This window comes from Xenorhabdus sp. Sc-CR9, from assembly GCF_963897815.1.
GTDB lineage: Bacteria > Pseudomonadota > Gammaproteobacteria > Enterobacterales > Enterobacteriaceae > Xenorhabdus.
The window spans coordinates 1-57,671 of sequence record NZ_CAWQTY010000138.1 but is presented as its reverse complement, the minus strand read 5'-3'; the positions used below and the strand labels follow the sequence as shown (position 1 = coordinate 57,671).

Genomic DNA, 57,671 nt, shown 5'->3' with positions numbered 1-57,671 from the left:
GATAAAGAAAGTAATACATATATTCCATCCGTTGGATACACAATTCAACAGATGCAGAACATTGTAGCAAAAGCCCGAAAAGCCTCTGATGAAGATTCATCTGATGCAGGCCGCAGACTGAGAAAGCGACAAGATGATCTGGTCACCCTCAATAAAGCTGAAAGGCTGATTGATGATATCGGTCAGATGGCACTTGGTCTTATTGGTGGTGGTAAACGAGAGTTTACACATAAATCGTGATCGCCATGCAGTAGACCTAAAGTCTATCGGACATTGCCCATATTTAAGGCGGTGACAAATGGATTAGGCAGAACTTTATAAAACGCCGGCTAAAAAATGACGGGGTTATATCAAACAGAACAGTTGAATATGCTAAATGAGGCAAATATGGAGGCCAGAACATGCCACCCCGTATACCCCGAGCCTGCCGCAAACGAGGCTGTCCCAAGACTACGACTGATCGCTCAGGCTACTGCACTGATCACCTGCACACAGGCTGGCAGAACCATCAGCAGGGCAAGAGCCGACACGAGCGCGGCTATGGCAGCAAGTGGGACAAACTACGAATCACAGTGAAGCAACGGGATAAGCATCTATGCCAGCAGTGTCTACGCAATGGTCGGGCAGTCACAGGCACCACAGTAGATCATATCAAACCCAAGGCACATGGCGGGACGGATGCGTTATCAAATTTGATGCTCCTGTGCTTTACCTGCCATAAACGCAAGACCGCCACGGAGCGATTACGATGAACAAGAAACAAGTCTAATTTCAAGTGAAATGATATCCATTGAGACAGTCACGCATTCTTAGCCTGAGACTGATTTAATTTCCATTTGCAATCATTGCGCATGTCATGGTCACTCAGGGGGAGGGGCGGGTGAAATCCCTGCCACTCTCGCCCCAAGGGACCGCCGCCTAGGGTCAATTTTTATGCCCGCGAAAAATGAACTTTAAATCCGGGGGCGTTTTATCCCTCTTTCACTGTTTTTGAGCACGGGAGGTGCTGCGTATGGCGGGAACGGCGGGGAAGTCAGGTCGTCGCCCCAAGCCGACGGCACGAAAGGCACTGGCCGGTAATCCGGGCAAGCGCAAGCTCAACCGCGATGAGCCGAGCTTTACGCCACTGACCGGGGTCTCCCCGCCGGACTGGTTTGTTGAAAATGATCTGTCATTGGCGGTGGTGATGTGGGAGATGACCAGCAAGGAACTGTGCACACAGGGGTTATTGTGTGTCACTGACCTTGCCGTACTGGAACGTTGGTGTGTGGCTTATCAGTTCTGGCGCATGGCGGTGGTCAATATTGCCCGGCAGGGTAACACCGTGACCGGCGCGACGGGCGGGCCTGTCAAAAACCCCGAACTGACCGCCAAGAAAGAACAACAATCTGAAATGGATACCACCGGTTCCATGCTGGGGTTAGACCCGAGCAGCCGTCAGCGCCTGATCGGGGCGGCAGGCAAGGCCAAAACGGACAACCCGTTTATGAGGATGATTTCATCATGAGCCGTAAATCTTATCTGAATGTCAATGCGGCGAACCAGTATGCCCGGGATGTGGTGCGCGGCAAGATTGAGACCGGGCGTTCTGTCAAAGAGGCGTGCCAGCGGCATCTGGATGATGTGGCGAAAGAGAAGGGCAAGGCCTTCAAGTACCGTTTTGACAAGGATCTGGCAGAACGCGCCGCGAAATTTATTCAGTTGCTGCCCCACACCAAGGGCGAATGGGCGTTTAAACGGATGCCGATTACACTGGAACCGTGGCAACTGTTTATCATCTGTTCGGTGTTTGGCTGGGTGCATAAAGGCAGCCGGTTGCGCCGCTTTCGCGAAGTGTATACGGAGATCCCCCGCAAAAATGGCAAGTCGGCCATCTCAGCGGGTGTCGCACTCTACTGCTTTACCTGTGATGACGAGTTCGGGGCGGAGGTCTATTCCGGGGCCACGACCGAGAAGCAGGCGTGGGAAGTGTTCCGCCCTGCGCGGCTGATGTGCAAGCGTACCCCGATGCTGGTCGAGGCGTTCGGCATTGAAGTGAATGCCTCCAACCTGAACCGCCCGGCAGATGGGGCGCGCTTTGAGCCATTAATAGGTAACCCCGGTGACGGGCAGTCCCCCAGTTGCGCCATTGTCGATGAATACCATGAACACGATACCGACGACCTGTACACCACGATGTTGACGGGGATGGGGGCACGGCGTCAGCCCCTGATGTGGGCGATCACCACGGCAGGCTATAACATTGAAGGTCCCTGTTATGACAAACGCCGCGAAACCATCGAGATGCTGTCCGGCAATGTGCCCAATGATGAGCTGTTCGGGATCATTTACACCGTGGATGAGGGGGATGACTGGACTTCCCCGGACGTCTTGCGCAAAGCCAACCCGAATATGGGGGTCTCCGTCTACGCGGACTTTCTGCTCAGTCAGCAACAGCGCGCCCTGAACAACCCCCGCCTCGCCAGCGTGTTCAAGACCAAGCACCTCAATATCTGGGTGTCTGCACGGGAGGCGTACTTCAATATGGTGAACTGGAAACAGTGCGAAGACACCTCGCTGACATTGGAACAATTCGAGGGCCAGCCCTGCATTCTGGCGTTTGACCTCGCCCGCAAACTGGACATGAACAGCATGGCACGGCTTTTTACCCGTGAAATTGACGGCAAGCGCCATTATTACAGTGTGGCACCGCTTTTCTGGGTGCCGCATGACGCCGTATACAGCGTGGAGCAGGCCGAAAACCGCCGTACCGCTGAACGTTTTCAGAAGTGGGCAGAAATGGATCTGCTGACTGTGACCGAGGGGGCCGAAGTGGATTACCGCTACATTCTTGAAGAAGCGAAGACCGCCAGCCAGCTGAACCCGGTCGAAGAAGCGCCGATTGATCCCTTTGGGGCCACCGGCTTATCCCATGCGCTGGCCGATGAGGGCATCAATCCCATTATCATCACCCAGAACTTCACCCACATGAGCGACCCCATGAAGGAGCTGGAAGCCGCGATTCAGTCCGGGCGCTTTCACCATGACGGACACCCGATTATGTCGTGGTGCCTCGGTAACGTGGTGGGAAAAACAATGGGCGGCAATGATGACATCGTGCGCCCCATCAAGGAGCAAAAGGACAGCAAAATTGACGGCGCGGTAGCCCTGATTATGGCGATGGGCCGGGCTATCCTGAACGAAGCACCGGACTTCCTTTCTACCCTCGATCCTGATGACCTGTTATTCCTATGAAAAATTTACTGATTGATATCATCGCCCTGACAGGGTTCGGGGCGATGTTGGCGGGTTGTTACCTGAAATACGGGCTGGCCAATACCCTGATGATTGGGGGCGTTTTCGCCATTATCTACGCACTGGTCGCCGCCAGAAGGGGGAAACATGCTGCTTGATGCCTTGTTCCGCAGTGAACCGCTGGAAAATCCCCACGTCCCGCTGACCGCCGAGTCTGCCGAACATGACGGTCTGTTTAGTGCTGATGTCTATGTCAGCCCCGAAACAGCCATGAAACTGGCGGCAGTGTATGCCTGTATTTATGTGCTCTCGTCGTCGGTGGCACAAATGCCGCTGCATGTAATGCGCAAAACAGGCCAGTCGGTGGAGATGGCGCGTGATCACCCGGTGTTTTATCTGGTGCATGATGAACCCAACAGCTGGCAGACCAGCTACAAATGGCGGGAGCTGAAACAGCGCCATGTCCTTGGCTGGGGCAATGGTTACTCGTGGGTAAAACGTAACCGCCGGGGTGAGGTCACTGAGCTGGAGGCGTGCATGCCGTGGGAAACTACGCTGCTGAACACCGGCGGACGCTACACCTACGGCGTGTATAACGAAGACGGCAGTTTCGCCATCAGCCCCGACGACATGATCCACATCCGGGCGCTGGGCAATAACCGTAAGCTGGGCTTAAGTCCCATTCTGCAACACGCCGAAACCATCGGTATGGGCATGAGCGGACAGAAGTACACCAGCGCCTTTTTTGGCGGCAATGCCCGTCCGGCGGGGATTGTCTCCGTCAAGGGCGAAGTCGCAAAAGAAGGTTGGGAACGGCTCAAAACAATGTGGCGGAAGGCGTCGGCTGCCCTGCGGCGTGAGGAAAACAAAACCCTGCTGCTGCCGGCCGATTTGGATTATCACGCCCTGACCGTTTCCCCGGTGGATGCGCAACTCATTGACATGCTGAAACTCAACCGCTCCATGATAGCCAGTCTCTTTAATGTGCCGGCCCACATGATTAATGATTTGGAGAAGGCCACTTATTCCAATATCTCCGAACAGTCTATCCAGTTTGTGCGGCATACCGTGATGCCATGGATAGCCAACTGGGAGCAGGAGCTGAACCGCCGCCTGTTTACCCGGCAGGAACGGCAGGCCGGTTTCTATGTCCGGTTCAATCTGGCCGGATTATTGCGGGGCACGCCACAGGAACGCGCCCAGTTCTACCACTTCGCCATTACCGATGGCTGGATGAGCCGTAACGAGGCGCGCGCCTTTGAAGACATGAACCCGGTGGATGGCCTGGATGACATGCTGGTCAGTGTCAATGCAGCCAGCCCCATTAACAACCCTCAACCGCCTGAACAGGAGAATCAAACTGATGCGTGACAGAGAACTGCGCTGTTACCCCGGCGAGGTGCGGGCTGACACACCGGAGGGGCAGCCGACACGCATTGTCGGTTACGGCTCGGTGTTTAACAGCCGCTCTGAACCCCTGTGGGGCTTTCGCGAAATTATCAAACCCGGTGCCTTTGACGAGGTGCTCAATGATGACGTGCGTGGCCTGTTTAACCATGACCCTAATTTTATTCTGGGGCGCAGCACGTCCGGCACCTTGTCCCTGTCAGTGGATGACAAGGGCTTGCGCTATGACATTACCGCGCCGGATACCCAGACCATCCGCGATCTGGTACTGGCCCCGATGCAGCGGGGCGATATTACCCAGTCCTCTTTTGCGTTCCGGGTTGCCCGTGACGGTGAGGAATGGCACGAAGATGAGGAAGGGATTGTTATCCGGGAAATCAGCCGCTTCTCCCGGTTGTATGACGTGAGTCCAGTGACCTATCCCGCCTATCAGGACGCGGATTCTGCCGTCCGTTCGTTACAGGCATGGCAGGAGGCACGCCACAGCGGAGCACTCCAACAGGCGATTAACCAAAAACAGGCCCGTGAGCGGCTATTGACCCTATTGAATCTCTAGGAGAGACGCATGAAATTGCATGAACTAAAACAACGCCGTAACACCATCGCCGCCCAGATGCGCACCCTGCATGACACCATCGGGGACAACGCATGGACCGACGAGCAGCGCACCGAATGGAATAAGGCCAAAACCGAACTGGAGGGTGTTGACACCCACATCCAGCGCGAAGAAGATTTGCGCAGTCTGGATCAACGACTGGTGGATGAGCAGGAACCGGAGCAGCGCAACAACCCGGCTAACCCGGAGACGGAGCAGCAAGAACGCCGGGTCGCGGCCTTTGATAAATACCTGCGTCACGGGCTGGGTGACATGACCCCCGAAGAGCGTCAGGCGTTGCGCGAGCTGCGGGCGCAGGGTACCTCACCGGATGAAAAAGGCGGCTACACCGTCCCCACCCAGATGCTCAACAAAGTGGTGGAGCAAATGAAAGCCTACGGCGGCATTGCCAGTGTGGCGCAAATTCTCAGCACCGCCACCGGACAGACTATCGAATGGTCAACCGCGGACGGCACGGCGGAAGAAGGGGAATTGCTGGGCGAAAATACGCAAGCCAGTGAAGAAGATACCGTGTTTGGCACTGAGTCTTTAGGGGCGAAGAAGCTCTCTTCCAAAATCATCCGGGTGTCCAATGAGTTGTTGCTGGACTCCGGTATTGACATGGAAGCCTATCTGGCCAAACGCATTGCCGAACGTATCGGGCGGGGTGAAGCCCGGTATCTGGTGAAAGGCACCGGCAAGGGCAGCCCGCAGCAACCCAAAGGACTGGAAACCTCGGTGACGGGGACAGTGGCCGCGTCGGCCAAGTTTAGCTGGAAGGACATGAACGCCCTGAAACACGCCATTGATCCGGCGTACCGCAATGCCGGCACTTTCCGCTGGGCGTTTAATGACAGTACGCTGAAAATCATCACGGAGATGGAAGACGCCCAGAACCGCCCATTGTGGCTGCCGGCCATTGCGGGCGTTGTGCCCTCTACCGTGCTGGGGGTTCCCTACGTGATTGATCAGGCGATTGCCGACATGGAGGCAGGCAACAAGTTCATCTACTGTGGTGACTTTAACCGCTTTATTGTGCGTCGTGTCACTTATATGACCCTAAAACGTCTGGTTGAGCGTTATGCGGACTTTGACCAGACCGCGTTCCTCGCCTTCCATCGTTTTGACTGTATTCTGGAAGATGCCTCCGCCATCAAGGCGCTGGTCGGCAAGGGTACGGTATCAGCGGGGTAATGCCCGGCAATGACACTCACGCCGCGTAAGCGGTTTTTTTGTGCCTGCGATCCATGAGGTCGCAGGTTTTCAGGAGGCACCGTGGCTTTTCCCACCCTCGAACAACTGAAACAACAATGCCGCCTCGACAATAACACTGATGATGACCTGTTGAATACCTACGCCCGGGCGGCCATCAGACGGGCTGAGAACTACCTGAACCGCCGCCTGTATGAAGACGCCGTGCCGGACAATGACCCCGATGGCTTACAGGTCTCAGAAGATATCACGCTGGCGATCATGCTGACTGTCGGCTACTGGTATGAAAACCGCGAGGCCCAGTCTTTGCCCACCGGATTTAAGGCATTGCTGGAACCTTACCGTTATATTCCCTTATAGGAGGTTACCCATGAAAGCCGGTTCATTGCGTCACCGGGTTAAATTGTACCGCCCCGTCATCACCCGTGATGAACTGGGATCGGAAACCATCACCCCGGAATACGTGGCGACGGTCTGGGCAAAAGCGGAGGCGATATCCAACCGCAAGACCCGCACCGCTGACCAGCAACAGGTCATTGAAGTGCAGCAATTCACGATCCGGCCACGGGCAGAGATTGCCGTCAGTTGGCTGGTTGAACATCAGGGGCGGCGGTTTACCGTGCGCACCGTGGATCGCAATCGCCCTGACCGCGCTGTGATCACCACCGAAGCGGATGTGCGCCATGATAGAGTCTGATATCAAAGCCGCACTGGAACGGTTAACGACGCTGACGGCCTACCCGTTGATATTACCCTCAACCGTACTGGAGGGCGTCACCTATCAGCGTATCAGTGACCCGAAGTTCAGTACCGGACTGGCCGCCACCCGATTAATTGAAGCCCGTTTTCAAATCAGCCTGATAATCCTGAACGATTACACCAAAGCCCTCCGGCTGGAGCAAAAAATCCGTTCCGCGTGGGAATCGGTGCAGCACGGCTATCTTGGGCGCACCCCAGTGCAAACCGTGTCGCGTGGGGTGTTGCATCAGGACGCCGAGGAACTGACCGAAAACCGCAAGCGTTACCGCGTGACCCGCGACTTTATTATCACTTATGCGGAGGTGCCCAATGATTAGCGCCAACCTCTCCGGTCTGGAAGCGCTGGGTCGTAAGTTACAGGCACTGGAAACCGACCTACAGACCCAAATCTTACGCAAGGCCGGAAAAACCGCTATGGAAATCGTCAAAGAAGACATGGCGGCTCACGCAGGCTATGACAAGAAAAGTGAGGGTCCCCATCTGCGGGACAATATCAACATTCGATCCACAAAATCCACGAAATACCCGGGCGGGGTAATGATTACCGTGGGTCCCGCCAAAGCCGACCGGATGAAAGCGCTGGCGCAGGAGATGGGCACGATTAAGCAGGTGCCGAACCCCTTTATCCGTCCGGCGCTGGATTACAACAAAACCGCCGTTATTAAGGTGCTCACGCAAGAAATCCGTGACGCCCTGTCCGCTTACAGTAAATAACTTTTGATGGAGTAATACACGATGGCAACCTCCCCTGAATACGCCGTTTTGCCTGCGGGCACGGTGGTGAAATTTGGCCAGCCCGGCGATACCGTTGAGCAGATGAAACCCCTGATTAACTGCAAGGCGCTGGGTGCTACGGGGTTAACAGGCAGTTTTGTTGACTGCACCACCCTGATGGATAACAACAAACAGTTTATTTCCGACATGCCGGAAGGCCCGGAGAAGTCACTGGGCTTTATTGATGATCCGCAAAACGCCGATTTTACCGCCTTCCTGAATGCTGCCCAGCATCGTGAGACAGTCCAGTTTTACGTTGCCCTGCCGAACAGGCGCACGGCGACTATGATATTAGCGCTCTCCGGCTGGGAGATGAATGACATTAACGCGCCGGCCAGTGAAGTGATTCAAATCACGGTCAAGGGCAAACAAAATAACCTCGTCTGGGGTATCGATAAAACCAAAACAGGAGTGACCCAATCATGAATCTGAAAGCCGCCTTACTGACCCCGCGCCCCCATGTGAAAGAAGTGGAACTCTTTGGCGCCAAGGTTAATCTGCGCCGCATGACCGCCTCCGAATTACTGGATCTGGAGGAAGAAACCGAAAGGCTGAGTGAAGCAGAGGGCGGCCGCGCGGCTTCCTATCTGAATATCCAGCGGGTGCTGGATTGTCTGGTGGATGACAAGGGCAAACCCATTGCCGCCGAAGATTTACCGACAGCGGAAGAGCTGATGGGGATTCACGACAACGCCACGATAATTGAGGCCATCCAGATCGTGAAACGCCATTCCATCGGCACACTGGAGGACGCCGAAAAAAACTGACCCGCTCGCCGTGGCTGCATTTTGCCTTTGCCCTCGCGGAACAGCTCGGCGAGATTGATCCCTACCGTATCCTGTCCCTGCCTGCCGCCACCCTCAACGAGTGGCAGGCGTATTATCAGCTAAAAAATAACAAGCCGGATACCCCTTCCTCTCCTGCGCCCGTTTCCCGCGATACGGAGCAGGCGCAGTGTGACGCCGTCATGAAATTATTAGGTTAAGTTATGGCAAATCTATCAACGCTCACCGTGGGCTTGTTGCTCAATGCAACCTCGTTCCGCTCCCAGATCACCGGCGCTTACCGTCACGCCGGGCGGGAGTCGGAGCGATTTTCCGACAAGGCCAAAAAAGACGCGAAAAAGGCGGAATCCGCTTACCTGTCCTTGGGTAAACAGATTAAATCAGTCTCCGGCCAGTTGATGCTGCTGGCCGGGACAGGATTTTCATTGGGTTCCATTCTGACGGCGACCCGTGACTATGGACAGGCATTATCTAACCTGTCTGCGATTACGGGGGCGACTGGCGCACAGTTAGCGATTTACAACAAGGCAGCCCGTGAGATGGGGCGCACCACGGAATTCTCAGCAACACAGGCGGCTGAGGCCATCAAATTGGTGGCTTCTGCAAAACCGGAGCTGATGAAAAGCAGTGATGCACTGATTAAAGTTACCAAAAGTGCCATTACCTTGGCGCAGGCAGGCGATCTTACCTTGGCTGACTCCGCCCGCTCATTGACTCTTTCCCTCAATCAGTTCGGTGCATCAGCCGCACAAACAGAACGTTATATCAATGTACTGGCGGCAGGGGCAAAGTATGGTTCCTCAGAAATTACAGAAACTGCCTCTGCGATAAAGAACAGTGGCACGATTGCATCACAAGCGGGAATTTCTTTTGAGGAATTAAATGCAGCGATTCAGGTATTGGCAGAAGGAGGTATTAAAGGTAGTGAAGCGGGAGTCGCCCTGCGTAATATCATTCTGAACTTGGAGAAAAGCACTGACAAATCGTTAAGACCTTCTGTCGTGGGATTGGGTGAGGCATTGGATAACCTCAGCAAAAAGAAATTGTCTACCACGGCGATGGTAAAAATGTTTCGATTGGCAAATGTTAGTTCAGCTACCATTCTGAAACAGAATGTCAGTAAATTAAATGAACTCAGGGACGCGCTAACGGGCACGAGTACCGCTTTTGAGCAAGCTAATACGAAGGCTGATAACCTGAATGGTGATCTGGCGTTGCTCAAAGGGGCATTGGGAGAGGTGATCCTTCAAGCGGGAGAAGGCGCAGAGGGGCCATTGCGCAGTGGTGTTCAGGCCATTACAGGGGCGGTAAATACATTAACCAATAATGTAAATGTTGCCAGTGTTGCCACTTATGGGCTGGTGTCAGTGATGGGGGGTAGGTTAGCCAATAGCTTAAAAGATCAGTCCAAAGAATGGATTAAAACGCAAAAAGCATCAGGTGACGCTGCCCGGCAACAGGCTGAAACCGCGAAACGCACCATTGAACAAGCCAACGCCACGATTAGCTCAACGGAAGCGCAGCGTCGGCACATTAAATATCTGGAGGACACAAACCGTCAGCACGGAATTTATGTTAACTATGCTAAGGAGAAAAAGACATTATTTAGGCAAGAGACAGAGGCATTCAAACAAAGAGAAAGAGCGACAAAAACGCTGGAAGTTGCTAACCGCCGACTTTCTTTTTCCTATCAGGCGCTATCCCGAACCATGGGGATTGCCCGTAATGCATGGGCAATGATTGGAGGACCCTTTGGTGCCGCAATGCTGGCAGGTTCTGCGCTATTGTACTTTCGTGATAGCGCCAAACAAGCAAAGACAGAAGCGCTTGGCTTGAAAGATGCTGTTGTCGAAACCATTGCGCAACTCCAAGCTCTTTCCAAGGTAAAAGTTGAGGTCGAAATAGATGAAATTACGGAGAAGATAGACAATCTAAAAGAGCAAAGGGAAGAAGTTGTTCGAAAATTAGGTAGATATTCTGATATCAGAATTAATCTGGCGCGAAAAGGATATTTTTTATCTCCTGATCCCAAAAAGCTAGAAAAAGAGAAGCGGGAGCTTCTCGGTCAATTAGAAGATCTTGATAAAGGGCTTGAAGTACAGACTAATAGGCTTAACCAGCATAAAAAAACGGTATCTATTGGAAAATTCAATATCCCTCTCCCTCCTGACGCACCACCGCCAAATAATCCTCCTCCACCTAGCGATGAGGGTGGTGATAATGATAAAAATAACAACAAAGGAAAACAAACCCTCAACCAATATCAGCAATTACGCAAGGAAATTGAACAGGCGCATGCAACCAGCTTAGGGCGCATCATCTTAAGTGAACAGGAGAACCAGAGAAAACTGACTGAGGTCGGTAAATCGGGTTTGGTTTCCCAGAGTGAAATTTCTCGCCTGATGACGCTTAACGCGGAAAATCACCAAAAGCAACGGGTGGCGCTGGCGGAAAAATATGCGCCGGCACGGGCTTTAATTCGTCAGGAGCAAGAGGCTAATCAGGAACTCAAAGCCTTATACAGCACCCGATTACTGACCGAGCAGGAATATCTGTCAGCCAGCAGGATGTTATATCAAACGTCTGTCAGGGATAAGCTGGCAGAGCAGGCCAAACAATGGGCGGCTCCGCGTCTGGATATCGCGGGTGAGGTTGATCCTGTTGTGCAACTCAAAAACCAGCTGACAGAACAAACGGCGCTGTATGATGCGTATTATATGAATAATCGTATCAGCAAGGAGCGTTACGAGCAATTGACCACGGCGGCCACCCTCCGCGCCAAGGAAGCCCAATTTTCCGCCTCCAAAGAACTGTATGCCGCACAGGGAAACTGGCAAAAAATGCAGATGAACCTGCTGGATACGGTAGAACAGCGTACCGGTAACGCCTTAACCGGGATGCTGACGGGGAGTAAGTCATTCTCGGAGTCTATGAAAGAACTGTCTGCCTCACTGGCGCAATCCATCATTCAGGATTTGGTACGCATTGCCATGCAGGCCATGATCACCAAGGCAATATCGGGCTTCTTTGGTGGCATGTCAGGAACCGGCTCATTAGCCTCAGCAGGTGGCAATATGTCTTCTGCCAATACGGGGGCCATGGGGATGTCAACCAACTGGCGTAGCTTTGTTCCCAATGCCAAAGGCGGTGTTTATCAATCGGCTGATTTAAGTCAGTACAGCGGGCAAATAGTCAGCAGCCCGACCTTATTTAAATTTGCCAAAGGGGGCGGATTAATGGGCGAAGCGGGGCCGGAAGCCATTCTGCCCCTTAAGCGGGGTTCTGATGGGGCTTTAGGGGTGGAAGCCATGACGCCACCCGCCGCGGGTTCAGGGGATATTCATGTCTACCAGACTATTCAGGTATCAGGCAATGGCGATCAGGTCTTGCTGGCCGCCATGGAAGAAGCCGCCCGCCGCGGGGCAGAGCAGGGCGCAGCGACAGCCAAGGCCAATTTGATTCGGGACTTTCAAACAAACGGTCAGATAAGAAAAACATTAGGGGTGTAAATGTCTATAATGATTCTGGATTGGCCTGAAACGGTTATCCCCAATACATTAAGCTGGCAACTCATCAGCAACAGCAAAACCTTCACTTCGGTGTTCAATGGCAGCAGTCAGACAGTGCGGTTTCCGGGCAGCCGCTGGCGTTGTGTGCTAACGTTTAACATACTGACAGATGAAAAGGCGCGCTTATTGGAATCGTTGATTGCCCGGCTGGACGGAGAATCGGGTCGGGTGCGTTTGTTCGATTGGGCGAGACCCGGACTCATGGGTATGGGGTCACCATATCCCAAGGTCAGTGCCGCTAATCAATTGGGCCGCTCTCTGAACACTGATGGCTGGCAGCCGAACAGGCGGGTGCTGCGGCAGGGGGATTACCTGACGGTGGGTAATGAGTTAAAGATGGCGACAGGGGATGTTGTCAGCAATAACGCGGGAATGGCAATCATCCCTATTTCGCCTATGCTGCGTTATTCCCCCGGGTTACATGACAAAATTGAGACAGAGCAGCCTTTCGGCATTTTCAGGCAGACAGGTAACGATCAGGGCAATTTTCAACGCAAACCCGGTATTTTTACCAGTACCAGCCTGTCTTTTGAGGAGGCATTATTCTGATGTTCTATCATCCTTTTTCTAATGACATGGTAAAGGCCATTAATGAGGGCGCTTCCCTCGTTATGGCGGCACGGCTGGATTTCGTCTCCGGGGCGGTTTGTGCTCATACCGGGGTGGGGAATCTCGTCATTGCCGGTGAAACGTATCTCGGCGTCGGCAGTTTGGGCGAGATTGAAGCGGCCTCGGAAAATATGACCACCAGCCCGACACAACTCATCTTGAAATTAACCGGCTTTGATCGCGGACTGATAGGGACGGTGTTAAATGAACGGGGTCGCGGCCGGGATGCGCGGGTCATGATGGTGGCTATAGGGGATAACGGGCAGCCTGTCTTGGCAGAAATGTTATTTGCAGGACAAATCTCCACCATTAATGTGGTGGCCGGAAATGAAAATGCCGTTGCCGTCACTATTTCTAACCGCTTTGAGCGCTGGTCAATGGGGCTGCCTGATCGGTTTACCGATGAATCATGGTCAGCCCGGCGACAGGGCGATCGGATATTCCGGTATGTGGCGCAGATGGCAGAGCGCGCCATTTACTGGGGGAATAAGAAAGATGCCCCTGCTTTTATTTATAAGTAGGTGATATCATGACCAATCGAATTTATTGCGAGTGAGGTAATGGTATGAAATGTGCTTCTCTGTTTCTTCTGGTAGCTCTGTTTTTCTCATCGTCGTATGTTATGGCTCAGGAAGGGTATTGGTATGAAGGATGTCCTAAGTACTCAGAAAAAGGGCTGAAAGAGGCATTAGGTAGAGCCAAAAACACTCCTATTGAGTCTATAAAAGATCTACAGCAGTATAGCAAGGGAGAGATTGAAATGGGCTTAAAAGTGAATGAGTGTGATGTACATAATTTCAAGGAGCGCAAAAAAGCAATAGAAAAAAGATTACAGGAAATCGAAGATATACAAAAAGTCTCAACTCACTCTTAATCGACCCTGTAAATCATTCTGTGTATTTGCCCTTTGATTAAAGGCGATTGTTTGACCGAGCATCGGATTTAAGTATTAATTATATCTACCCAACAAATTATTTTAGCCCAGCCGACGTGCTGGGTTTTTTATTTTACGGAGAACCCTCATGAGACACCGACAATGGACAACCCGATTACCGGACACACTGAGGGCGGCAATGAGTCGCCCTTTTTTATGGGGTGAACATGACTGCTGTCTGTTTGCTGCCGATTGCGTGCAGGCGGTGTGTGGTTTTGACCCGGGTGAAACCGTGCGGGGGCGTTATAACACCCGCTTCGGGGCAGCGCGTGTCCTGAAATCAGAATTCGGGACGCTGACACAGGCACTGGATCGGTTGTTTGACGCAATCCCGGTCACGGTGGCCGGACGGGGTGACATTGTGATGTTTCAGGCAGCAGAAGGAAAAACCCTGGGTGCCCTGTGGGCGGGGCAGGTCTGGGCAGTGACGCCCCATGGTGCCCGTCCGGTTGATGTCAGCCCATTGAAAGCGTGGAGGGTAGAATAATGGGTCAGACGATTGCGAGTGTGGTATCAGCGGGGTTGATGATTGCGGGTGCGGTTGTCACCGGGGGTCTGGGGGTGGCATTAATCGCAGCCGGGGTGGCGGTTCAGTTTGCGGCCAGTCAGATGTATAAACCCAAAATGCCGGGCATGGGCCGTGATCAGGCCGAAAGGAAGCAAATGCTGCGTTCGTCAACGGCTTCGGAAACCGTGATTGTGGGGCGCACGGTTGTTTCCGGGTTGCTGTTTTTTGCCGAGGAAGAGCCGGGCGAGCAGGATGAGCATGAAAAAATTACGCTGGCTATTGCTCTGGCAGGGCACCCGATTGAAAAAATTGGCCGAATCTGGCTGGGGGATGACCAGATTGAATCATTTGGTGAACATGCAGAGTGGGCCTTACACAACGGCAGGACGGACGCCGATCCTTTTATGCTGGAGAACTGCCCGTCATGGAAACCGGACATGATAGGGCGGGAAATGGCATGGCTGCGCGTGACGCTCAAATTTGATACAGAAAAATTTCCCTATGGTCTGCCAAATATCAAGTGTGAGGTCTGGGGTAAGAAACTGTACGATCCCCGAACCCAAAAGACGGCGTGGAGCAATAACGGGGCGCTGGTCATTCTGGATTACTACCGCAGTTACCTGCAAGTACCGGATGCTGACATTGACTGGGGGGCGTTCAAGCGGGCCGCTGATATCTGCGATGAAAGCATTGGTACCCCAGACGGGGGGCGCGAATCCCGTTACACGCTGAATGGGGCCTATGAACTGGAAGAAAGTCCCGCCAGCATTTTGGATGCCATGCACCGTTGTGTCGCGGCTGACCCGACGTATATGGCAGGTAAACACGGAATGTTAGCAGGGGCATACTATGGTCCTGCGGTGCTGGAAATTCATGAAAACCAGATCACCGACACCGTGACCCTGACACCCGAAGTGGGGCTGAAAGAGGCGACAAACGCCATTTATGGCACGTTTGTGGATGCCGAACAAATCCACACCAAAACTGATTTTACTCCTGTTATCCGGCATGAATGGATCGCCGAGGATGGCTTGGAGATTAAGGAAAACCTGGATTTTCGGTTTGTCACCACCCCTTATCAGGCTCAGCGACTGGCTCTTCAATATTTGCGCCGCAAGCGTGCCGGACGGCGGGTGCAGTTGAAAATGAATCTGGATGGCTACGCTTACCGCCCCGGTCAGGTGGTCAGGCTAAACTTGCCGACGCTGGGGATCGGTGAACTGGAATTCAGGGTGATTGACTGGCGGTTCAGTGCGCTGGACGGGGCAGATCTGACACTGGAGGAAGACGGAGCCTATGTGTACGAAGACGCCATCAGTAAACCGTTTGAGCGGCCGCCCTTTACACGGCTACCCGCAGGGAGTGTCGGCTCACCTACCACGCTGACATTTATTCCGCAAACACTGGGTGATGTGATACAGGGCGTACTGTCATGGCGCAATGTGAATGAAGTGGCCTTTAACCGCGTGACCATCTATCAGGATACCCGCATTGTTCAGACTATTCAGGTGCCCGGTGAGTCGGTCAATCTTGCCGGATTGGTTCGGGGAAATTACCGGGCGGAGGTGCGCGCAGTCAATGCGGCCGGTGCAATGTCCGCCCCCGCGGTGTTTGAATTCTCCATTCAGGCCCCGCCGCCCCCGGTTAATGTCGAAATCACCCCCGGCTTTTTCTCCCTGACGGTTGTCCCCCGGCAAGGGGATGTGGCCTCATTCGGTCATACCTTTGAGTTTTGGTTCAGCGAAAAGCAACTGGATCACACACATGAACCGGCGGTGATAAACCATGCTGACCGGCTGGGACAGGGTAACTTCTGGCTCAAGGATCATCTCAGAGCCGGAACGACTTACTGGTTTTACATTAGGACGCTCAATACATACGGCAAGTCGCTGTTTGTGGAAGCCAGCGGCATACCAGACAGCAACACCAAAGCTATCATGGATGAATTAGAGCATGATTTTATGACCACCGAGGCCGGAAAGCGGCTGGAAAGGCAGATTGATTTTACTACTGAGGCCATCATGGAAAATGCCGCCCTGATGGGTTCTGTGGTTCAGCATCAATTGAAAGAAAACGGTGAGATGCGGGCGGAGATACTGGAGGTCAGAACGACTCAGATAACCGACCAGAAAGCCTTTGCGGAGAAAATGGAAAAAGTACAGGTTAATGTAGGGGAAAACGCGGCGGCCATTGAAGAGAGGGCGATAGCAGTCTTTAATGTCGATGGTAACGGTTATGCCATTAAGGATATCGGGGCGGGCGTCTGGTACAACGGACAGTTCTATAAGGCCGGGGTGGTGATTGGTGCTGAGGTGAAGAATGGCAAAGTTGAAACGCATTTCGGTGTCAGGGCGAACCAGTTTACCGTAGTGAATCCGACCAATGAGAAGTCAGAGCCGGTCTTTGTGATTAAAAATGGTCAGGTGCTCGCCAATAGTCTGCTTGTCGGTGATGCCACCATCACCAGCGCAAAGATTGCCGACACCCTCCAGTCAACCAACTTCAACCCCAGCCGGCGAACCGGGTTCAGGCTGAATATGCGCACCGGGGAAATGGTGAGTTACGGGCAGGGGAATTCGGGCTATTGGGTAGAAACCAATAATTTAAAACAGTTGTTTGATAATAACGGCAGATTACGCATTCGTATGGGGTTCTGGTAATGGGCATGGGACTGGAAATTTACGACGAAAAGGGGCGGTTGATTATCACCACTAATAACATTATTCCGCGCTTTCTGGGGACGCACGTTATCCCGTTGAATAAATCCGGCAGCCTGTATCTGTCAGGTTTAAGCGAAGGGGGAAATGTGACCGCCCGTTTCTTTTTATACATGAGGAATAAACAGGGGCTTGTAACGACCAGCATCAGCAATGAATTTACCCGCTTCACTGTCTCCGGCAGCACGTTTAACTATCACGTGGACTATGACGTGTACCGCTGGGAGAACAAGGGGAAGGGGGGCGGGCAGAGCGGTGCCGGCTGGGATGAGATGATAAACCGGGTGACGATTTGGGCGATATAACATGTTTGGTATTGAATTTTACACCGATAATGGCTTTGTCCAGATATCGGATAAATCCCCGGCGCTGGGGTTTCTGAGAAAAGCGGCACCGGGCGAGAACAACCAGCAGCAGGGATATTATAACTTTGCCGAGGTGTACGGCGCGGGCGGGACCTATTTCTTTGCCCCGGTGTCTGAACTGAATGTTTACGGGAGGAGCGGGCTGGAGGTATACAGCGAGAACGGGGCACTGATGTTTTCATCTGCCATGAAATTGCTGTCCTTCGTGAAACCGTTTTATGTTGATGTCCCTAACAATCAAAACACGCCGTTTGTGCATACGGGAGGGGCAGATCGGCGCTATGGGTACATGATAATCAAGTCCCAGTCCCGGCATCATTACAGAAACAAGCAATTTATCAGTGGCGCGAACAACCCGCCTTACTTCGATGACGAGTGGGTCTATGACGTCTACGCCGAATCTTTCAAACCCGGATACAGCAATGGCAGAATTGAAATGAGGTATTCATTTGAATTTGCGCACCGGGGAGGCGGAGGGGTAGACCCGGGTACATGGAGTGGCCCGCCTCCGCTGATGGAAGGCTTTATTGTTGACCTGACCGCCATCGAAGGCTAATCCCTTTCTGACCTTTTCTTCACAGGAATTTATTATGTACTCACAAGGCGCAATCTCTACGGTGTCCGGCTCGGCTATTGTCCGCGGCACGGGCACCCGGTTTAAATCTAATATCAACGGCGTTGCCCCGGCACAGTTTATTTTAATCCAGGCCGGCAACGGTAACCTGTTACACATGATTCAGGCGGTGAACTCCGATACTGAGTTGGTACTGGTGGATAAGGCCCGCGAGACCCTCCGCAACGTCACCTACCAAATCCAGACCACCGCGCCAGATTCCATCGGTGATGCCGTCAGACATTTGGTGGCAATTAACAGCTATATTGTTAATTTCCTCCAGAACATGGACAAATGGATGTCACTAAATGGCACGGTGAATGTGGCCTTGCCGAACGGTCAGACGGTGCCATTGCAGTCGATACGGGCATTGCAGGCGGCGGTAACAGGGAAATTGGATAAGTCTCAGAACGGGGCGGATATTCCGAATAAAGCGGTGTTTGTGAAAAATCTGGCTTTGGGGGATGTGCTAAAAATCGGTGATTACGGGATTGGTTCAGTGAATGGCGCAACAATCTCTAATGGTGATTACAATAATGCGATTCTCAGCGGGGTTTATGCTGGTCCGGGTGTATCAAGCAAAAATGGTATCCAGAGTACAGTGTACGGCCCCTGTCTGGTACTGAGCAGACACAAAGACCATGTTTACCAACAAGCACACTGGCAGAAACAATTTTATTATAGGTACAGGGAGGTTGGTAAGTGGAGTCAATGGTGGGGAGTGTGGACAGAGGGTAATACCACCGTAGTTGACGGATTTTTGAAAAAAGCCTCCCCCATCATCAAAATCTGGAACGATGGAAAATTTGAAACCAACGACGAATCAGAAGGTGCAACGGTTGAGCGTCTGTCTGAGGGCGTCTATCTCATTAAAAACGTGCTGGGGTTCAATGCCGATGCTGCATGGGGCGGAGTCGATGGTGGGGTTGAAATTCCGATGTGCAAAAATAAATTACCGCTGATTTGGGTTGATTATAAAGTTCTGCCCGACGGCTCAATCAAATTAATGACCTATCACCGGGAACACCCTAACGCGCCGGAGTTCGCCAGAAATGTACGTCAGGGTTATTCTGACGGGGATTTGATTGATATTCCGGCTGGCAGGTCTATTTCTGTCCGTGTCCAGATGCCGGAAGATTCGGTGTGGAATGTGAGGGGGAGGGAGGGATAAATAAAAGCCCTCGTGGGAGGGGCTATCATCTTTTTCTGATATTGGTGCGATTCTGGTTTGATCGTTCTTTTCTTCTACGGATTCTTGATGCCTCTTTTTTTTCCCACCATTCTGGTTCAGGGTTTGGCATTACTTGGAGTGTGTCTGCGATGGCTGAAATCAAGTTATATGATTGTATTCCGTCTATATGTTCAGATAATGATGGGGATACTTCCTGTCTCAATGGATCTAAAATAAAATCTATCCCTTTGGTTCTTGCATGTTTTGCGGCGGGGACAAAGTCAGAATCTCCAGCAACTAGCACGATAACATCAACTAGCTTTTCATAAGCCAGCATAGTTATATCCATGCCTAATTTGATATCAACCGCTTTTTGTTTAATATCATAATGAAAGTCATCGTTTGTGAGGTCATCCCATTTTCTTTTGCCGGATAGCAAGTCCTTAAGAGTGTGATCATTTAATTGCCATTTTTTATTATCAACCAATGTTCCCATTCGTAAGGCAGTTTTTCTGCTTTTTCTTAATTCTTCATGGAGTTCAGTTCTCAGTATATAAGATGGTTCATTTTTGAAGTTTTTTCTCTCTGAAGTCTTATGTCCTTTTTCTGCTGGCAGGGGGTATCGAGTTTGAATATCGAGAGGAGGGCAATCATAAAAGTATATTCGATATAACTCTAAAGGAACGCGATTCTCATGAGAGTCACGTTTATATTTTAAATGATACTGAACCAAACCCCAGATAATTTTTATTATATGTGAAGCATTTATATTATGCTCTTTGAAATGCTTCCTTCTTACAGCATTAATTCTTTGAATGAAGAAACCCGAATCAATAAGGATTGCTGTTTTTTTCATTTTTTATCCAAAAAAAACGCCTAGAGCCGTTATGTAGATATTAACTATTGTCTACGAACGGGGCTAGGCTTGGTGTTTAAATAGCTTATGCTATGTAGACATTCTGTGTCAATGAATTTTTGCGATATTTTTAACCAAAATGCCATATCATAATGTTGTTATTGGAAAATAATATTCCGATATAGATGCTAGTGACAGGTTAACTATATACAGCATTATTCATTACCTTTGTCGCGTAAGCTAACGTTATAGCTGGAATAATAAATAGGTAACTATCGTATTTTCCGTGCAATTATAGTAACTATCATTCATTCCAAGATGTATATCTCACCATACTAAACCACCCCCGCAAATGCTTTCAGAAATTGCCTAATCTGTGAGATAGCAGCGTAATGAATTCACACAGAACGCAACAAAAAATATTGTTTCAAATCAATACGATTTTAATTGGTTATATTAAGGCGTGATACCCCCAACCACTGCATCACTGGTGGGGTGGGTGTGTGATTTTTTTATTAAATGGCAGGTGTTGAATTGTCTGGATAAGTGGGGGATGAGAACAGGGGCGGTGTACCCCTGAAGGTTGGTGCGTATTTTCGTTATTCTCGATAAAAAATCTGAACAAAATTAGCACCACGGCCATTTATTACAGTAATATGTGTCGAATTGTCAGAGAATTTGAATTCTAACCACACCCAGTAATTATCAGGACCAGCTAGTCTTTGTTCAGTTATACCATCAACAAGAGGAACTGGTAGTGCTTGATGCCGTGCATTTAACCCGCTCAATCTGACAAAAGTGATTACTTGTCCACGTAAATCAGCAGGAATAGAAATGGTTGACTTTACATTCCAAGAACCAATGACTGATTTTATAGGGCCTTTAGTTTGAGGTTTTGTAGCGTTTTGGTTAGCGATGCTGGCTAAATCATATGCTGCTTTCACTGCCTTTGGCGTTGCTGCCATAGTTTCGTTATTACTATCGACATCATTACTCAGGACAACAAATCCCTTATCTTGCAGTGTTGCATTTGGATGGTTGCGGCTTAGGGCGTGCTCTTCAATAGCTTTTTTGACATGTTTAGGGGTCGGAACGACAACAAATTCATCTTCTTCTAAAGCGAGATTGTCAGGCTTTTTATCTTGAATGCTCATATTTATTCCCTCACTTAATCAACAATGTGTATTGCTAAATAACATGAAGACGGGCTGCTTCTCCGCCTGTGAACGTCAATAAAATAGGTTCATCAATACTGGAGAGAACTTCTGATTAGGATGGCACAGAACGACTGATAGGGCATCCATAAAATCCATTCACATTGCTATAAGACTTGGCAAAGACACTGCCTCTTCGCCTTCTAACCCCTTGATTTTATTAATCTCTGGCACTGTGACAGAATTACGCAAAATCAGCCCCTTACCTAAAGGTGGGATTTCTCACCTTTTAACTCTCCAGCCTTTTGCATGGTGTAAGGACTCCTTAATCTCAAGGGGTCATATTACCGAGGTCCTCACTTTGGCCTGTCACTCTTTAACTAAGGGGTATGAGAAATATTTCTTACACTCAGCGATATTTTTCGCTCAGCTCTAATCGGCGGAATTTTTCGTTGATTCATTCACCTGTTTAGCCAGGTTCGCCAATCTGACGGTCAGCGGTGGAATCAATGGGTTACTTCATTGGCTGAGGCAAGAACTGCTATCTGATAATCGGACTTTGGGCGTAACGGATAGTTACTCGCAAAATTTGTGCGACAGTAATGCTGACTCACAGAATTTGCACACCTCCTTAAGAGGAGAGCAATAACTAACCAACCCTCTTAAAGAGGGCAGCCTATCAGGTGAAAAATATTTTTCAGTTGCTCTCGGGTGGTCAAAGTGACCCCCTCGAAAGAATCAATGGGTTAGTCAACTATAGGGGAAATCTCTATTGTGAAAATCACAATGCAGGGCGGCTTGAAATTAAGCTGTCCAGTACATACGGATTATCCCATATGTTAAAGGGCAGGGTTATGACTGAGGGTGATTACTGTCCTTCCTTGGAATTGATCTCAATCTTTCCTATATAACCAGTGTAAAATCTATTGTTATGTGCTGTATTGAGTACGCTTTCTGTTTGTACATGAGTGTGTGCATATATTGATTTTATAAGTTTTACAATCATGTTATTTATTTGTTTTTAAAAGATTATTTTATTGTTGAATGTATTCCTGTCGAAAATATTTTTCACTCCAGCGGGCAATAGGATAAAGCAATGTCAGAGAAATCACAGCTTCAATGGCATACATCCACTTAACGGCAGTATGTGTGCCGGAAATTTCATGGATAATAATCGGAAACATTAACATGACTTGTACCGACAGAATAAAATAACCAGTCAATGTCAGCACATAGTAAAAGAACCGGCGATCTTTAATGACTCGGTTCATACCCTCTTTGATGGGGGTTCGGGTTGTTGATATGCGATATGCAGGTAAAAACCATGCATTAAATAGTGCCGCCAGTACAAAAATTATTGCTCCAATCCAGCAGACAACATCAAAATTATATTGCAGCAACCAACTTCCTAGCAGAGCACCGACTACAGCACCTGCGCTATCTTGCATTAATAATAATGAATAAAAGCGACCGCGCTCATGGGGACGGGTTAACTTGATTACCAGCGCTGCCCGTGGGGGATCGAACAGCGTTCCGCCCAATGCTGATAAAACACAGGAAAGGATTAGTATCCAAGGCTCGGAAGCCATTGCCATCATGGCGAAACCCGATGCGCGTAATAACATTCCGATAACAATCATTGGCTTGGCACCGAATTTGTCTGCAATAGCCCCGCCAAAAATGCCAAGCCCTTGCTGCACAAATTGGCGCATACCCAGTGCAAAGCCGACAATGACGGCAGCCCAGCCAAGTTGTTCGACGAAACGAATTGAAATTAAGGGAAAAACAACGAAAAATCCCAGAACAACCAATAAATTGTCGAATAAAAGAAAATATTTACCCAAGCTACGAGCTTGTGAAACTAATGACATTTCGCACCATCAAAATATGAAAAAATAAATATAAATTTTTGTTATTCTGGACTGAATTTTATCCTTAAGATAGAGGAGTATAGATGATATTTTTTTATCGTGAGACGGTGATAAAAACGCTTATAAGAGCTAAATTATTGAGGATTTTTTCAAGGTAAAGATCGGGAGAAGGCATGTTTGGTTATCGTTCTGCATCGCCTAAGATTCGCTTTATGACTGATAGGATGATTGTTCGTTTGGTATATGAACGTGATGCCTATAGATTGGCTGAATATTATGCGGAAAATAAAGATTTTCTTAAACCATGGGAACCCACAAGGGATGGTAGTTTTTATCAACCTTCAGGATGGACAAATAGATTGAGTTATCTTGCCGAGCTGCAAAGACAAGAGGCTGCATTTAATTTTTTACTGTTAGACCTTGATGAAAATGAGGTGATAGGGGTTGCTAATTTCACGAATGTTGTGCGTGGAGCATTTTATTCTTGTTATCTGGGTTACTCTTTGGGCGAAAAATGGCAGGGACAGGGTTTGATGTATGAAGCGTTGCAGCCTGCCATTCGTTACATACAACGCCACCAGAAAATGCACCGGATTATGGCCAACTATATGCCACATAATCACCGCAGTGGAAATCTCCTCAAGAAATTAGGATTTGAACGGGAAGGTTACGCCAAGAATTATTTGATGATTGATGGTATCTGGCAAGACCATGTACTGACATCACTGACGGATGATATGTGGGGAAAGACGGGTTTATAAGTTTGTAGCTTATGAAACTATAGTTATATAACCAATGTAGACATAATTTTTGTCTGTTAGACTTGAAACACGGCTGCTATCTCACCGGAATGTTTTATCTACCACGTTTATGACATCTTGATGATAGCTTTACATCTTTTATGTTCATTTCATAAAAATCACTTTTTAGAATAACACCATGAATTTACTTAAATCACTGGCAGCGGTTAGCTCAATGACGATGTTTTCGCGCGTTCTGGGCTTTATTCGAGATGCTATCATTGCCCGCATATTTGGTGCTGGTGTAGCGACAGATGCTTTTTTTGTTGCGTTCAAGCTGCCGAACTTGCTACGCCGTATTTTTGCTGAGGGCGCTTTTTCTCAAGCGTTTGTGCCTATTCTGGCTGAATACAAAAATCAGCAGGGAGATGAAGCAACACGTACGTTTATCGCATATGTGTCAGGAATGCTGACACTGATTCTGGCGATAGTCACAATAATCGGGGTGATTGCTGCACCTTGGGTTATCTATGTGACGGCTCCGGGGTTCACGGATACACCGGATAAATTTGCATTAACCTATGATCTGCTGAGAATTACCTTTCCCTACATTTTTTTGATCTCTTTAGCGTCTTTGGCAGGAGCAATCCTCAATACATGGAATCGGTTTTCTGTCCCCGCTTTTGCACCAACGTTGCTCAATGTCAGTATGATCGTCTTCTCACTGTTTGTTGCACCTTATTGTAATCCGCCGGTCATGGCATTGGGTTGGGCGGTCGTTGCCGGTGGGATTTTGCAATTGGCTTACCAGCTTCCTCATTTGAAAAAAATAGGCATGCTGGTATTACCAAGGGTTTCTTTTCGTGACAGCAGTGTATGGCGTGTTATACGCCAGATGGGACCGGCGATCTTAGGGGTTTCTGTTAGCCAGATTTCCTTGATCATCAATACTATTTTTGCTTCATTTCTGGTTTCAGGTTCGGTTTCGTGGATGTATTATGCCGACCGTTTAATGGAATTGCCTTCTGGAGTCTTGGGGGTAGCATTAGGAACGATCTTGCTGCCTTCACTGGCAAAAAGTTTTTCCAGTGGAAATCATGAAGAATATAGAAAATTAATGGATTGGGGTTTGCGTCTCTGCTTTCTTTTGGCATTACCTTGTGCAGTAGCATTAGGTATTTTGGCGGAACCATTAACTGTATCACTCTTTCAATACGGCAATTTTTCTGCCTTTGATGCAGAAATGACTCAGCGGGCATTAATCGCTTACTGCTTTGGGTTAATGGGATTGATTGTTGTTAAAGTTCTCGCACCGGGTTTCTATTCTCGCCAGGATATAAAAACGCCGGTTAGGATTGCGATTGCAACCCTGATTTTGACTCAGTTAATGAACCTTGTTTTTATTGGCCCATTGAAGCATGCAGGGCTGGCGCTTTCTATCGGTCTGGCTGCCTGTTTTAATGCCTCTATGCTTTATTGGCAATTACGTAAACGTGAGATCTTCAAACCATTGGCAGGGTGGAGTGGATTTCTGTTGAAATTGGTTGTGGCAATATTGGTTATGGTCGGCGTATTACTGACGGTATTGTGGTTTATGCCAGCGTGGGAGCAGGGCAATATGGCGATGCGCCTGCTACGATTAATGGGCGTTGTGATTGCTGGCGCAGGTAGTTATTTTGTTACATTGGCTTTGATGGGGTTTCGATTTAAAGATTTTGCTCTTCGGGGAATGAACTAATTAACCCGATATATGGACACCGACTTAATTCAAGTGGATGAGGGCATTTTCTGACAACGTAGTCGCAAACATATATTCGGCTTCCGTGAGCCTTGATGAAAATCCGCACTCTCTGCCCTCATTAATTCAGCAGTCTTGAGAGACTGTTCGGGTTACCAGGTTCACAGAGAGTCGGTACTACCTGTCAACCTTATTTAGGACGGGACAGAATTATAAAATCAGCCTCCGAATGGGAGGCTGTGTGTACATTATTTGATGATTTCAACTGGCGACTAAATGTAACATTTTATTTTTAATAATATGTTATTTCTTCCAGATAATATGGTAGATAGGGTGAGCTTTTTCCCGACAAATCAAAATACGGGCAAAAATATCATCAATTTCGGCATCTTCCGATTCCGCCAAGCCAATAATGACTTCTGAAAAAAAATCCGGTTCTAAATTAAAATCAACATGCTCAGACCAAATCTCTGATGGTTTTAATACTTCAGCGCCACCTCGTTCTTCAAATTGCAAATTAAACAATAAACTATCAGCCGGATCGAGATTAGAGAGCGCCTGTTCCAGAAAAATGTCATAGGCTTTCTCAAGCGCCTCATCTTCTGTCATTCGGTTGTTAATATCCAATTGCATAGTATGTGTCGGTTGATTTTCCATAATGGCATTGTCCGAAATTAGTAACAGAATAAAATTAAAACATGTTCTACATTGAATGAATACTTTTTCTGGCACGAATTATAAAAGGGGGCTGAAAAAGTAGCATACCCGTTCAAGGATGCGATGCCAAACTGGTCGTTTTTCCCATTCATTATTTGCAAGTAGCGTTGAGCGCACAATATAGCTTTGCTGAACCTGCGTTAAATCATTGCCGAAGTGTTCATCGTCAATCACAACTGTAATTTCAAAATTCAGCCACAAGCTACGCATATCCAAATTGACGGAACCGACCATGCTGAGTTGTCCATCGACTAAAACACTCTTGCTATGTAATAAGCCATCCTCAAATAGATAGATTTTTACGCCTGCTTCCAATAATTCCGCAAAAAACGCACGGCTGGCCCAGCGGACTAGAAATGAATTGTTCTGGCTTGGAATTATGATACTAACATCAACACCTCGCATCGCTGCTGTACAAATTGCATGCATTAAATCATCACTGGGCACAAAGTAAGGTGTGGTAAGAATAAGTTGATTGCGAGCGGAAAAAATAGCTGTCATCAAGGATTGCTGGATCAATTCATCAGGGAATCCCGGCCCGGAAGCAATGACTTGAGCGGTATGTCCACTGGCTTGCTCGAAAGGCATAATGGTACTGTCAGGCGGTGGGGGAAGATGGCGTTTTCCTGTTTCCATTTCCCAGTCGAAAGCATAAACAATTCCCAGTGTTGTGGTGACAGGGCCTTCCATTCTCACCATGATGTCGACCCATTGTCCCACTCCCGCATCTTGTTTAAAAAAACGGGGGTCAACCATATTCATGCTGCCGGTGTATGAAATATGATTATCGATCAGGATAATTTTTCTGTGCTGGCGTAAATCCATACGGCGTAAGAACAGACGGAAAATATTAACCTTCAGCGATTCGACGAATTCAATGCCTGCCTTACGCATAATATCAGGGTAAGGGCTGCGGAAAAATTGCCAGCTTCCTGCTGAATCTACCATAATCCGGCATTTAACACTGCGTTTGGCTGCCCGTATCAGAGCATCGGTAACTTGATCAACCAAGCCTCCTGACTGCCATATATAGAACACCATTTCGATATTGTATTTAGCATTTTCAATATCATTGATAATGCTTTTCAGGGAATCATCATAAGATGTCATTAGCTGCATTTTATTGCCTCTGACACCCTTGATTTTTTGGCGGCGTTCGCACAATTGAAATAATGGTGTAGCAACTTCACTATTTTCATTGGTAAAAATGAAGGGTGATTTCCTTAATTCTGCAAGCCACTTGGCCACAGATGAACGCATTTGTCTGGCCTGTTCCACTCTGCGTTTGCCAAGATGCAATTCGCCGAATGACAGATAAGCAACAATTCCTACTAAAGGAAGAATATAAATAATGAGTACCCAAGTCATTGCTGATGTCACAGGGCGACGTTTCATTAAAACTCGAATGGTGATACCAGCAATAATCAGCCAGTATAAGAAAATCGCCAGCCAGCTTAGTACAGAATAAAAAGTTGTCATATGTGGCAATTAATCCTATTTATTTAAGAGCCTATCCATTAGGCTATTTTATTTGTCATGTTAATCTAGAGTTTGTTCAAAAGATATGTACTGCGCGTATACTTCGATGTTTGCTCATAGCTGTGTTCAAACTGTTTGCGACAATGAGCTCCTGTTTGAGTTGACTGTAAGTATTTCATACTGTCATTTCCACAAGTTTCTAGAAATTTAGACAAACTATCAATCTAATCTGTGCCAGACAAGTATTGGTTGACATCTCTGATAGTGAGGATTAAGAATAATATAAATGATCCCCATGAGAGAATGAATCTGGAAAGTATCTGATGAAACACTGTCGTAATGAAGTAGGGCGCTGGAGAATGCTCCGTCAAAGCATCCGTCGTCGCCGTCGTTGGTTGGAAGATCAGTCACGTCGTAATTTTCGTATCTATAAATTGCGTAAAACAGATGCTTGCAAGAGCCGCAGGTCGATTCTGTTCATTCAAAATATAGAATGCCTGTAGCATAATATGTACCCAGTAGATTTGAAATTATCGTATCACGACAAAACAGCAGCTTAAAAGTGTAGATGTTTTTGAATCGTTATTGAATATGATAGTCATTTGCATTTAAACTAATGGCTATCTGAAAACTGACTATCATGCTGCTGAGCAAGAATTCTCTTATGCGTTGGATACCTTGGGCAATACTACTTTCTGTTTGTTTACATATTTCTATTGCTGCGGCGCTTTTTCATGGTATTAAACCTGAAAAACCAGAAGCCGCTCCTATGTCTGTTGCCATGGTTCAATTGGCCGCTGAAGAGGCATCAATCTCTGAGCCTATCATGTCTGAATCAGTTCCTGAGCCTGAATCACTTGAACCTGAACCTATCGCGAAAATTGCCCTCCCTAAGCCGGAAAAGAAACCGGAAGTGAAAAAGAGAGAAGAGAAAAAAATTGTTAAGAAAGAATCTAAGCCGGTAGAGAAAAAGACTCAAAAAATCTCAGAACAACCACTGAAATCTGTTTCTGATCAAGATTCCCAGATAGTAAAAAATCTGAGTGATCAAAAACCGGTTAATGGTGCACCGAAAGCACAAAATGGGCCAAGGGCGTTAAATAGACCAAATCCTGTTTATCCATCCAGAGCGCAGCAGTTGGGTACCGAAGGGACAGTGAAGGTAAGGTATGATATTGATGAAGAGGGTAGAGTGAGGAACATCGAAATCCTTTCCTCAACTCCCAAGAATGTTTTTGAGCGTGAAGTGAAGAAAGTGATGAGAAAATGGCGTTATGAAAAAATGCCTGCAACCGGGTATGTTACTACTATTGAGTTTAAAGTGACCAGTATTTCACAATCCTAGCCTATCTATATACTCCCTACTAGAGTTAAAGGACGCAATACAGCCTTTAACTCTAGTATTATTCCCAATAAATCGTTACTCTGAATCACTGCCTTCCAGTTTGAAGTGTCTTTTATCTTCAGGCAAAGGACGAGAAGAATTATTCTCATCAACGGCAACATACGTGAAAACCGCCTCTGTTGCACGGTAGCGTTGCCCAACGGGTTCAGAAGCCACCTTTTTCACCCAAACCTCAATATGAATTGTGATAGATGAATTCCCCGTTCTAAGGCAACGGGCATAACAGCATACGACGTCACCTACCGCAACTGGTTTCAGAAAACTGATGCCATTTACGCTAACAGTTACTACGCGCCCCAGTGCAATTTCTTTTGCCAGAATTGCGCCGCCAATATCCATTTGAGACATCAGCCAGCCACCGAAAATATCCCCATTGGCATTGGTATCGGCAGGCATGGCCAGTGTACGGAGAACCAATTCTCCGTTTGGTAAGGGTTGTTGTTGTGTCATTAGAAAACTTGCTTTATTTGGTGAATATAACAATACCTGTCGGTGTATCGACAGGTATCCATCTGATGGGTCATTACATTATTTTTGTTCGCGAGGCAGATGACGGTAGATATATACCACACTCAATACAGTAAAGACCAGTGTCAATGCTGTTAACCCGAACACTTTAAAGTTTACCCAAATATCCTGAGGTAGCCAGAAAGCGACATAAATATTTGCCAAGGCACAGGTGATAAAGAAGATCGCCCAAGCCATATTCAATTTATTCCAGACGAAATCAGGCAGTTCCAACTCTTTACCCAACATCCTCTGAATAAGCGGTTTTTTCATAATCCATTGGCTGACAAGCAGAACTAAGGAAAAAATGGCATAAATGGCAGTTACTTTCCATTTAATGAATAAATCGCTGTGGAAAACGAGTGTAAGTGTACCGAAAACGGTAACCATGACAAATGTAATCAAGGAAGACTTTTCGACTTTACGATAAATTAGGTAAGTGATGACAACAGTCAACCCTGTTGCAGCAATCAGGGCGCCCGATGCATAGAAAATGTCATACATTTTATAGACGATGAAGAAAACGACTAGTGGTAAAAAGTCTAAAAGTTGTTTCATAAATTGAACCCATTGTGACGCCAATGATGGCATGTTCTTGAATTTATGCCAGAGTGTATCAGATCTCAATGAAATGATTTATTTATCAAGAAAAAACATTTTTCATTTATTTGGATAATTTTATCACAATGAATGAAAAGTCGGGCTGGTAATGAGGAACTTGAGAGTTTCCATTGAACACCGCATTATAGTGGACTCCGTTTTCACGAAAGGGCATAAAAAGTCATGTTGTGGGAAAGATTGCATCGTTGGATGCCAGGCTTGGGAAATCTCTGTCATTATCGTAAAGAATATCTTAGCCATGATATACGGGCAGGTCTTTCTGTTGCTGCGGTCGCATTGCCGGTTGCGATTGCTTATGCTGAATTAATGGGCATTAGCGCAATTATTGGTTTGTATGCCTGTATTTTACCTATGTTCGCTTATGCTCTGTTTGGGACTTCCCGACAGTTAATTGTTGGGCCAGATGCAGCAACTTGTGCCGTTATCGCCGCCGCTGTGACACCGTTGGCGCTGGGAAATGAACATATACGTTGGCAGCTTGCCATTGTCATGACATTAATGACGGGGTTTTGGTGTATACTGGCCAGCCATTTTCGGCTGGGGGCATTTGCTGACTTTCTGTCCCGCCCCATTCTGAAAGGTTTTATGAATGGTGTGGCGATCACTATTATCGCAGATCAGATTTCTAAGGTTTTTGGACTTTCTGGATTGCCTGCCGAATTGATTGAGCGATTAATTGCACTGCCTCATAAGTTGTTGGAATCTGACTGGCCGACGGTGGGAATGTCTGCAATAACGTTGTTGGTATTGCTCTGTGTCCGTGTTATTAGACCGAGCTGGCCAGCACCATTGATGGCAATGGTAGTGGCGACTTATATCAGTTGGCAGTTTGAACTCAATCAATATGGTATCCAAATTGTTGGTAATATGGGGACGGGTTTACCTATTGTACCTATGCCTGAATTTGAATTTGGTATCTTGCGTGATTTAGTTGTTCCATCCATTAACCTTGCAGTTATTAGTTTTGTCAGTTTTATGATGACAGCTCGTAGCTTTGCCACTAAAAACGGCTATCAGGTTGATGCAGATTTAGAACTCAGGGCGCTGGGTATAGCCAATATCGCTTCATCGTTGTCACAAGGGTTTGCGGTTAGCGCTGCCAGTAGCCGTACTGCTGTCAATGACTCCATTGGCGGAAAAACGCAAATGGTATCAATGATTGCGGCTATCGCCATTCTATTGGTGCTGTTGTTTATGACAACATTTCTAACCCATATTCCTTTGTCATCACTGGGAATTGTGCTGATTTTTTCCACATGGTCACTATTGGGTTTAAAGAATATCTGGGCATACCGAAAACGTAATCGTCAGGCTTTTATACTCTCGATTTTCACGCTGGTTGCAGTTTTACTGGTGGGGGTTATTGATGGTGTCGGTTTTGCTGTTTTGTTGGGGTTGTTGCAATTTTTGCGGATTATTTTCCGGCCTTCAGATCAATTGCTGGGTGTAAATGAGCACGGTATGGTTCGTTCTATCCATCAAGATAGTGATATTAAGCCAGTAGATAGCATCATGATGTATCGTTTTAACTCTCCTTTGACTTATTTTAATGTCGGATACTTCAAAAAACGGGCATTACAGCATGTAGAAAGGGCACCTAATCGTCCTGCATGGTTGGTGGTAGATGCGACAGTCAGTTTTACCTATGATGATGTTAGTGTTTTTGCAGTGTTGGATGAGTTGATTACGGAATTAAAAGAGAAAGGCGTGACATTGGTTTTGGCAGGGCGCAGGACAGAACTGAATTACTGGATTAAACAAAATAAACTGAGCCGCAGTGATGAAGATTTGATTGTGGTGCCCGATCTCTATTTTGCCATTCGTATGATTCAAAGTAAGTTGCAAATTGAGGAAAAACAAACCAAATAATTGCAATCCACCTTGCTAGAATGCAGCGAGGTGGATTATTCAGTGTTTATTACATACCGTTTGTAGTTTTATTTTGTGCCAGCATATACAAGCGGAACAGGTAAACCAGCAGCAGGGCTGATAGTAGGTTATTCAAGACAGACAGTACCAAATAGGGAGTTTTTGACAATAAAAGCTCCAGTATCAGTTTGGCAGCAATCCACAACAGCATCGCAGGTATTAGCAGGCGCATATTCTCAAATGCTAACTTCCAACTTGCCTGCATGGCAGCAAAAACATTCTTGCCTTTTTCAAATAGAAAAATAGGGGCAAGTGCAAATGCAATAGAGAACAGAACTCCTGGTAATAACATCAAAACGTAGCCAATTTGAACCAGCAGGGTGCAAATAAACATTAGCAAAAACATTCTTGGCAGAAGTGTGATCGATAATGTGCTGGCATGAATGGCATTAGTTTGCTGCCCATTGGAAACAGCATTGATGAGTATTAACATACTGGCAGTAAGTAAGGTATTGCCGAATATGTTGGTAAATAAGATCCCAAATGCTGTGCGCAAGAACATGAACTGCTCATCTGGTGTTAATTGAGCCACAAAATCTTTGACTCCTACATTACCGGATTCTTTAAAAGCATTTTGTATCCCGACCAATAAGTTGAGTTGTTCACCATTCGGCATGAGAAAATGTTCGAGCAGTGTTGTCACCAACGCGGCCAAGACAGAGAGTATGACAATATTCAACAGTTGGTTCTTCAAAAAGTTGATGCTGTCACGATACAGGGTATTTGCCGTGATGGGCATGAAAGTGGCTCCTATCAAATAAAACGACGATGATAATGTTCAATTGTACCTTGTTAGGGGGATTATTGGATACCCAAGATTTTCCTTCTTGCTGATGTCTTGCAACTTGAAATCCAAGGTTCATGGGGTACGGAAAATGTGTTCCTATTAGATGATAGAATCGATATCCTTTATCAAAAAGGGTAAAAATATTAATTTTATGTTAAGAGATTTATTGATTGATGTTATTTGATAATAAAATATCTCTATTCGTAATTGTTTTTTGATAACTAAAAATTGATATAAAAAAACAAATAAAAAACAGCAATGAAATTAATAATCAGATAATTTTGATTTGGATCAATTTAAAATATTCATCAAGTGAAATAATAAAGTTGTAAATACCTTATTTTGCCAAAAATCTTTAAAAGATATGATCTGTCTTATATCCAGTATATTTCGAGAGGTAATCAAGGAATCTGCAACTTGAGACATGACAGGTATAGATCATAACAGTAAACAAATGGATATATTTCTGACTATTTTAAAACGATAAATGGGATGGATAATGAAAAAGATTTCTGCGCTCGTATTGGCTGCGGCTACGTTAGCTCCGTCATTTACTTTCGCCCATGAAGCGGGGGACTTCCTGTTCCGTGCAGGTACAGCAACGGTAAGGCCAAATGCTGGTTCTGAGAATGTATTAGGTTTGGGATCTTTTGATGTCAATAATAATACTCAGTTGGGTTTAACTTTTGGTTATATGATCACTGATAACATAGGTGTTGAATTACTGGCCGCAACACCATTCCAGCACAGAGTGAGTTTGCCGATAGCAGGTGAAATCGCCGAAGTTAAACATCTGCCACCAACATTGATGGCACAATATTATTTTAGCTCCACAGAAAATAAATTACGCCCTTATGTTGGGATTGGTGTTAACTACACGAAATTCTTTAGCGAAAAATTTAATAATAATGAAACCGTAAGTGGGGCTAATTTAAATAGCCTAGATCTAAAAGACTCTTGGGGAATAGCAGGTCAGGTTGGTCTGGATTATAAACTGGATAAAAACTGGATGCTGAATACCTCACTTTGGTGGATGAACATCGAAACTGATGTGAAGTTCAAAGTCGGGGATGTAGATAAAAAATATAAAACCCGCCTTGATCCATGGGTCTTTATGTTCGGTGTTGGTTATAGTTTCTGACTGTTTAAATGATGACAGGTTTAAAAACTGATAAAAAGTAAGTTACGTGCGTGTTTGACATAAGAGAGAACCAATGGGGCCTGATCAGCCCCATTTTTATACTTTTCAGATGTGTTAAAGACATCGTAGGATCACACGTAAATCACAGTAGTGGGATCATAATAGAGTCGCGTTTTTCATAGAACGAACAAAATCCGTTAAATTTTCCAGCATGATATTGGGTTGATGCAGGTTATCTTCAATAATTTTTACGATGGCAGAACCAGAAATCGCGCCTGTAGCTCCGCTATTGAGTGCAGCTGTAATCTGTTCAGGCTCTGAAATACCAAAACCTTGTAGAGTAGGTGCGGCATGATACTCGTTGAGTTTATTGACAAGATGAGTTAACGGTTGTGTCGCTCGATTCTCACTCCCAGTTACGCCTGCTCTTGACAGTAGATAAGTATATCCGCGTCCAAATGAAGCGATTTCACGCAGTAAATCGTCATCTGCGTTAGGAGGACAAATAAAAATCGGGGCAATTCCATATTTCATAGCGGCTGAGCGGAATGGGGATGATTCAGATAACGGTACATCAGCCACCAGAACTGAATCAACTCCAGAATTTTTGCAACGGCGGTAAAAATCATCAATTCCATTATGGAAAACTAGATTGGCGTAGAGCAACAGGCCAATGGGGATATCGGGATATTTAGCCCGAATTTTTCCCAACAGTTCAAAACACAATGTTGATGTAACGTTGGATGACAATGCCCGCAAGTTGGCATTTTGGATAGTAGGGCCATCGGCAAGAGGATCTGAAAACGGAATGCCTAATTCAAGTGCATCTGCCCCACCAGCGATTAAAGCATCAATAATTTCCAATGACAAATCAGGATTGGGATCACCGAGGGTGACAAAAGGGACAAATGCACCCTGATTTTGGTTTTGCAGCTTCTTAAATAGTTGTTCATAACGTCCCATCAGATTTCCCCCCTTGATTTTAAAATATCGTGAACAGTAAAGATGTCTTTGTCGCCGCGACCAGATAAATTAACAATGAGTAATTGTTCCTTATCTGGATTCTGGTGGATCATTTTCAACGCATGAGCCAGAGCATGGGACGATTCTAATGCCGGAATAATACCTTCATTACGTGATAACGCCTGAAAAGCTTCGAGTGCTTCATTATCAGTAATTGAGACATAATCAGCTCTGCCGATACTGTTCAAATAAGCGTGTTGAGGACCAACGGAAGGAAAATCTAATCCGGCTGAGATGGAATAAGATTCTTCAATTTGCCCATCTTTCGTTTGCATAATCGGGGCTTTCATACCGAAATAGATGCCCAATTTACCGTGTTTCAACGGAGCGCCGTGCTTCCCGGTTTCGATGCCATGCCCAGCAGGTTCGACCCCGATTAGGCGAACATTATTTTCTGGTATAAATTCAGCGAACAGGCCAATGGCATTTGAGCCACCACCAACACAGGCAATCACTGCATCAGGCAGACATCCTTCTTTTTCCAGAATTTGCGCTTTGGCTTCTTCACCAATCATGCGCTGGAATTCTCGTACTATTGTTGGGTATGGGTGAGGGCCTGAGGCGGTACCCAATAAGTAATGTGCTTTGTCATAACAACCAGACCAGTCACGCATCGCTTCATTACAAGCATCCTTCAAGGTTGCTGAACCACTGTGAACAGGGATCACTTCAGCTCCCATCAATTGCATGCGGAAGACATTAGGAGATTGGCGTTCAATATCTTTTGCTCCCATATAAATACGACATTTTAGTCCCAACAAAGCACAAGCCAAGGCAGTCGCTACACCGTGCTGACCAGCCCCGGTTTCAGCAATGATCTCATGCTTTCCCATTCGCTTTGCCAGTAATGCCTGCCCCAATACTTGATTGGTTTTGTGAGCACCGCCGTGGAGTAAATCTTCGCGTTTCAGGTACAAACGTGTTTTTGTGCCTTTAGTCAGATTCTGACACAATGTTAAGGCAGTAGGACGACCTGCATAGTTTTTCAATAACGTCTCGAATTCACGCTGAAATTCAGGATCTCTCTGGGCATCGATAAAAGCGTCTTCTAACTGATTAAGTGCGGGGAACAAGCTTTGGGGAACAAATTGTCCGCCAAAATCGCCAAAATAAGGATTCAATTTACTCATTATTTTATTCATCCACTTTCTGTCTGAAAAATTAGTGATAACAGCGTAATTGTTGGAATACTTGTTTGATTTTTTGACTGCTTTTGATTCCCGGAGAAATTTCGACTCCTGAGTTAAAATCCAGCCCATAGCAGCCAAAAGTTGCTGCTTGCCGGCAATTTTCAGTGTTTAGCCCGCCAGCCAAAATGCTATTATTTAAAAAACTATTGTTAAAAAAACTATTATGCTGAAAACGAGAGTCGATTAATTGCCAGTCAAAGGGTGTGCCTGTTCCTCCTGACCCATTATCCAGCAATAAATGATCGACATTGGGCATTGCGGAAAAATCCGCAGATTTGGACATATTAATGGCTTTCCAAATGTCACAGTATTCAGGTAAGAGAGGGCGCAATGTATTGATGTAATGCTCATTTTCATCACCATGTAGCTGAACTGCACTTAGAGAAAGTATTCGGGCAATGTGACTGACAAAATCAACCGATTGATTTTGAAATACACCAACATATTGCAGAGAGGCTTCATTGATAACTTGCTGCGCTTTTTGCAGGTCGATTTTACGTGGTGATTTTTCAGCAAAAATTAAACCACCGTAGACAGCACCCGCCTGTAATGCAATTTTTGCATCTTGTGGACGAGTCAATCCGCAAATTTTGTTATCACCAAAAATTAAACGCCGTAATGCGAGATCTAAATTATTCTGTGCCATTAAAGCACTGCCGATGAGAAAACCGTGAGTAAATTGACTTAACTCCCGCACTTGACGATGCTGGTGGATGCCAGATTCACTGATGATGATAGTCCCTTCAGGTAAATCAACAGCCAGTTTGCGTGTACGATCTAAATCAATAGACAGGTCTCGCAGATCCCGATTGTTGATACCAATAACTTTTGCTCCCAATGCGATTGCCCGTTGTCGTTCCTCTTTATTACTGACCTCGGTCAGTACGCCCATATTAAGTTTGTGTGCCAGTGCGGAAAGTTCACGATACATTTCATCATCAAGCACAGATAGCATGAGTAAAATAGCATCGGCTTGATAGTAACGGGCAAGATAAACCTGATAAGCATCAATAATAAAGTCTTTGCACAAAACAGGTTGATGTATGGCATTGCTGACCATTGTGAGAAAATCGTAACTACCCTGAAAATATTTTTCATCGGTCAATACTGAGATTGCGGCAGCATAGGGCTGATAATTTTTGGCGATGCGTACAGGATCGAAATCCTCGCGAATTAACCCTTTTGAAGGTGATGCTTTTTTGCATTCCAAAATAAAAACAGTTTGTGTATGGGTTAACGCCTGATAAAACCGACGGTGACTAGGGACAATGGAATCGATAAAACTTTCCAACGGCTGCTTTGCCTTACGATTAATTAAGTAGTCCGCTTTATCATCAACAATTTTCTGTAATACGTTGGTCTTCATGATTTAATCCTTGCCGCTAATGCAGTCACTTTTTCATATGCCTGACCGCTGTAAATAGTATTGAGTGCTAATTGGGTACTTTCTCGCAGATCTTCTTGCCCATGAATTTTCATTAAGAGAGCGACATTTGCTGCTACGGCATCAGCGTGGGCTTTGTTGCCATGGCCTTGCAATAGCATCGCCAACATATCGCGATTTTCTTCGGGAGTGCCACCTTTCAGTGAAGATATTGGATGATTTGGCAAACCGAAATCTGCTGCTGTCAACTGATACTGATTAATCTCGCCGTGAATGAGTTCTGCAACATAAGTTGGTGTATGCAAGGCTACTTCATCCATACCTCCGCTGTGTACAACAGCGGCACGTTGATAACCCAAGACTTGTAAAGTGCGGGCTACAGGCGCTATCAATTCAGGGCTGTAAACACCGATTAATGCCAGAGGAGGGCGGGCAGGATTAATCAATGGGCCAAGTATATTGAATAGTGTTCGGGTTTTTAATTGCTGGCGAACCTGGACAGCATGACGGTACCCACTGTGATATTGAGGAGCAAACAGGAAGCAGACACCAATATCATCTAAAGCCTTGCGAGAGTCTTCGGCGCTGCTATCCAATGCAATACCGAATGCGGACAGTAAATCGGATGAACCGGAACGGCTGGAAATACTGCGGTTTCCATGTTTTGCCACTTTAAGGCCACAAGCGGCAGCGATAAAGGCACTGGCTGTTGAAATATTGATGCTATTTGTATTATCTCCGCCTGTCCCGACGATATCACAAAACGTATAGTCGGGGCGGGGAAAGTAAGTTGCATTAGCTAAAAATGCTTGAGCTGCACCCGCTATTTCCTGGGGATGTTCGCCACGCAATTTCAGGCTAATTAATACAGCAGACAGTTGCACATCGCTTAACTCGCCATGGATTATTGCGGTGAATAGTCTCTGGCTTTCTTGCTGTGTCAGTGTTTGGGCACTGAATAATTTGTCAAAAATCAACTGCATTTTACCATTCCTTCCCATTTAATGTTTTTTAGTCTGATGCCCTTAAATGCGATACACCCAAATTCAATTCAATATTTTTTAATTCAATGTCCATGCCAGCGTTTGCTCAAGCAGCTTGGCACCCTGTGTAGTCAGAATAGATTCGGGGTGAAACTGGAATCCACAAACTTTGTGCGTATCATGGCGAACAGCCATCACTGTGCCACAACATGAGGCAGAGACAGTCAGTGTTACAGGGATCTGTACACCGGTAAGTGAGTGATAACGGGCAACAGTCAGGGGATTTGGCAGACCTGCAAACATACCGTGTCCATCATGAGTAGCTGGTGTTGCTTTGCCATGCAGAATTTCTTGGGCAGCAGAGACTTTTCCTCCATAGGCTTCAATAATTGCCTGATGCCCAAGACAGATGCCGATTACCGGGATCTGTCCTATCATTTGTTTGAGCAATTCAGGCATACAGCCAGCATCTGACGGTTTCCCAGGGCCGGGGGATAACATCAGAAGTGGTGATTCCATCTCGTCGAGTTTGGCAATGATTATGTCTGCTGACACTGTATTGCGGTAAATAACGACACGATGACCATGAGTACGCAGTTGATCCACGAGGTTATATGTAAAGGAATCAACATTATCGAGTAAAAGAATATCGGCCATCAGAATGTCACCTCCACATGATGTGCTTGGGCAATCGCGCGAATAACAGCTCTGGCTTTACTGTGAGTTTCATCCACTTCGGATTGGGGGATAGAATCCAAAACAACACCAGCACCGACCTGAACTGTGGCTTGACCGTTTTCCACATAAGCAGAACGAATCACAATGCAGGTATCAAAATCCCCTTTACCAGTGAAATAACCGACAGCTCCGCCATAACTGCCACGCTGCTCACCTTCATATTCAGCAATAAGTTGCATGGCTCTAACTTTAGGTGCTCCCGTCAGCGTCCCCATGTTCATGCAGGCCTGATAGGCATGAAAGATGTCTAAATCGTGCCGGAGTGTGCCAACAACCCGAGAAACGAGATGCATAACAAACGAATAGCGATCGACTTTGGTTAAATCAGCCACATAGCGGCTGCCCGGCTCACAAATACGGGCCAAGTCGTTTCGGGCAAGATCAACCAACATCACGTGTTCAGACATTTCCTTGGCATCAGTACGCATTTCCAGTTCAAGACGACTATCGAAATCAGTATCCGGTTCTCCATTGGCATGGAGTCCGCGTGGGCGTGTACCAGCTATCGGATAGATCTCTATCTGTCGGTTGCTGGAATCATATTTAAGAGCGCTTTCTGGCGAGGCTCCGAACAGGTAAAAGTCCTGATCCTGCATAAAAAACATGTAGGGGCTTGGGTTCTGTTTTTTCAGAACGTGGTAAGCATTGAGTGGAGAAGGGCAAGGCAAAGTAAAACGTCGTGATGGGACTACCTGAAAAATGTCCCCTTGACGGATAGATTGCTGTAATTGTAGCACGATATTTGCGTATTGTTCGTCGCTTAGGTTGCAGTCAATAGTGATATCAGACAATAAAGTAGTAGGCAAAAGTGAGGGAATAGGTTTTGAAATCGCGGAGGCCAATATTGTCATACGCTCGTTGAGGCGTTGCCTTTCAGAATCGGATTCTCCAAACAGCGAAGTTTGTAGAAATGAATGTTTATTCTGATGATCTATTGTCAATAGTGTTTCTGCGAGATAAAAACAAAAATCAGGGCAACGTTGGTGGTTTTTTACTGTGGGTAATGGTTCAAATCCGGCTACTAAATTGTAAGCAAACAATCCACCAACGAAAATGGCATCGGGAGATTCTGAGAAAGATGCTAAAGTTGTTATAGCACGCAATGCATCGAAAACTGAGTCGGATTTTAGTCGGTTGTCTTCATCCAAATTATGCTTGGTAGCAGGAAACTGTGCTCGCATAACCTGTGACTCCACATTCAATTGAGCTTTTTCTGAAAGTAGAGTAGCGAGTATGGGGAGCAGATTTTGGCCATTGACTGTAAGTGCTTCAAAAGTGACCTGACGCTCGTTGGCTGTAATGCGCATGGCACTATCAATGATCAAGATGCTTTTGAGATTCTTTTTACTGTGAATTTCAGCAGACTCCAGCAATAACGTTGCTGGACGATTGCTACAAAGCTGATGAAAAAGCAGTGTTGGATCTGTTTTATAAACAGTATCAATCTGATTTATAGAGATATTAAATTCTTTTCCGATCATGTTCATACCCCATTACTACCTTCATTCACAAAATTTTTTTATAAAAAACAGGTATAAAAAAACCCGCTTTTTAGGGCGGGTTTTGGCACTTGTGTATCGTACTTATGTGCGTAAGCCAACCGCCCGGAATGGGAAGTACTGCCACCAACAATTTACTTGTATAGTTTGCATAAATACGATCATTTTCGAGTGCCTCATGTTTTCTCAATGGTGTTTTGGTAAAGAAGCTCACCTGCCCCTTGTACTAGTAAACTGGTTCGTGATTTGCTTGTCAATAGTTTTTTTAAAATTTTTAGCAAGATGATGATGTAAGGAAGACAACTGATTATTTGAAATCTATGTAACATGTATTCACTCATTATAAGTATTTTGTCAGACCTGATAAAAAATAATTAAAACTAATTTTTTATAAAAACTCGGGTTTTATTTATGTTCTATATATGAATGTCTTAGGTTTCATTTTTAATTTAACATAATAAGATTAATTAAAATTGTTTCTTTTTTATAATAATGGCTCGATTGTAAATCTGTTCTAATGGATATGATGATTTAAAAATTTAATTTTGTTTTTCATGATAATATCACTTTTTAACTGAGGGTTATCATTATGAGTATAAGTAAAATAAGATTGCTTTCCATGTTATTTTTTATTGCTATGGTTTATTTTACTAATGCCAGTGCAATTGAATTAATGAATAATGATACTATTTCAAGTGGGAAATATGATGAGTCAAAAAAAATAAATAATTTATATGCGGATTATAATCTAACCTTTGAAAATGACAGTAAGAATGATGACTTACAAATAAAAATTTCAGATCATTCATGTATGTATAATGTTGGAGATAATGATATTTATTTAAAACCAGGAGGAAAACATCAAGAACACCTTAGAGATAATAATGGTTTTTTTCAAGGATGCTCGGGTGAAAATAAATTTGTTACATGGAAAGCTACTACCTATAAGGAAGGGAATGCATATAAGTCATGTACTTTTAGGTTGGAAACCTATTTTTCAATTACAGGATGGAATACGATAGTAGAAACAGATGATAGTTCATTATTTAACTCCATTAGTGATACTTGTTATCTTGCAGTAACTGCTATGTGTGATGGAGTGAATTGTGGCAACAAGGGTGTTAGTAGTAATACAAGTTATAATCCTAGCAATATTGTTATTACTATTAAAGACGATAACAATTCGGAACGACCACAAATCACATCACCTAAGCCTAATTCAACAGTTGAAAATAACTTCATTACCTTTTTAGGGAAAGGAGCTATGGAAAATGGTTCTTCTATTATTATTAAAACAAGTTTCAATTATTATATATATTCTGTTAAGGCTATAGAAGGTACAGAAAACTGGGAAGGACAACTCTGGATAGATTGTGGTATCACCGGAACAATTTACATTGATGGCGTGGAAAATTCTGATGTAAGCTTTAATGGGCCTCCATGTGGAGCAACAATTACCTCCATTCAGGACGGGCAAACTATTCCTACAGGAAAGTATAACTTATCAGGCCAAGTGAATAGCGATACAGCTGATAATGACAGACGTATTCAGGTGCAAATAACAGGTTACCAAAAAGATGGGACTATTTATGCACCGACGATGAATTACACTCCAGATATTGATACTGGAACGGGTAAATGGAATCTGGAGGGTTTAGAAGCCGTTTGCTTTATTCATTATAAGGCTTCTGTATCTAGTAATTTTGAACTACAGAGCACTAATCAATCTCTTTTACCTCAGATCTCGGGGAAAAAAGAAATCAGCTATAGCACATCACCGTGCCCAATTGAATTAACTGAACCAAAAAATCATGAAGTAGTTTCTTCAACAACGGTTAATGAACAGAATATTTTTATTGGTGGTAAAGCCACTGATGGAACCATTATTGTTAATGTGAAATCTGCAGATTATCAAGGTAACTTCGAACAGTCCTTTCGTGAAAATGTTGTGGATAATAAGTGGAGTGTTGAAGCTGAAAACGTACCTATAGGTATTATGAAAATTCAGGCTAAGAATAGTGACTCGACAGAATTTCCGAGTCAAAACGATAATGCTGAAGTGACTATACTGAGTTCTAAAATTTTTTCTGTAGAAGCTAACAACACCAATGTATTCACCAAATTTTCTGGAACATCTATGCCAGAAGTTGAGGATGAGGATCTCATGCCAGAAGTCAACATATTGCTTTATGAAAATCAGTTGGAAGAAGCATTTACAAATGAGTATGGTGATTGGGTAACAAAGAATAAATATTATGCTAAAAGAGGTGAATATAATTTTACTTTTCAGGAAGAATCAAATAGTGAAATTTATAAATCGCGAGATAAAAAAATACTAAAATGCACTGGTAGCGATAGTGGAATGATTTGTGTTAAATAAAAATAACCATTACTCCATATTCAAGGAGATTACCATGATTTTTTTTAGAAAGATATTTATATTGTTTCTTTTATTTTATTGCGGCAATTTGTTTTCTGATACTGAATTGAGATCTCAACCTTTAGAGACTATTGTAGGGGGAGAAAAAAGTTGTGATACTGATGATAAATGTAAGCCTTGGGTTGTTAGTATTTTTTATAAGAATAATGATGGTGATGAGAAATTTATGTGCAGTGGATCATTGATATCTGAAAAATATGTTCTTACCGCTGCACATTGTGAAATGGATGATAAAGAAATAAAGGAAAAAAAATTCAAAGAATATCTCATTAAAAATTATAAAAAAGAGCAAATAGGCACTGCATCACGTTATGGTTTTATAAAACATTATTTTAACGATAACTCTTATAATGATTTTGCTCTTATACAGTTAGAAAAACCAATAATAAAAGAATGTTGTGGCCATATTCGTCGATTCTTTAATTACGATGAAGCTTATGAAAAGTTGGACAGTAATTATTACCAAGCTTCTGTTTATGGTTATGGACTTAGGGGTATTGATGAAGATACAGGTGAGCAACAAATAAATGACGGTACTCAATATAGAGCCGATGTGAAAATTTTAGCCCCTGCTTTAGATGCTAATGGGAAACAGGGAATTATTATAGAAGCAAATAAAAATAAAGGGATCAGTTCAGGTATTACACAACCCGGAGATTCTGGAGGCCCAGTTATTTGGGATGATACCATTATTGGGGTGACTTCTGCTGGGCTTCAAATGGCTAAAGGGAAATCAGGAGAAATTAATTATCCTCCTGTCTTAATTTCAGATATAACTAATAAGTATTCAGATTCCTCTTTAAATCTTATAAAGTGGTTTTCCAGTACTATGAAACATATTTGGATTTATACTCCAGATTGGAATTCTGAGTTAACAAAACGAGAAGAAAATATTACTGTTAAAGGGTTTGGAAGAGCGTTAAGTAAAATTAAGCTTACTTACACTATCGACAATATTTTACAAGACTCAGTTGAATGTAAAGATAAAGTCAGCTCCTTTCTGGAATGGAAGTGCACTATTCCTCGTGAAAAAATTTTTAAAGATTTAGATGAAACAAAAAATTATAAGATAACTATTATTGCCAGTGAAGTTTCAGACTCTTTATCGAAAAATGAAACATGGACAAAAGATACGATACAAGCAGAAATACCTTCTGTTTCGAAAGAGTTTGGAATTGTTTATCCAACTGATGGAGTAACTATTTATACTGAGGATATTAGGTTACGTGGTTATGCTGATCCTCATTCAGAAGTTCAAGTAACATTGCAAGTTGACTCAGATAATTATGTCTATAAAGAAAAAGAATTATGTCAAGAAAGAGGGGGAAATGGAACAATAAAAACCAATGAATATGGTGAGTGGCTATGTACTATGCAAGTTGATTTAATCAAGGAGATAAAAGAAGATTCGAATGAGGAAGGTATAAATATTAAAATAACGGCGAATCAGAATACAAAATATATAAATATTTATGATCAGGTTAATATAACTCTCTCGGAAGAAAAAACCGTTACAGAGGTAGCATTATCTCTAAATGAAGAAAACTCAGGTTATAAATATAGAAAGTTTTTGAATCTTAACGTTTCTCATGATGAAGATGCTAAGATTGTTTGTGTTTTTAAAGAAGGGTATGTGGATTGTCAAGATAAAAGAATCAATGACAAGGGATTTTATTTGATAAATGCTTCAGGAGAAACTGGAAGTTCTATTTTTAGATTATCAGATATTCAAGCAGCAGCAATACAGAAAGTTGAAGGTGTTGATCCGCTTGATAATAAAAAATTGCTAAAGGAGAGAAATTTAAAAGGAAGATATTTTAAACCTACATTTACCGATAAATATGATCTTTATAATCCGAAAGAAATTTTATCTGCTGAAATTGAAAGTCATAAATTCTCTGGTTATGGTAGTGATAACAGTGGATATACTCTGCCGAATAATGATGTGATCTTACCGTCAGAATATTTTATATGTATGAAGAAAAAAGATAATACACCTTTGCCGGCAGAAGATAATTTATGCTCTAAAGAAGGTAATGATATCTATTTAAAAGTTAAACTAAAAAACAATCAATATTTTGATATTATTCCAACAGAATACACTAAATATCGGGAAAGTCATGACTTTCCAAATTGGGGTATTTCTCTCCCTTCTACACTGGAAGATGGGTTTTATTATATTGAAGTGGCAGATAGGTATCATCCGGTAGGGTTGAAAAAGTTTAAACGTACCTGGATGGGTTTAACGCCTGATAGAACCTACTTTAGTATAGTAAACCCTGAAGTTCAATTCACAGCCCCTTCTGTAGGAGAAACAAATACTGTAGGCAGTCCAAGCTTTTTGTCAGGGAGTTCTAATATACCAGGAGATGAGGTTGCTATTAAAAGACGCAGGATTGACCTTTCGTCAGAGCTAAAAGAAAACAATCAAGACCTTGGTAAGGAAACGTTGATCTGCACAGGTGCTGTGGTCAGCGATAATGGTAACTGGCAATGTGGCAGGCCAATCATTTTCCCGGTAGGCACTTATGAATTAACCGCTGAGTTAATAAAAGAAGGAAAAGTAGTTGCCACAGATGTTACACAACTTACCATTAAAGATAAGAATAATGATGATGAACCCGAAAAGAAAAAATTTGAAATAAATAACCCCAAGAATAATTCAACGGTTGATCCTGATAACCCTATTACCTTTTCTGGCACGTTTAATGGCCCTGCCGGAGGAGGAGGAGGAGGTGGTGGTGGTGGATTTGGCGGTTTTCTAAGTAGTTTGATTGGTGGTGTTTGGGGTGCAATTGAAGGAATTGCTTCTGCATTCAGTGGTGCTCTGGGTTTCTTTTGGGAGTTCACGATTCATCCGGGAGATATTTTCGGTGGCGATACCTATGCGATGACATTACAGGAAACCCAAAATGGCGTGAACGTCGGTGATCCGATTAAATGGACTTTTACTGTCCCGATGCGTATTACCGAGCCTAAACAGGGAGCACAGTACAGATTAAATGACAAAATTTCCATTAAAGGTCAGGGAAGCCCCGATCAATTGATCTTTGTTACAGCCTCTGAATATATTCTACCGCCAGAAAAAGTAACTTTACCGATTTCAAGTGAAGGAATTATTTGCACTGCAACCGTGGATAAAGGAGGAAAATGGTCATGTCCTGATAACCTTGCCATGATCGCAACCAACGAAGGGAAGTTTTTCCTTTATGCGGCTCAGTATCAAAAAACAGGTTCGGCTCAATTGGGTGAATTAGGTGATACTTACGAAAGAACCTCACAAGTTACGCGTAAGTACGAGGTCACCAAAACAAAAATAAACATCACTGCTCCTAATCATGGCGCAAAAGTAACAAAACTGCCTTTTACTGTTTCAGGCACGGGAGAAAAGGGTGCTCAGGTATATATCGAAGGCTTTGGTGGTACTGAGGATTGTAATACCACTATTGATGCATCATCAGGTCAATGGTCCTGCGGGCCTTATCAGCCTGAAGAAGGGAAATACACTATTTCTGCTGATCAATTTATCGATAATCAGATAGTTTCAACCACGCAAATATCTTTTGAAGTCCAAACCAAAACTGTCAAATCTGTGGTGATCACACAACCTCATAATGGCGAGATATATCAGCGTCTTGATAATGTCTTCCCGAAGGGAACAGGTGAGCCGGGAACAACAGTTTGCTTAGATAAAAAAGTTCTTTCTCAGGTTTGTAAGAACAGTGTCACTGTGGATAAACAGGGCAATTGGGAATGGATTGATGGTCTGGATACCGCGGTTAAAGGTGAACAAAAATTGGTGGCAACGGCCTTTTTGGATAACGTGCGTCAATCAACAGCAAAGATTACATTTGATATAGCTCCCGACCCTGGTGAAACCACGTTAACGGTGAAATTACCCAAAGAAAATGAAGTGATCAAAACACCTTCATATAACTTTAGCGGCACAATGCCAAGTAATGCCAAAAATGTCACAGTAAAAGCGTTCGGCGATCATGATGATTGTCATGCGAAGCTCAACATGAAGGATTACACATGGACATGCGGGCCTTACAGTTCTATACCGGGAGATTATGATGTCATGATTGTGGATGATGTCGGTTCTCAGATTAATAGAAATTTCAAAGTACGCTATGGGAATAATTTGCAAATGAGTGTGCTTAAACCAGAGGAAGGGGAACAAATTGCAACTTCGACGTATACAATTAGTGGTAAGGGGCAAGTGGGTGCCCGTGTCACCGTTTCTATTACAGGTAAGCAGATCTGCGAGGTTGATGTCGATGATAATCAAAATTGGGTTTGTCCGAATCCCATAGAGTCAGTTGTGGGCGTATATAGGCTTTTGGCGCAGCAATGGGTAAATAATGTGCCTTTGGGAAAACCAGTAACACGTAATTTTGACGTGGTTTATATGCCGGATATTACTATTACTCCTACTGTTGAACCAATTTGTACAGTTCCAAATGCAAGTGAAATTACAAAAGCACCAGTGAAATATATTCCTATTATGGAGAGTAATGGCACTATTTCTATTCCAATTACGGGAACAGCGACAAAAGGTGCTTATATTTCCCTGAAAGCGAAATCTGCAAATGGAAATCATTGGAACTGTGGTCCCGTACAAGCTTCAAAGATGGATGGTAAATGGAGTTGTAGTCTATATAATGCTCAGATGGGAACATATCAGATAGAAGCTACACAATCCCTTATGATTAATGGCCATGTTTTCAAAAATACTAAAGAGAGTAAGGTTGATGCGGCTGTTTTAGACATTTTCTATCCAGAAGAAAATGGAATCATTGTTTCATATCGCCGTCCAATGTCTATTAAAGTGACGGGGAAAGCGAAACCGGAAATGGTAGCTGTATACAAAGTTCAGAGTACAGGTATGTTTCATAGTGGGGTTGGTTCACCTACAGATATAAAACAAGGAAGTACAACTGCTGATGCTCTGGGGAATTGGAATTTTGAAGTACAGCGTAAGCAATTCGGAGCACAAAACATAAATATTTCTGCTCAATTTTGTGGGCAATTAACTCACTATGAAAGGAAATTTTATTATAGACCTTATATGAAGTAAGTATTTCATCTTTTATTTATAAATGAAAAAATTAATGCATTGATAATGCTTAAAGTGCGGCTGAAATGACAGCCGCCTTACATTGTTCTAAAGAATAAAGTCAACTAATAATCACTTTCCTTCAATTCAATCTCCTATGTTACTATTGTCACTTAGTGCTTGATAGCAGCACTTGATAGATAGTTTTCTTGTTTCACATCCCACAAAAACAGGTAAAAAAACAATGACTGAAGCTGCCAGTGAAATGACAAAACGCTATGACTTACATAGCCATACGACCGCTTCAGATGGGGTTTTATCACCTGAGCAACTCGTGGACAGAGCTATCGCTATGGGTATTCATGTATTAGCAATTACCGATCATGATACGACGGAAGGAATTAAACCTGCTTTAAATCATATCCAGCAAAATAATCTGCCGCTGACATTAGTATCTGGCGCTGAAATTTCAACGTTATGGGAGAACTTTGAAATCCATATTGTGGGTTTAAATATTGATATTAATTCTATTATCTTAAGGGAACTCTTGGCCAAGCAGGTTGATTTAAGAAATCAGCGTGGTATTGAAATTGGACTTCGTCTAGCTAAAGCTGGCATTCCTGATGCTTGGGAAGGCGCATCTCGATTAGCCAATGGCGGGCAGGTTACTCGTGGGCATTTCGCCCGTTACTTGATAGAGGCAGGAGTTGAACCGACGATCCCGAAAGTTTTTAAGAAATATCTGGCAAAGGGAAAAATCGGTTATGTCCCTCCGCAATGGTGTACAATTGAGCAGGCTATTGAAACCATTCACCAAGCAGGGGGGCAAGCTGTAATTGCCCATCCGGGCAGATATGATTTGTCGATGAAATGGCTGAAACGGTTAATAGTTTGGTTTAAACAACATGGTGGTGATGCAATGGAAGTTGCACAGTGCCAGCAAGCACCTAATGAAAGGCAACAACTTGGTCAACTAGCAAGAGAATATGGGCTGAAAGTATCATTGGGATCAGATTTTCACCAACCCTGTTCATGGATAGAACTTGGGCGCAATTTGTGGTTACCTGGTGATGTTGTACCGATATGGCACGACTGGTCACGGATTGGGGCTGCATAGAAGTAGAGGTTATATTATGAGCCAGTTTTTTTATATCCACCCTGACAATCCACAAGCCCGTCTTATTGATCAAAGTGTGGAAGTGCTGAAAAAGGGGGGAGTTGTCATTTATCCTACTGATTCAGGTTATGCCATCGGTTGCTGTCTTGAAAATAAGGATGCCATGACCCGCATATGCCGCATCCGCCAATTGGAAGGACGTCATAATTTTACATTGATATGTCGTGATCTTTCCGAGATCTCGACTTACGCTCATGTGGATAATCAGGCGTTCAGGCTGATCAAAAATAACACACCGGGAAATTACACCTTTATTTTGCAGGCAACAAAAGAAGTTCCCCGCCGTTTGATGAACGAAAAACGTAAAACCATCGGTCTGCGTGTTTCCTCCAATCCTATCGCTTTAGCGTTGCTGGAGAAAATGGGCGAACCATTGATGTCATGTAGTTTGATTTTGCCCGGAAATGATTTTGCGGAGTCCGATCCTGAAGAGATTAAAGATACATTGGGTAAACAAGTTGATTTAATTATTCACGGTGGTTATCTTGGGCAGCAACCAACAACGGTAGTGGATTTAACTGGTGATTCAGCAGTCATTCTTCGTAAAGGCGAAGGTGATATAACACCGTTTTTGTAAGATGTACGATTTAATTTTATTTAATGATACGACGCCTGTGAAGGCGACAATAGAGGTTGCTCAATGAGCGATAAAACAGAAAAGTTACAAAAAGTTCTTGCGCGTTCTGGCCATGGTTCCCGTCGCGAAATTGAAGGGTATATCCAACAAGGGCGCATCAGCATCGATGGCAAAACCGCAACGTTGGGTGATCGAATTGAAGTTAAGCCTTCAGTAAAAATTCGTCTGGATGGACGGATTTTAAATATCAAAGAGCCACAGAAATCAGTTTGCCGTGTTCTGGCTTACTATAAACCGGAAGGTGAGCTATGTACCCGCCATGATCCCGAAGGTCGTCCGACCGTATTTGATCGTCTGCCAAGAATGCAGGATGCGCGATGGATAGCGGTGGGGCGTTTGGATATCAATACTTGCGGGTTACTGTTGTTTACAACCGATGGGGAATTAGCAAACCGTCTGATGCATCCGAGCCGTGAAGTAGAACGTGAATATGCTGTCCGTGTTTTCGGTGAAGTTGATAATGCAAAACTTCGTCAGTTGACCCAAGGCGTTCAATTGGAAGATGGCCCTGCATCATTCAAAACCATTACATTTAAAGGCGGCGAAGGTATCAACCAGTGGTACAACGTCACATTGACGGAAGGCCGTAACCGTGAAGTCAGAAGGTTGTGGGAATCTGTCGGCGTGCAGGTCAGCCGCTTGATCCGTGTACGTTATGGCGATATCGACCTGCCAAAAGGTTTGCCGCGTGCTGGTTGGACTGAGTTGGGGCTGGAACAGACTAACTATTTACGTCAATTGGTTGGTTTGAGCGATGAAATGGTGACGAAAGTAGCTGTTGAGCGTGATCAACGCCGCATTAAGGCTAACCAGATCCGCCGTGCAGTGAAACGACATGCTAAGGTTGCATCCCGTCCAGGGGGAAAACGTCCTGCAAGTAGCTCTCGTCAGAATGCAGGAAGAAAAACGACACCTAAAGGTCGTTAATATCTTCAACCCGCTGTTTCAGTTATACCAACATATTATTGAAACAGCGGGTTTACTTTACCAATCAACGCCTTTCTGTGCTTTGATGCCGGCATCAAAAGCGTGCTTTACCGGTCGCATCTCTGTAATCGTATCAGCATATTCCAGTAACTCTCTGTGACATCCCCGACCAGTGATTATCACACTCTGATGTGAAGGACGCTGTTTGAGTGTAGTTAGAACATCCGCCAGTTCCAGATAACCGTAGCTGACCATATAAGTCAGTTCATCCAAAACCACAAGATGCAATGAAGGATCGGACAACATCATCAAGGCATGTTTCCATGCAGTCTGGCAAGCTTCGGTGTCTGTTTCACGGTTTTGTGTTTCCCACGTGAAACCTGTTGCCATTACATGAAATTCAACCCCTTGCTGTGCCAGAAAATTTCTTTCACCGCTTTCCCATGTCCCTTTGATAAATTGGATAACGCCAACGCGCTGAGCATGCCCGATTGCACGAGTGACGGTGCCAAATGCAGCGGTGGTTTTTCCTTTTCCGTTTCCGGTGAATACAATGACGATCCCGCGTTCTTGCTGTGCTGCTTCAATACGGGCATCGACTTTCTCTTTCAGACGTTGTTGTCTTTTGTGGTACTGGTTGTTATCTCTCGTCATGATTCAGCAGGCCCCGCTTTGCGACTGGGTTGAGCATCAAAACTGATGCCAGAATCATTCAGGCTATCATCACCCATAACATAAAGATAGACAGGCATAATATCCGCTGGTGTTTTTAGTTTGGCTGAGTTCTCATCAGGAAATGCACTGGCACGCATACTGGTACGGGTTCCACCCGGATTGATACAATTAATACGCAGGGTAGTGTCTTGATATTCTTGCGCCAAAATCTGCATAAAACCTTCTGTGGCAAATTTGGAAACAGAATAGGCACCCCAGCCACTTCGCCCTTCACGCCCTACTCTGGAACTGGTAAATATTAAAGCGCCGTTGGGCGCTTTTAGCAACAAAGGAATCAATGCCTGAGTCAGCATGAAAGTTGCATTGACATTTACTTGCATTACATCATGCCAAAGTTGTGCGGGTTGCTCTATGATAGGTGCGACGACGCCGAGAAGCCCTGCATTGTGTAAAACGCCATCCAGACGGGAATAATGCTGTGCCAGCTTCCTAGAGAAATCCTGGCATTCTTGTGCGGTTACCGTCAAAAGATCTATTGGGGGTTATAAGCCGGAACCGCCGAAAATTCCGTTACCCTAAATTTAGCCCCGCGATAAGCGTATCGAGGTCAATAATTTTACCCTTGTTCTGGAAAATATAATGCCCGTTCAGCAAAATATGCTGCCAGGCTACGGGGGATATTTGAGTTATCAATGCGAGTATTTTGATGTTGCCTGATACTTCCGATTTATTCAGTAGTCGGGATAAAATCGCGGAATTATAGTAGATGATGGCATTAGCAATCAATCGCCCACACTGATTACTGATTTCCGTTTCAATGTCAGTTCGCCCGGTGAGTTCTTTTTTGCCGCCGACCTGTGCTATGGATGAACGGAGTTGATGATAAGATTCAAGCCGATTCTGTGAGCGGTGTACATTTCGCTCTAACTGTGGATCACGCAGGTAACGTAGCGTATATAGGCTACGTATCAGCCGATCATACTCAAAGATAGCGCGACGCGTTGGATTGGGCGCCGTATAAGTACACAGCTTACGAATAAGCAGACCTTGCGTCATTTCTTTCAACCCTAACGTGGCTACTATCCGGTCAATATTGGCTTTTTCGCGTATAATGAGCTGGTTATCAATCTGACCGACGGGTTGAATCAGACATTTTCTGTATATTCCCGGGTCATCAGCACAATACAGCGTCTGTAGTTGCGCATTCAGGCTGGTGAAGCGAGGCTCAAAACGCAGGCCAAACCAGTGAAGGATCGCGAAGTTAGCCTTATTAACACTGTGCATATCACCGGTGATGGCGGTGGGTACGATATCCGAGGTGTTACGATACCAGATATCAAAAACATGGTAAGCCTCATATTCATTTGTGCCTATCAGATAGCCATTGAGAGGCACATGGTTACATAAAAGTGTGTAGGCGACCACGCCTTTGCCACGTCCAAAATATTTACGTGAATGGCGCGCTTTCACTGTCGGGTGTTCAATACCGAATTTCTGCCCATCGACTGCACCGTACAGGACATCCTGATTAAACGAATAATGTGAAAAGATCGGCAGTGCGGCAACCGCATTACTGATGCAGTCATTGGCTGCCTGTAATGTTGCCTGACGCAGGTACTGTTGGTATGTATTTTCCAGAATGTGGTAAGGAATATCACCGGTTCGCGCCATGACTTTATTGCCGTGGTTCATCGCCTGAGCAATGATGACAGCCATCAGACTGTCAGTTTCAGCCTGTTTTTTCGCATAACGGGGTTGTAAGGGCTTCATCACCGACAGAAAATGGCACTGTTCATTCACGAAACGAAATACATCGGCAATATCGCAGAACGGTAGCTGGGCATAAAATGTTTGCTCCTGAGGCTTCAGATTATCCGTCTTGGGTTTGCGCCAATGCAATTTCTGGGTATCCTTGTCATATTCCAGATGTTTAAGCTGGCCTTGTTTCAGTTCGCGGTTAAAAGCCCGCCATTGTTGATGTAACTCAGATGACAGGGTATCCAACAAAACATCAACGGGTTGCTGCAGGAAAGGGATCGCCATTTGCGCCAGAACATCACTCTTATCTTCATTTGAAACCAGCTCATCGGAAAGATGGCGGTGTTGCAGGCTGTCATCAAGATAAAACTCGCCCGACTGAAATCGTTTTCTTATCTGACGGTATAGCCAGAATTCATAACGGTCGGCGTGCAAATGAGTTGGGTTACCGGCAGTGTCAAATATCAGCAGATACGGGCGCAGTCGCTTTGGTAATGTTGCAGGCGGACATTCGGTAAGCGGTCGTTGTGAAAGCCGCTGTTTTTTGCTGAAAGTATCTTTAGCCCAGATGAGCGCTTTAAGCCACGGACAGGCAGGGTCAATACAGGCAAAACTCAGCTCGATATACAGTGGACGCAAATGGCGGCGAACGCGTCCAGACAATTTGTCGACTGATTGCCAGTGTAGTGTCATTTTTTTCAGTGGCTTATCGCTCATACGCCGTGCGGTATTCTGCACTGCTTCTCTTGGCATAATTGTCCAGGCTTGCTGACGTACTTCACCAAACGGCGTCAGATCAGATACCCTGTCATCGACGTACAGTGACAGCAGATGGCCCACCTGTGAGGTCTCCTGATGGCGTTTGGCTTGCTCATTGGCGAAGGCCTTTTTTGCGCCAGCACGGCTTTCATCTTCCAATTGCTTCATATGAAAAGCCATCGCATCAACCAGGTTGTCAGTAAACTGCCGATAACGCCACCAGGCATAACAAAGTAAATAGAGCCGGGTTTGATCGGCTTTCAGATGACGTAAATCGTAGACGGTGTAAAAATTCACCAAACTTGCGTAATAACGCAAGCTCTGCTGTGAAATGCCCAGCCTGGGTTCTAACACTCTGAAGATATTATACAAGGGTTTCAGCGTAGTACGTTTTTCACGCTCTCGTGCCATCTGACGCCAGCCAAAATCTTTGGCATCTTGTCTGAGCACTGCCAGTTGAGACAAGGTATCATCACGTACCAAAAGCTGATCCAATAAAGTTATGACAGTTTCGTCCAAAACATCGGCCAGAATATTTTCCAGGCGCTGGCGTTCAGCAGAAAGCGCCTGACTAACCAGATCCTGTAATGTGGTGTAACCGGGCCGAACAATTTTGTTTTGGTTGAGCCAGATGACCAATTCGGCGGCAACAAAACCCGGGGCTGCATCTCGCCGCACGACATGAGCCGCGTGCTGTGCGAACTGAGGCAGCAATTTTCCAGACCAGGATTGATAACTAAATAATTGGGTGATTTGCTCACGTTGAGTATAACGTTCATGTTTAGTGATAAGTTCTTCCCCGAATAATTCATCATGGAAGTAACGACTTATCACGAATGTGCAATCCTCTCTGACTTCATACCAGTCAAAGCGGAAGAAAGCTTGCTTGGCTTTGAAATAGCCGATCTGAAGGATGCAATAGATTTGGGCATGAAAGCTTGGCCGACTACTGGCGAGTGCCAGCTCGGATTCAGTTAAGGCCAGAAATTGCAACCTCTGTGCATCATCAAAATCAGGCAGGCCATACAGAGCCTCTTGCTCAGCCTCGGTTAATATGGACAGCCTTTCGCTTTTACGGGTTATTTTATTTGTATGGTGAGCTACCATGCTGACTCCGGGAAATACATGTCCGTAAGGGGATCGCTCTGCGGACGGTAAAAATTAAATTTGCGCTTCAGAGAAAATCACTGCTGACGTTGTCTCATATAACTGGTACGGTATCAATCTCTTTCACGGCTCCTTAAACGTACACTTTATGACTGAAATACGGATTGGCTATGCCCGCTGCTCCACGGATAAACAGGATTTGACTGCCCAACAGGAAGCGTTGGTAAAACTCGGTGTCTCCCCGGACAGAATTTACATCGACAAAGGGCTGACGGGTTCAAACCGGCAAAGGCCTGGTCTGGATCAGGCACTAGCTGCCGTGCGCAGCGGTGACACGCTGGTTGTTCCCAAGCTTGACCGCCTGGCACGTTCGGTACCTGATGCACGTGAGATAGCTGATGCATTACAGGTCAGGGGTGTGAAACTAGCGCTGGGAACCAGTCTCTACGATCCGGCAGACCCGATGGGGAAAATGTTCTTCAATGTGCTGGCGACCTTTGCTGAGTTTGAGGGTGATCTGATACGCCTGCGTACTCGGGAAGGCATGGCCATTGCGCGGGCGAAGGGGAAACTGAGGGGGAAACAGCCAAAGCTGTCTGAAAAACAACAAAAAGAGCTGTGCCGCATGCGGGAAACGGGCAAATACTCGATCAGCGATCTGGCTGAGTTATTTTCAGTCTCACGGCCAACTGTTTATCGAACACTGTCACGAGGACAAAAATGATCGACTTAACCGCAGAGCAGCAACAACTGGCGAAAATAGTTCATGATTATGCCTGCCGGTTTCCTCCGACAGAAGATGGAGATGCCCAGTTATTACAGGGTTGCTATGATTATATGGAGGCTTTCAAACAAGTGCTCGATAATTCATCAAAAGTCCAGATGGATTACATTTGCCTGCAATATCCAGGATTTTTTCGCTTTGCAACATGGATGGAACGACTGGCACAGGGGATTGCTGATGGAGTTATCGAGGTTCCGAAAGATCACTAAAAAGTAGGCGGCAAAATTTTGGCGGCTTCCCGCTTACAACCCCGGATCGGATTTATATTGATAAAGGACTGACCGGGATAAACCGGCAACGCCCCGGATTGGATCAGGCACTGGCCGCAGTGAGATGCGGTGACACACTGGTTGTTCCAAAACTGGACCGACTGGCGCGCTCTGTACCGGATGCGCGTGACATTGCGGATTCATTACAGGTGAGAGGCATCAAACTGGCTCTGGGCCAGAGTATTTATGATCCGACAGACCCGCTGGGTAAAATGTTTTTTAATGTGGTGGCCACCTTTGCGGAATTTTAAGGCGATTTGATACGGCATGGCGATAGCCCGGGCGAAAGGAAAACTACGAGGAAAACAACCTAAACTGTCCAATAAGCAACAGAAAGAATTGTGCCGGATGCACGGTACAGGAGAGTATTCGATCAGTGATTTGGCCGAACTTTTTTCAGTATCGAGATCCACGGTTTACCGAACATTGAACCGCAACAAAAGGGCAAATGATAACTAACAGGCATTAGTCATGAAAAATAAGAAGCTAAAAAAATTCCGACAAGAACTTGATGCATTAGGGTTCATTGAAAAAGATCCGGATGTGGTGGGTTATGTATTATTTAATACGCAGAACAACCGATTTGCGACGATGGATGAAAATGAGTTTGGCATGGCGATATATGCCGATGATATTGACGGAGCCTATTTAGCACCCTCGCAACTTGATGCATTAATAAATATTGATTTTTTACCGATATCAGAGCAAACCAATATTACCGTTATTTCGGTCATTGAGAATCCATTATTTGGATTAATGCTGAAAAAACAAGAGCAAACTTAAGGTGACGGAAATTTCGGCGGTTCCGGCTTACAACCCCTATTGTATATACCAATCGCCATTGAAGATGCTTGATTTCTTATCCAAACCCGATCATGCTTGCAACCATGAAAATTCATCTGACATCCGAACAAAAACGTGCCCTCGAATTGATGCATGATACGACTCGTGATAGTCGAGTCTGTGATCGCATCAAGGCCGTGCTTTTGGCATCAGAGGGCTGGACAGCTCAGATGATTGCCCAAGCCTTACGTATTCATGAAAGTACGGTAAGCCGTCATCTAA

The 57,671-nt window shown here is 45.1% G+C and carries 53 protein-coding genes, 3 pseudogenes and 1 other annotated feature (1 of these 57 running past the window's edge); of the genes and pseudogenes, 39 read left to right on the top strand and 17 right to left on the bottom strand.

The genetic code is table 11. The features are described 5' to 3' along the window. The 23 genes from AACQ81_RS06785 to AACQ81_RS06675 form a co-directional block, all read left to right on the top strand. Nucleotides 1-240 carry the 3' end of a BRO family protein gene (locus tag AACQ81_RS06785; protein ID WP_237386728.1) on the top strand. The gene continues 387 nt to the left of window position 1, outside the view, so only the last 240 of its 627 coding nucleotides appear in the window; the start codon falls outside the window, past its left edge; it ends in the stop codon at nt 238-240. Nucleotides 241-401: 161 nt separating this feature from the next. Further along, nucleotides 402-752, top strand: a complete 351-nt coding sequence (locus tag AACQ81_RS06780; protein ID WP_237386722.1) for an HNH endonuclease — start codon at nt 402-404, stop codon at nt 750-752. A 260-nt stretch (nt 753-1,012) separates the two neighbouring features. Continuing rightward, the gene (locus tag AACQ81_RS06775) at nt 1,013-1,507 is read left to right on the top strand and encodes a phage terminase small subunit P27 family (RefSeq protein WP_237386721.1); all 495 of its coding nucleotides are present in this window, start codon (nt 1,013-1,015) and stop codon (nt 1,505-1,507) included. Further along, a complete protein-coding gene (locus AACQ81_RS06770; RefSeq protein ID WP_237386720.1) occupies nt 1,504-3,234 on the top strand; it encodes a terminase large subunit in 1,731 nt (576 codons plus the stop codon). Before AACQ81_RS06775 ends, AACQ81_RS06770 begins: the two co-directional genes overlap by 4 nt. Then, a complete protein-coding gene (locus AACQ81_RS06765; RefSeq protein ID WP_237386719.1) occupies nt 3,231-3,392 on the top strand; it encodes a hypothetical protein in 162 nt (53 codons plus the stop codon). The genes AACQ81_RS06770 and AACQ81_RS06765 overlap by 4 nt, the downstream gene beginning before the upstream one ends. Further along, entirely contained in the window at nt 3,382-4,605 is a 1,224-nt protein-coding gene (locus AACQ81_RS06760; protein WP_237386718.1) for a phage portal protein, read from the top strand. The genes AACQ81_RS06765 and AACQ81_RS06760 overlap by 11 nt, the downstream gene beginning before the upstream one ends. Further along, on the top strand, nt 4,598-5,197 hold the full coding sequence (locus AACQ81_RS06755) for an HK97 family phage prohead protease (RefSeq protein ID WP_237386717.1): 600 nt from the start codon (nt 4,598-4,600) through the stop codon (nt 5,195-5,197). Before AACQ81_RS06760 ends, AACQ81_RS06755 begins: the two co-directional genes overlap by 8 nt. A gap of 9 nt (nt 5,198-5,206) precedes the next feature. Then, a complete protein-coding gene (locus AACQ81_RS06750; protein WP_237386716.1) occupies nt 5,207-6,430 on the top strand; it encodes a phage major capsid protein in 1,224 nt (407 codons plus the stop codon). An 81-nt stretch (nt 6,431-6,511) separates the two neighbouring features. Next, on the top strand, nt 6,512-6,808 hold the full coding sequence (locus tag AACQ81_RS06745) for a head-tail connector protein (protein ID WP_237386715.1): 297 nt from the start codon (nt 6,512-6,514) through the stop codon (nt 6,806-6,808). Next, nucleotides 6,732-7,145, top strand: a complete 414-nt coding sequence (locus tag AACQ81_RS06740; RefSeq protein WP_237386714.1) for a phage head closure protein — start codon at nt 6,732-6,734, stop codon at nt 7,143-7,145. The genes AACQ81_RS06745 and AACQ81_RS06740 overlap by 77 nt, the downstream gene beginning before the upstream one ends. After that, nucleotides 7,132-7,524 carry a hypothetical protein gene (locus AACQ81_RS06735; RefSeq protein WP_237386713.1) on the top strand — a complete coding sequence of 131 codons (393 nt, stop codon included), beginning with the start codon at nt 7,132-7,134 and terminating at the stop codon, nt 7,522-7,524. Before AACQ81_RS06740 ends, AACQ81_RS06735 begins: the two co-directional genes overlap by 14 nt. After that, nucleotides 7,517-7,921, top strand: coding sequence for an HK97-gp10 family putative phage morphogenesis protein (locus AACQ81_RS06730; RefSeq protein ID WP_237386712.1), 405 nt, complete (start codon nt 7,517-7,519; stop codon nt 7,919-7,921). The genes AACQ81_RS06735 and AACQ81_RS06730 overlap by 8 nt, the downstream gene beginning before the upstream one ends. A 21-nt stretch (nt 7,922-7,942) precedes the next feature. After that, nucleotides 7,943-8,407 carry a phage tail protein gene (locus tag AACQ81_RS06725; RefSeq protein WP_237386711.1) on the top strand — a complete coding sequence of 155 codons (465 nt, stop codon included), beginning with the start codon at nt 7,943-7,945 and terminating at the stop codon, nt 8,405-8,407. Continuing rightward, nucleotides 8,404-8,748, top strand: coding sequence for a phage tail protein (locus AACQ81_RS06720; RefSeq protein WP_272903040.1), 345 nt, complete (start codon nt 8,404-8,406; stop codon nt 8,746-8,748). The genes AACQ81_RS06725 and AACQ81_RS06720 overlap by 4 nt, the downstream gene beginning before the upstream one ends. A gap of 221 nt (nt 8,749-8,969) precedes the next feature. After that, a complete protein-coding gene (locus tag AACQ81_RS06715; RefSeq protein WP_237386710.1) occupies nt 8,970-12,275 on the top strand; it encodes a phage tail tape measure protein in 3,306 nt (1,101 codons plus the stop codon). 6 nt (nt 12,276-12,281) lie between these two features. Beyond that, nucleotides 12,282-12,884: a hypothetical protein gene (locus AACQ81_RS06710; RefSeq protein WP_237386726.1), complete on the top strand. Its 603-nt coding sequence runs from the start codon at nt 12,282-12,284 to the stop codon at nt 12,882-12,884. Then, nucleotides 12,884-13,465 (top strand): hypothetical protein, encoded by a 582-nt coding sequence (locus AACQ81_RS06705; protein WP_237386709.1) that lies wholly within the window; start codon nt 12,884-12,886, stop codon nt 13,463-13,465. Before AACQ81_RS06710 ends, AACQ81_RS06705 begins: the two co-directional genes overlap by 1 nt. Nucleotides 13,466-13,509: 44 nt before the next feature. After that, nucleotides 13,510-13,818 (top strand): hypothetical protein, encoded by a 309-nt coding sequence (locus tag AACQ81_RS06700; RefSeq protein WP_237386708.1) that lies wholly within the window; start codon nt 13,510-13,512, stop codon nt 13,816-13,818. 148 nt (nt 13,819-13,966) lie between these two features. Beyond that, nucleotides 13,967-14,365, top strand: a complete 399-nt coding sequence (locus tag AACQ81_RS06695) for a DUF6950 family protein (RefSeq protein WP_237386707.1) — start codon at nt 13,967-13,969, stop codon at nt 14,363-14,365. Continuing rightward, nucleotides 14,365-17,046 (top strand): phage tail tip fiber protein, encoded by a 2,682-nt coding sequence (locus AACQ81_RS06690; RefSeq protein WP_237386706.1) that lies wholly within the window; start codon nt 14,365-14,367, stop codon nt 17,044-17,046. Before AACQ81_RS06695 ends, AACQ81_RS06690 begins: the two co-directional genes overlap by 1 nt. Then, nucleotides 17,046-17,408 carry a hypothetical protein gene (locus AACQ81_RS06685; RefSeq protein ID WP_237386705.1) on the top strand — a complete coding sequence of 121 codons (363 nt, stop codon included), beginning with the start codon at nt 17,046-17,048 and terminating at the stop codon, nt 17,406-17,408. Before AACQ81_RS06690 ends, AACQ81_RS06685 begins: the two co-directional genes overlap by 1 nt. 1 nt (nt 17,409) lies before the next feature. Continuing rightward, complete coding sequence (locus AACQ81_RS06680) at nt 17,410-18,024, top strand: hypothetical protein (RefSeq protein ID WP_237386704.1); 615 nt, start codon at nt 17,410-17,412, stop codon at nt 18,022-18,024. Nucleotides 18,025-18,058: 34 nt separating this feature from the next. Continuing rightward, nucleotides 18,059-19,252, top strand: a complete 1,194-nt coding sequence (locus AACQ81_RS06675) for a pyocin knob domain-containing protein (protein ID WP_237386703.1) — start codon at nt 18,059-18,061, stop codon at nt 19,250-19,252. Between the two features lie 25 nt (nt 19,253-19,277). Here AACQ81_RS06675 and AACQ81_RS06670 read toward each other — a convergent pair whose 3' ends face one another. From AACQ81_RS06670 to mdtH, 3 genes and pseudogenes are all read right to left on the bottom strand, one after another. Then, complete coding sequence (locus AACQ81_RS06670; RefSeq protein WP_237386702.1) at nt 19,278-20,108, bottom strand: NYN domain-containing protein; 831 nt, start codon at nt 20,106-20,108, stop codon at nt 19,278-19,280. Nucleotides 20,109-20,707: 599 nt separating this feature from the next. After that, nucleotides 20,708-21,262 (bottom strand): tail fiber protein, encoded by a 555-nt coding sequence (locus AACQ81_RS06665; protein ID WP_237386701.1) that lies wholly within the window; start codon nt 21,260-21,262, stop codon nt 20,708-20,710. Nucleotides 21,263-22,311: 1,049 nt separating this feature from the next. Next, nucleotides 22,312-23,133, bottom strand: a pseudogene (gene mdtH / locus AACQ81_RS06660) (multidrug efflux MFS transporter MdtH); the annotation flags it as partial. A 173-nt stretch (nt 23,134-23,306) separates the two neighbouring features. On the opposite strand from mdtH, the gene rimJ reads away from it, so the two are divergent. Together rimJ and murJ are read left to right on the top strand one after the other, a co-directional pair. Next, the gene (gene rimJ / locus AACQ81_RS06655; RefSeq protein ID WP_237386700.1) at nt 23,307-23,894 is read left to right on the top strand and encodes a ribosomal protein S5-alanine N-acetyltransferase; all 588 of its coding nucleotides are present in this window, start codon (nt 23,307-23,309) and stop codon (nt 23,892-23,894) included. Between the two features lie 178 nt (nt 23,895-24,072). Next, a complete protein-coding gene (murJ, locus tag AACQ81_RS06650) occupies nt 24,073-25,611 on the top strand; it encodes a murein biosynthesis integral membrane protein MurJ (protein ID WP_237386699.1) in 1,539 nt (512 codons plus the stop codon). 303 nt (nt 25,612-25,914) lie between these two features. On the opposite strand, the gene AACQ81_RS06645 is transcribed toward murJ, so the two are convergent. Then, the gene (locus tag AACQ81_RS06645) at nt 25,915-26,244 is read right to left on the bottom strand and encodes an HI1450 family dsDNA-mimic protein (protein WP_237386725.1); all 330 of its coding nucleotides are present in this window, start codon (nt 26,242-26,244) and stop codon (nt 25,915-25,917) included. A 102-nt stretch (nt 26,245-26,346) separates the two neighbouring features. Continuing rightward, nucleotides 26,347-27,807, bottom strand: coding sequence for a cardiolipin synthase (cls, locus tag AACQ81_RS06640; RefSeq protein ID WP_237386698.1), 1,461 nt, complete (start codon nt 27,805-27,807; stop codon nt 26,347-26,349). 323 nt (nt 27,808-28,130) lie between these two features. Between cls and AACQ81_RS06635 the strand changes: the two genes are divergently transcribed. Both AACQ81_RS06635 and tonB read left to right on the top strand, forming a co-directional pair. Beyond that, entirely contained in the window at nt 28,131-28,310 is a 180-nt protein-coding gene (locus AACQ81_RS06635) for a YciY family protein (RefSeq protein WP_237386697.1), read from the top strand. A 137-nt stretch (nt 28,311-28,447) separates the two neighbouring features. Continuing rightward, entirely contained in the window at nt 28,448-29,152 is a 705-nt protein-coding gene (gene tonB / locus AACQ81_RS06630) for a TonB system transport protein TonB (RefSeq protein WP_272903038.1), read from the top strand. A gap of 75 nt (nt 29,153-29,227) precedes the next feature. On the opposite strand, the gene yciA is transcribed toward tonB, so the two are convergent. Beyond that, on the bottom strand, nt 29,228-29,662 hold the full coding sequence (yciA, locus tag AACQ81_RS06625; protein WP_237386695.1) for an acyl-CoA thioester hydrolase YciA: 435 nt from the start codon (nt 29,660-29,662) through the stop codon (nt 29,228-29,230). 78 nt (nt 29,663-29,740) lie between these two features. Further along, the gene (locus tag AACQ81_RS06620) at nt 29,741-30,277 is read right to left on the bottom strand and encodes a septation protein A (protein ID WP_237386694.1); all 537 of its coding nucleotides are present in this window, start codon (nt 30,275-30,277) and stop codon (nt 29,741-29,743) included. Between the two features lie 225 nt (nt 30,278-30,502). Between AACQ81_RS06620 and AACQ81_RS06615 the strand changes: the two genes are divergently transcribed. Beyond that, entirely contained in the window at nt 30,503-32,209 is a 1,707-nt protein-coding gene (locus AACQ81_RS06615; protein WP_237386693.1) for a SulP family inorganic anion transporter, read from the top strand. A 49-nt stretch (nt 32,210-32,258) separates the two neighbouring features. On the opposite strand, the gene AACQ81_RS06610 is transcribed toward AACQ81_RS06615, so the two are convergent. After that, on the bottom strand, nt 32,259-33,008 hold the full coding sequence (locus tag AACQ81_RS06610) for a YciC family protein (RefSeq protein WP_237386692.1): 750 nt from the start codon (nt 33,006-33,008) through the stop codon (nt 32,259-32,261). A gap of 547 nt (nt 33,009-33,555) precedes the next feature. On the opposite strand from AACQ81_RS06610, the gene ompW reads away from it, so the two are divergent. After that, nucleotides 33,556-34,197: an outer membrane protein OmpW gene (gene ompW, locus AACQ81_RS06605; RefSeq protein WP_237386691.1), complete on the top strand. Its 642-nt coding sequence runs from the start codon at nt 33,556-33,558 to the stop codon at nt 34,195-34,197. A 156-nt stretch (nt 34,198-34,353) separates the two neighbouring features. On the opposite strand, the gene trpA is transcribed toward ompW, so the two are convergent. The 6 genes from trpA to AACQ81_RS06575 all read right to left on the bottom strand — a co-directional run bounded on the left by trpA (nt 34,354) and on the right by AACQ81_RS06575 (nt 40,996). Beyond that, the gene (gene trpA / locus AACQ81_RS06600; RefSeq protein ID WP_237386690.1) at nt 34,354-35,160 is read right to left on the bottom strand and encodes a tryptophan synthase subunit alpha; all 807 of its coding nucleotides are present in this window, start codon (nt 35,158-35,160) and stop codon (nt 34,354-34,356) included. Beyond that, nucleotides 35,160-36,350: a tryptophan synthase subunit beta gene (gene trpB, locus AACQ81_RS06595; protein WP_237386689.1), complete on the bottom strand. Its 1,191-nt coding sequence runs from the start codon at nt 36,348-36,350 to the stop codon at nt 35,160-35,162. Before trpB ends, trpA begins: the two co-directional genes overlap by 1 nt. Nucleotides 36,351-36,381: 31 nt before the next feature. Then, on the bottom strand, nt 36,382-37,776 hold the full coding sequence (trpCF, locus tag AACQ81_RS06590) for a bifunctional indole-3-glycerol-phosphate synthase TrpC/phosphoribosylanthranilate isomerase TrpF (protein ID WP_237386688.1): 1,395 nt from the start codon (nt 37,774-37,776) through the stop codon (nt 36,382-36,384). Continuing rightward, nucleotides 37,773-38,777 carry an anthranilate phosphoribosyltransferase gene (gene trpD / locus AACQ81_RS06585; protein ID WP_237386687.1) on the bottom strand — a complete coding sequence of 335 codons (1,005 nt, stop codon included), beginning with the start codon at nt 38,775-38,777 and terminating at the stop codon, nt 37,773-37,775. Before trpD ends, trpCF begins: the two co-directional genes overlap by 4 nt. Before the next feature lie 78 nt (nt 38,778-38,855). Further along, entirely contained in the window at nt 38,856-39,434 is a 579-nt protein-coding gene (locus AACQ81_RS06580) for a glutamine amidotransferase-related protein (RefSeq protein ID WP_237386686.1), read from the bottom strand. Continuing rightward, nucleotides 39,434-40,996, bottom strand: coding sequence for an anthranilate synthase component 1 (locus AACQ81_RS06575; protein WP_237386685.1), 1,563 nt, complete (start codon nt 40,994-40,996; stop codon nt 39,434-39,436). The genes AACQ81_RS06580 and AACQ81_RS06575 overlap by 1 nt, the downstream gene beginning before the upstream one ends. Before the next feature lie 53 nt (nt 40,997-41,049). Beyond that, nucleotides 41,050-41,149 (bottom strand) — a sequence feature (Trp leader region). A 454-nt stretch (nt 41,150-41,603) separates the two neighbouring features. Between AACQ81_RS06575 and AACQ81_RS06570 the strand changes: the two genes are divergently transcribed. The 5 genes from AACQ81_RS06570 to rluB all read left to right on the top strand — a co-directional run bounded on the left by AACQ81_RS06570 (nt 41,604) and on the right by rluB (nt 51,254). Then, nucleotides 41,604-43,394, top strand: coding sequence for a hypothetical protein (locus AACQ81_RS06570; RefSeq protein WP_237386684.1), 1,791 nt, complete (start codon nt 41,604-41,606; stop codon nt 43,392-43,394). Nucleotides 43,395-43,428: 34 nt separating this feature from the next. Continuing rightward, nucleotides 43,429-48,534 (top strand): S1 family peptidase, encoded by a 5,106-nt coding sequence (locus tag AACQ81_RS06565; protein WP_237386683.1) that lies wholly within the window; start codon nt 43,429-43,431, stop codon nt 48,532-48,534. A gap of 223 nt (nt 48,535-48,757) precedes the next feature. Beyond that, entirely contained in the window at nt 48,758-49,630 is an 873-nt protein-coding gene (rnm, locus tag AACQ81_RS06560) for an RNase RNM (RefSeq protein ID WP_237386682.1), read from the top strand. 16 nt (nt 49,631-49,646) lie between these two features. Further along, complete coding sequence (locus tag AACQ81_RS06555) at nt 49,647-50,267, top strand: L-threonylcarbamoyladenylate synthase (protein WP_237386681.1); 621 nt, start codon at nt 49,647-49,649, stop codon at nt 50,265-50,267. A 63-nt stretch (nt 50,268-50,330) separates the two neighbouring features. Then, on the top strand, nt 50,331-51,254 hold the full coding sequence (gene rluB / locus AACQ81_RS06550) for a 23S rRNA pseudouridine(2605) synthase RluB (RefSeq protein ID WP_237386680.1): 924 nt from the start codon (nt 50,331-50,333) through the stop codon (nt 51,252-51,254). A gap of 57 nt (nt 51,255-51,311) precedes the next feature. Here the strand turns inward: rluB and cobO are convergent, their stop codons facing one another. From cobO to AACQ81_RS06535, 3 genes and pseudogenes are all read right to left on the bottom strand, one after another. Then, nucleotides 51,312-51,908 (bottom strand): cob(I)yrinic acid a,c-diamide adenosyltransferase, encoded by a 597-nt coding sequence (cobO, locus tag AACQ81_RS06545; RefSeq protein ID WP_237386678.1) that lies wholly within the window; start codon nt 51,906-51,908, stop codon nt 51,312-51,314. Next, nucleotides 51,905-52,465: pseudogene (locus tag AACQ81_RS06540) on the bottom strand (YciK family oxidoreductase); the annotation flags it as partial. The gene cobO and the pseudogene AACQ81_RS06540, both read right to left, overlap by 4 nt. A gap of 34 nt (nt 52,466-52,499) precedes the next feature. Beyond that, complete coding sequence (locus tag AACQ81_RS06535) at nt 52,500-55,553, bottom strand: Tn3 family transposase (RefSeq protein WP_272903036.1); 3,054 nt, start codon at nt 55,551-55,553, stop codon at nt 52,500-52,502. A gap of 148 nt (nt 55,554-55,701) precedes the next feature. On the opposite strand from AACQ81_RS06535, the gene AACQ81_RS06530 reads away from it, so the two are divergent. From AACQ81_RS06530 to AACQ81_RS06510, 5 genes and pseudogenes are all read left to right on the top strand, one after another. After that, nucleotides 55,702-56,277, top strand: a complete 576-nt coding sequence (locus AACQ81_RS06530) for a recombinase family protein (RefSeq protein WP_237386677.1) — start codon at nt 55,702-55,704, stop codon at nt 56,275-56,277. Then, the gene (locus tag AACQ81_RS06525) at nt 56,274-56,546 is read left to right on the top strand and encodes a hypothetical protein (RefSeq protein WP_038220554.1); all 273 of its coding nucleotides are present in this window, start codon (nt 56,274-56,276) and stop codon (nt 56,544-56,546) included. Before AACQ81_RS06530 ends, AACQ81_RS06525 begins: the two co-directional genes overlap by 4 nt. Before the next feature lie 38 nt (nt 56,547-56,584). Next, nucleotides 56,585-57,065 (top strand): annotated as a pseudogene (locus tag AACQ81_RS06520) (recombinase family protein); the annotation flags it as partial. 12 nt (nt 57,066-57,077) lie between these two features. Next, on the top strand, nt 57,078-57,389 hold the full coding sequence (locus AACQ81_RS06515; RefSeq protein WP_237386676.1) for a hypothetical protein: 312 nt from the start codon (nt 57,078-57,080) through the stop codon (nt 57,387-57,389). A gap of 104 nt (nt 57,390-57,493) precedes the next feature. Beyond that, on the top strand, nt 57,494-57,671 hold a 178-nt coding region (locus AACQ81_RS06510; RefSeq protein WP_237386723.1), incomplete at its 3' end, for a helix-turn-helix domain-containing protein.

What these genes read in the sequence shown, in the direction of transcription:
- AACQ81_RS06780 (WP_237386722.1), top strand. Translation starts at nt 402, where the DNA reads ATGCCACCCCGTATACCCCGAGCCTGCCGCAAACGAGGCTGTCCCAAG.
- AACQ81_RS06775 (WP_237386721.1), top strand. Translation starts at nt 1,013, where the DNA reads ATGGCGGGAACGGCGGGGAAGTCAGGTCGTCGCCCCAAGCCGACGGCA.
- AACQ81_RS06770 (WP_237386720.1), top strand. Translation starts at nt 1,504, where the DNA reads ATGAGCCGTAAATCTTATCTGAATGTCAATGCGGCGAACCAGTATGCC.
- AACQ81_RS06765 (WP_237386719.1), top strand. Translation starts at nt 3,231, where the DNA reads ATGAAAAATTTACTGATTGATATCATCGCCCTGACAGGGTTCGGGGCG.
- AACQ81_RS06760 (WP_237386718.1), top strand. Translation starts at nt 3,382, where the DNA reads ATGCTGCTTGATGCCTTGTTCCGCAGTGAACCGCTGGAAAATCCCCAC.
- AACQ81_RS06755 (WP_237386717.1), top strand. Translation starts at nt 4,598, where the DNA reads ATGCGTGACAGAGAACTGCGCTGTTACCCCGGCGAGGTGCGGGCTGAC.
- AACQ81_RS06750 (WP_237386716.1), top strand. Translation starts at nt 5,207, where the DNA reads ATGAAATTGCATGAACTAAAACAACGCCGTAACACCATCGCCGCCCAG.
- AACQ81_RS06740 (WP_237386714.1), top strand. Translation starts at nt 6,732, where the DNA reads ATGAAAACCGCGAGGCCCAGTCTTTGCCCACCGGATTTAAGGCATTGC.
- AACQ81_RS06735 (WP_237386713.1), top strand. Translation starts at nt 7,132, where the DNA reads ATGATAGAGTCTGATATCAAAGCCGCACTGGAACGGTTAACGACGCTG.
- AACQ81_RS06730 (WP_237386712.1), top strand. Translation starts at nt 7,517, where the DNA reads ATGATTAGCGCCAACCTCTCCGGTCTGGAAGCGCTGGGTCGTAAGTTA.
- AACQ81_RS06725 (WP_237386711.1), top strand. Translation starts at nt 7,943, where the DNA reads ATGGCAACCTCCCCTGAATACGCCGTTTTGCCTGCGGGCACGGTGGTG.
- AACQ81_RS06720 (WP_272903040.1), top strand. Translation starts at nt 8,404, where the DNA reads ATGAATCTGAAAGCCGCCTTACTGACCCCGCGCCCCCATGTGAAAGAA.
- AACQ81_RS06715 (WP_237386710.1), top strand. Translation starts at nt 8,970, where the DNA reads ATGGCAAATCTATCAACGCTCACCGTGGGCTTGTTGCTCAATGCAACC.
- AACQ81_RS06705 (WP_237386709.1), top strand. Translation starts at nt 12,884, where the DNA reads ATGTTCTATCATCCTTTTTCTAATGACATGGTAAAGGCCATTAATGAG.
- AACQ81_RS06700 (WP_237386708.1), top strand. Translation starts at nt 13,510, where the DNA reads ATGAAATGTGCTTCTCTGTTTCTTCTGGTAGCTCTGTTTTTCTCATCG.
- AACQ81_RS06695 (WP_237386707.1), top strand. Translation starts at nt 13,967, where the DNA reads ATGAGACACCGACAATGGACAACCCGATTACCGGACACACTGAGGGCG.
- AACQ81_RS06690 (WP_237386706.1), top strand. Translation starts at nt 14,365, where the DNA reads ATGGGTCAGACGATTGCGAGTGTGGTATCAGCGGGGTTGATGATTGCG.
- AACQ81_RS06685 (WP_237386705.1), top strand. Translation starts at nt 17,046, where the DNA reads ATGGGCATGGGACTGGAAATTTACGACGAAAAGGGGCGGTTGATTATC.
- AACQ81_RS06680 (WP_237386704.1), top strand. Translation starts at nt 17,410, where the DNA reads ATGTTTGGTATTGAATTTTACACCGATAATGGCTTTGTCCAGATATCG.
- AACQ81_RS06675 (WP_237386703.1), top strand. Translation starts at nt 18,059, where the DNA reads ATGTACTCACAAGGCGCAATCTCTACGGTGTCCGGCTCGGCTATTGTC.
- AACQ81_RS06670 (WP_237386702.1), bottom strand. Translation starts at nt 20,108, where the DNA reads ATGAAAAAAACAGCAATCCTTATTGATTCGGGTTTCTTCATTCAAAGA.
- AACQ81_RS06665 (WP_237386701.1), bottom strand. Translation starts at nt 21,262, where the DNA reads ATGAGCATTCAAGATAAAAAGCCTGACAATCTCGCTTTAGAAGAAGAT.
- rimJ (WP_237386700.1), top strand. Translation starts at nt 23,307, where the DNA reads ATGTTTGGTTATCGTTCTGCATCGCCTAAGATTCGCTTTATGACTGAT.
- murJ (WP_237386699.1), top strand. Translation starts at nt 24,073, where the DNA reads ATGAATTTACTTAAATCACTGGCAGCGGTTAGCTCAATGACGATGTTT.
- AACQ81_RS06645 (WP_237386725.1), bottom strand. Translation starts at nt 26,244, where the DNA reads ATGCAATTGGATATTAACAACCGAATGACAGAAGATGAGGCGCTTGAG.
- cls (WP_237386698.1), bottom strand. Translation starts at nt 27,807, where the DNA reads ATGACAACTTTTTATTCTGTACTAAGCTGGCTGGCGATTTTCTTATAC.
- AACQ81_RS06635 (WP_237386697.1), top strand. Translation starts at nt 28,131, where the DNA reads ATGAAACACTGTCGTAATGAAGTAGGGCGCTGGAGAATGCTCCGTCAA.
- tonB (WP_272903038.1), top strand. Translation starts at nt 28,448, where the DNA reads ATGCTGCTGAGCAAGAATTCTCTTATGCGTTGGATACCTTGGGCAATA.
- yciA (WP_237386695.1), bottom strand. Translation starts at nt 29,662, where the DNA reads ATGACACAACAACAACCCTTACCAAACGGAGAATTGGTTCTCCGTACA.
- AACQ81_RS06620 (WP_237386694.1), bottom strand. Translation starts at nt 30,277, where the DNA reads ATGAAACAACTTTTAGACTTTTTACCACTAGTCGTTTTCTTCATCGTC.
- AACQ81_RS06615 (WP_237386693.1), top strand. Translation starts at nt 30,503, where the DNA reads ATGTTGTGGGAAAGATTGCATCGTTGGATGCCAGGCTTGGGAAATCTC.
- AACQ81_RS06610 (WP_237386692.1), bottom strand. Translation starts at nt 33,008, where the DNA reads ATGCCCATCACGGCAAATACCCTGTATCGTGACAGCATCAACTTTTTG.
- ompW (WP_237386691.1), top strand. Translation starts at nt 33,556, where the DNA reads ATGAAAAAGATTTCTGCGCTCGTATTGGCTGCGGCTACGTTAGCTCCG.
- trpA (WP_237386690.1), bottom strand. Translation starts at nt 35,160, where the DNA reads ATGGGACGTTATGAACAACTATTTAAGAAGCTGCAAAACCAAAATCAG.
- trpB (WP_237386689.1), bottom strand. Translation starts at nt 36,350, where the DNA reads ATGAGTAAATTGAATCCTTATTTTGGCGATTTTGGCGGACAATTTGTT.
- trpCF (WP_237386688.1), bottom strand. Translation starts at nt 37,776, where the DNA reads ATGAAGACCAACGTATTACAGAAAATTGTTGATGATAAAGCGGACTAC.
- trpD (WP_237386687.1), bottom strand. Translation starts at nt 38,777, where the DNA reads ATGCAGTTGATTTTTGACAAATTATTCAGTGCCCAAACACTGACACAG.
- AACQ81_RS06580 (WP_237386686.1), bottom strand. Translation starts at nt 39,434, where the DNA reads ATGGCCGATATTCTTTTACTCGATAATGTTGATTCCTTTACATATAAC.
- AACQ81_RS06575 (WP_237386685.1), bottom strand. Translation starts at nt 40,996, where the DNA reads ATGATCGGAAAAGAATTTAATATCTCTATAAATCAGATTGATACTGTT.
- AACQ81_RS06570 (WP_237386684.1), top strand. Translation starts at nt 41,604, where the DNA reads ATGAGTATAAGTAAAATAAGATTGCTTTCCATGTTATTTTTTATTGCT.
- AACQ81_RS06565 (WP_237386683.1), top strand. Translation starts at nt 43,429, where the DNA reads ATGATTTTTTTTAGAAAGATATTTATATTGTTTCTTTTATTTTATTGC.
- rnm (WP_237386682.1), top strand. Translation starts at nt 48,758, where the DNA reads ATGACTGAAGCTGCCAGTGAAATGACAAAACGCTATGACTTACATAGC.
- AACQ81_RS06555 (WP_237386681.1), top strand. Translation starts at nt 49,647, where the DNA reads ATGAGCCAGTTTTTTTATATCCACCCTGACAATCCACAAGCCCGTCTT.
- rluB (WP_237386680.1), top strand. Translation starts at nt 50,331, where the DNA reads ATGAGCGATAAAACAGAAAAGTTACAAAAAGTTCTTGCGCGTTCTGGC.
- cobO (WP_237386678.1), bottom strand. Translation starts at nt 51,908, where the DNA reads ATGACGAGAGATAACAACCAGTACCACAAAAGACAACAACGTCTGAAA.
- AACQ81_RS06535 (WP_272903036.1), bottom strand. Translation starts at nt 55,553, where the DNA reads ATGGTAGCTCACCATACAAATAAAATAACCCGTAAAAGCGAAAGGCTG.
- AACQ81_RS06530 (WP_237386677.1), top strand. Translation starts at nt 55,702, where the DNA reads ATGACTGAAATACGGATTGGCTATGCCCGCTGCTCCACGGATAAACAG.
- AACQ81_RS06525 (WP_038220554.1), top strand. Translation starts at nt 56,274, where the DNA reads ATGATCGACTTAACCGCAGAGCAGCAACAACTGGCGAAAATAGTTCAT.
- AACQ81_RS06515 (WP_237386676.1), top strand. Translation starts at nt 57,078, where the DNA reads ATGAAAAATAAGAAGCTAAAAAAATTCCGACAAGAACTTGATGCATTA.